General features: G+C 41.9%; 50 protein-coding genes (2 of these 50 running past the window's edge). 24 read left to right on the forward strand and 26 right to left on the reverse strand.

Annotation, left to right across the window (positions count from 1 at the left end; genetic code table 11):
- From ACOKFG_RS07510 to ACOKFG_RS07530, 5 genes are all read right to left on the reverse strand, one after another.
- Positions 1 to 70, reverse strand: partial view of a DinB family protein gene (locus ACOKFG_RS07510; RefSeq protein WP_299488210.1) — the start only. It extends 455 nt beyond the left edge of the window; 70 of the gene's 525 nt are visible here — the first part of the coding sequence; its start codon is at positions 68 to 70; its stop codon lies beyond the left edge, outside the window.
- 452 nt (positions 71 to 522) lie between these two features.
- A complete protein-coding gene (pruA, locus tag ACOKFG_RS07515; RefSeq protein WP_422862124.1) occupies positions 523 to 2,151 on the reverse strand; it encodes an L-glutamate gamma-semialdehyde dehydrogenase in 1,629 nt (542 codons plus the stop codon).
- Positions 2,152 to 2,223: 72 nt separating this feature from the next.
- Positions 2,224 to 2,610, reverse strand: coding sequence for a Co2+/Mg2+ efflux protein ApaG (gene apaG / locus ACOKFG_RS07520; protein WP_298794517.1), 387 nt, complete (start codon positions 2,608 to 2,610; stop codon positions 2,224 to 2,226).
- Positions 2,611 to 2,613: 3 nt separating this feature from the next.
- Positions 2,614 to 3,795 (reverse strand): DUF3667 domain-containing protein, encoded by a 1,182-nt coding sequence (locus ACOKFG_RS07525; protein WP_422862125.1) that lies wholly within the window; start codon positions 3,793 to 3,795, stop codon positions 2,614 to 2,616.
- Positions 3,796 to 3,825: 30 nt separating this feature from the next.
- On the reverse strand, positions 3,826 to 5,070 hold the full coding sequence (locus tag ACOKFG_RS07530) for a type IX secretion system plug protein domain-containing protein (RefSeq protein ID WP_422862126.1): 1,245 nt from the start codon (positions 5,068 to 5,070) through the stop codon (positions 3,826 to 3,828).
- A 151-nt stretch (positions 5,071 to 5,221) separates the two neighbouring features.
- Here ACOKFG_RS07530 and ACOKFG_RS07535 point away from each other — a divergent pair, with 151 nt between their 5' ends.
- The 8 genes from ACOKFG_RS07535 to ACOKFG_RS07570 all read left to right on the forward strand — a co-directional run bounded on the left by ACOKFG_RS07535 (position 5,222) and on the right by ACOKFG_RS07570 (position 12,754).
- A complete protein-coding gene (locus ACOKFG_RS07535) occupies positions 5,222 to 6,574 on the forward strand; it encodes a Na(+)-translocating NADH-quinone reductase subunit A (RefSeq protein ID WP_422862127.1) in 1,353 nt (450 codons plus the stop codon).
- Between the two features lie 3 nt (positions 6,575 to 6,577).
- Positions 6,578 to 7,840, forward strand: a complete 1,263-nt coding sequence (locus ACOKFG_RS07540) for an NADH:ubiquinone reductase (Na(+)-transporting) subunit B (protein ID WP_299175408.1) — start codon at positions 6,578 to 6,580, stop codon at positions 7,838 to 7,840.
- Between the two features lie 2 nt (positions 7,841 to 7,842).
- Positions 7,843 to 8,592, forward strand: a complete 750-nt coding sequence (locus tag ACOKFG_RS07545) for a Na(+)-translocating NADH-quinone reductase subunit C (protein WP_298794528.1) — start codon at positions 7,843 to 7,845, stop codon at positions 8,590 to 8,592.
- Between the two features lies 1 nt (position 8,593).
- Positions 8,594 to 9,241, forward strand: a complete 648-nt coding sequence (locus ACOKFG_RS07550; RefSeq protein ID WP_299175410.1) for an NADH:ubiquinone reductase (Na(+)-transporting) subunit D — start codon at positions 8,594 to 8,596, stop codon at positions 9,239 to 9,241.
- Between the two features lie 12 nt (positions 9,242 to 9,253).
- Positions 9,254 to 9,994 carry an NADH:ubiquinone reductase (Na(+)-transporting) subunit E gene (gene nqrE, locus ACOKFG_RS07555; RefSeq protein WP_298794532.1) on the forward strand — a complete coding sequence of 247 codons (741 nt, stop codon included), beginning with the start codon at positions 9,254 to 9,256 and terminating at the stop codon, positions 9,992 to 9,994.
- A gap of 2 nt (positions 9,995 to 9,996) precedes the next feature.
- On the forward strand, positions 9,997 to 11,304 hold the full coding sequence (nqrF, locus tag ACOKFG_RS07560; RefSeq protein ID WP_298794534.1) for an NADH:ubiquinone reductase (Na(+)-transporting) subunit F: 1,308 nt from the start codon (positions 9,997 to 9,999) through the stop codon (positions 11,302 to 11,304).
- Between the two features lie 80 nt (positions 11,305 to 11,384).
- Positions 11,385 to 11,753 (forward strand): Na(+)-translocating NADH-quinone reductase subunit F, encoded by a 369-nt coding sequence (locus ACOKFG_RS07565; RefSeq protein ID WP_422862184.1) that lies wholly within the window; start codon positions 11,385 to 11,387, stop codon positions 11,751 to 11,753.
- Positions 11,753 to 12,754: an FAD:protein FMN transferase gene (locus ACOKFG_RS07570; protein ID WP_422862128.1), complete on the forward strand. Its 1,002-nt coding sequence runs from the start codon at positions 11,753 to 11,755 to the stop codon at positions 12,752 to 12,754. Before ACOKFG_RS07565 ends, ACOKFG_RS07570 begins: the two co-directional genes overlap by 1 nt.
- Here the strand turns inward: ACOKFG_RS07570 and ACOKFG_RS07575 are convergent, their stop codons facing one another.
- Genes ACOKFG_RS07575 through gpmI form a run of 3 tightly spaced genes read right to left on the reverse strand, consistent with a single transcriptional unit; the run spans position 12,755 to position 15,939 of the window.
- Complete coding sequence (locus tag ACOKFG_RS07575; protein WP_298794540.1) at positions 12,755 to 13,519, reverse strand: class I SAM-dependent methyltransferase; 765 nt, start codon at positions 13,517 to 13,519, stop codon at positions 12,755 to 12,757.
- 24 nt (positions 13,520 to 13,543) lie between these two features.
- Positions 13,544 to 14,362 (reverse strand): type I methionyl aminopeptidase, encoded by an 819-nt coding sequence (gene map / locus ACOKFG_RS07580; protein ID WP_298794542.1) that lies wholly within the window; start codon positions 14,360 to 14,362, stop codon positions 13,544 to 13,546.
- A 59-nt stretch (positions 14,363 to 14,421) separates the two neighbouring features.
- Positions 14,422 to 15,939, reverse strand: coding sequence for a 2,3-bisphosphoglycerate-independent phosphoglycerate mutase (gpmI, locus tag ACOKFG_RS07585; RefSeq protein WP_299175417.1), 1,518 nt, complete (start codon positions 15,937 to 15,939; stop codon positions 14,422 to 14,424).
- A 207-nt stretch (positions 15,940 to 16,146) separates the two neighbouring features.
- On the opposite strand from gpmI, the gene ACOKFG_RS07590 reads away from it, so the two are divergent.
- Positions 16,147 to 16,539 (forward strand): ankyrin repeat domain-containing protein, encoded by a 393-nt coding sequence (locus tag ACOKFG_RS07590; RefSeq protein WP_298794546.1) that lies wholly within the window; start codon positions 16,147 to 16,149, stop codon positions 16,537 to 16,539.
- 92 nt (positions 16,540 to 16,631) lie between these two features.
- On the opposite strand, the gene ACOKFG_RS07595 is transcribed toward ACOKFG_RS07590, so the two are convergent.
- The 8 genes from ACOKFG_RS07595 to ACOKFG_RS07630 all read right to left on the reverse strand — a co-directional run bounded on the left by ACOKFG_RS07595 (position 16,632) and on the right by ACOKFG_RS07630 (position 34,431).
- A complete protein-coding gene (locus ACOKFG_RS07595) occupies positions 16,632 to 16,799 on the reverse strand; it encodes a DUF6747 family protein (RefSeq protein WP_313809768.1) in 168 nt (55 codons plus the stop codon).
- Between the two features lie 111 nt (positions 16,800 to 16,910).
- Complete coding sequence (locus ACOKFG_RS07600; protein WP_298794549.1) at positions 16,911 to 17,675, reverse strand: M48 family metalloprotease; 765 nt, start codon at positions 17,673 to 17,675, stop codon at positions 16,911 to 16,913.
- Positions 17,676 to 17,715: 40 nt separating this feature from the next.
- On the reverse strand, positions 17,716 to 18,450 hold the full coding sequence (locus ACOKFG_RS07605) for a M15 family metallopeptidase (RefSeq protein WP_299175419.1): 735 nt from the start codon (positions 18,448 to 18,450) through the stop codon (positions 17,716 to 17,718).
- 69 nt (positions 18,451 to 18,519) lie between these two features.
- The gene (locus tag ACOKFG_RS07610) at positions 18,520 to 19,695 is read right to left on the reverse strand and encodes a gliding motility-associated C-terminal domain-containing protein (protein WP_422862129.1); all 1,176 of its coding nucleotides are present in this window, start codon (positions 19,693 to 19,695) and stop codon (positions 18,520 to 18,522) included.
- Between the two features lie 31 nt (positions 19,696 to 19,726).
- Positions 19,727 to 20,740: a hypothetical protein gene (locus tag ACOKFG_RS07615; RefSeq protein ID WP_422862130.1), complete on the reverse strand. Its 1,014-nt coding sequence runs from the start codon at positions 20,738 to 20,740 to the stop codon at positions 19,727 to 19,729.
- A 5-nt stretch (positions 20,741 to 20,745) separates the two neighbouring features.
- Entirely contained in the window at positions 20,746 to 30,588 is a 9,843-nt protein-coding gene (locus ACOKFG_RS07620; RefSeq protein ID WP_422862131.1) for a hypothetical protein, read from the reverse strand.
- A gap of 161 nt (positions 30,589 to 30,749) precedes the next feature.
- Positions 30,750 to 31,916, reverse strand: coding sequence for a gliding motility-associated C-terminal domain-containing protein (locus tag ACOKFG_RS07625; RefSeq protein ID WP_299488837.1), 1,167 nt, complete (start codon positions 31,914 to 31,916; stop codon positions 30,750 to 30,752).
- A 1-nt stretch (position 31,917) separates the two neighbouring features.
- Positions 31,918 to 34,431, reverse strand: coding sequence for a beta strand repeat-containing protein (locus ACOKFG_RS07630; protein ID WP_422862132.1), 2,514 nt, complete (start codon positions 34,429 to 34,431; stop codon positions 31,918 to 31,920).
- Between the two features lie 217 nt (positions 34,432 to 34,648).
- Between ACOKFG_RS07630 and ACOKFG_RS07635 the strand changes: the two genes are divergently transcribed.
- The 6 genes from ACOKFG_RS07635 to ACOKFG_RS07660 all read left to right on the forward strand — a co-directional run bounded on the left by ACOKFG_RS07635 (position 34,649) and on the right by ACOKFG_RS07660 (position 40,123).
- Positions 34,649 to 35,398 carry a carboxypeptidase-like regulatory domain-containing protein gene (locus ACOKFG_RS07635; RefSeq protein WP_299488843.1) on the forward strand — a complete coding sequence of 250 codons (750 nt, stop codon included), beginning with the start codon at positions 34,649 to 34,651 and terminating at the stop codon, positions 35,396 to 35,398.
- Complete coding sequence (locus ACOKFG_RS07640) at positions 35,388 to 36,185, forward strand: hypothetical protein (protein ID WP_299488847.1); 798 nt, start codon at positions 35,388 to 35,390, stop codon at positions 36,183 to 36,185. Before ACOKFG_RS07635 ends, ACOKFG_RS07640 begins: the two co-directional genes overlap by 11 nt.
- Positions 36,186 to 36,304: 119 nt before the next feature.
- Positions 36,305 to 36,820: a DUF6702 family protein gene (locus ACOKFG_RS07645; RefSeq protein ID WP_299488851.1), complete on the forward strand. Its 516-nt coding sequence runs from the start codon at positions 36,305 to 36,307 to the stop codon at positions 36,818 to 36,820.
- A gap of 60 nt (positions 36,821 to 36,880) precedes the next feature.
- On the forward strand, positions 36,881 to 39,187 hold the full coding sequence (locus ACOKFG_RS07650; RefSeq protein ID WP_299488853.1) for a M1 family metallopeptidase: 2,307 nt from the start codon (positions 36,881 to 36,883) through the stop codon (positions 39,185 to 39,187).
- 82 nt (positions 39,188 to 39,269) lie between these two features.
- On the forward strand, positions 39,270 to 39,548 hold the full coding sequence (locus ACOKFG_RS07655) for a Sec-independent protein translocase subunit TatA/TatB (protein ID WP_298794746.1): 279 nt from the start codon (positions 39,270 to 39,272) through the stop codon (positions 39,546 to 39,548).
- Positions 39,549 to 39,550: 2 nt separating this feature from the next.
- A complete protein-coding gene (locus ACOKFG_RS07660) occupies positions 39,551 to 40,123 on the forward strand; it encodes a phosphatase PAP2 family protein (RefSeq protein WP_298794745.1) in 573 nt (190 codons plus the stop codon).
- On the opposite strand, the gene ACOKFG_RS07665 is transcribed toward ACOKFG_RS07660, so the two are convergent.
- Complete coding sequence (locus ACOKFG_RS07665) at positions 40,089 to 40,730, reverse strand: O-methyltransferase (RefSeq protein WP_298794744.1); 642 nt, start codon at positions 40,728 to 40,730, stop codon at positions 40,089 to 40,091. The two genes, ACOKFG_RS07660 and ACOKFG_RS07665, sit on opposite strands and share 35 nt — an antisense overlap.
- 66 nt (positions 40,731 to 40,796) lie before the next feature.
- Between ACOKFG_RS07665 and ACOKFG_RS07670 the strand changes: the two genes are divergently transcribed.
- Complete coding sequence (locus ACOKFG_RS07670; protein ID WP_298794743.1) at positions 40,797 to 41,261, forward strand: GNAT family N-acetyltransferase; 465 nt, start codon at positions 40,797 to 40,799, stop codon at positions 41,259 to 41,261.
- Between the two features lie 51 nt (positions 41,262 to 41,312).
- Entirely contained in the window at positions 41,313 to 42,581 is a 1,269-nt protein-coding gene (gene kynU / locus ACOKFG_RS07675) for a kynureninase (RefSeq protein ID WP_299488856.1), read from the forward strand.
- Here the strand turns inward: kynU and ACOKFG_RS07680 are convergent.
- Complete coding sequence (locus ACOKFG_RS07680; protein ID WP_422862133.1) at positions 42,570 to 43,436, reverse strand: AraC family transcriptional regulator; 867 nt, start codon at positions 43,434 to 43,436, stop codon at positions 42,570 to 42,572. The two genes, kynU and ACOKFG_RS07680, sit on opposite strands and share 12 nt — an antisense overlap.
- Before the next feature lie 27 nt (positions 43,437 to 43,463).
- Entirely contained in the window at positions 43,464 to 44,279 is an 816-nt protein-coding gene (locus tag ACOKFG_RS07685) for an aldo/keto reductase (RefSeq protein WP_299488860.1), read from the reverse strand.
- A 147-nt stretch (positions 44,280 to 44,426) separates the two neighbouring features.
- On the opposite strand from ACOKFG_RS07685, the gene ACOKFG_RS07690 reads away from it, so the two are divergent.
- Positions 44,427 to 45,575, forward strand: a complete 1,149-nt coding sequence (locus tag ACOKFG_RS07690) for an MFS transporter (protein WP_299488862.1) — start codon at positions 44,427 to 44,429, stop codon at positions 45,573 to 45,575.
- Between the two features lie 7 nt (positions 45,576 to 45,582).
- Here the strand turns inward: ACOKFG_RS07690 and ACOKFG_RS07695 are convergent, their stop codons facing one another.
- Positions 45,583 to 46,257, reverse strand: coding sequence for a hypothetical protein (locus ACOKFG_RS07695; RefSeq protein WP_299488864.1), 675 nt, complete (start codon positions 46,255 to 46,257; stop codon positions 45,583 to 45,585).
- A 95-nt stretch (positions 46,258 to 46,352) separates the two neighbouring features.
- On the opposite strand from ACOKFG_RS07695, the gene ACOKFG_RS07700 reads away from it, so the two are divergent.
- The 5 genes from ACOKFG_RS07700 to ACOKFG_RS07720 all read left to right on the forward strand — a co-directional run bounded on the left by ACOKFG_RS07700 (position 46,353) and on the right by ACOKFG_RS07720 (position 50,300).
- Positions 46,353 to 46,982: an RNA polymerase sigma factor gene (locus ACOKFG_RS07700; RefSeq protein ID WP_298794737.1), complete on the forward strand. Its 630-nt coding sequence runs from the start codon at positions 46,353 to 46,355 to the stop codon at positions 46,980 to 46,982.
- Positions 46,983 to 47,171 carry a hypothetical protein gene (locus tag ACOKFG_RS07705; RefSeq protein ID WP_190811616.1) on the forward strand — a complete coding sequence of 63 codons (189 nt, stop codon included), beginning with the start codon at positions 46,983 to 46,985 and terminating at the stop codon, positions 47,169 to 47,171.
- A gap of 25 nt (positions 47,172 to 47,196) precedes the next feature.
- A complete protein-coding gene (locus ACOKFG_RS07710) occupies positions 47,197 to 48,024 on the forward strand; it encodes a mechanosensitive ion channel family protein (RefSeq protein WP_299488867.1) in 828 nt (275 codons plus the stop codon).
- Positions 48,025 to 48,108: 84 nt separating this feature from the next.
- The gene (locus tag ACOKFG_RS07715) at positions 48,109 to 48,657 is read left to right on the forward strand and encodes an ATP-dependent Clp protease proteolytic subunit (RefSeq protein WP_298794735.1); all 549 of its coding nucleotides are present in this window, start codon (positions 48,109 to 48,111) and stop codon (positions 48,655 to 48,657) included.
- Positions 48,658 to 48,944: 287 nt separating this feature from the next.
- Complete coding sequence (locus tag ACOKFG_RS07720; RefSeq protein ID WP_298794734.1) at positions 48,945 to 50,300, forward strand: FAD-dependent oxidoreductase; 1,356 nt, start codon at positions 48,945 to 48,947, stop codon at positions 50,298 to 50,300.
- A gap of 77 nt (positions 50,301 to 50,377) precedes the next feature.
- Here the strand turns inward: ACOKFG_RS07720 and ACOKFG_RS07725 are convergent, their stop codons facing one another.
- Both ACOKFG_RS07725 and ACOKFG_RS07730 read right to left on the reverse strand, forming a co-directional pair.
- A complete protein-coding gene (locus tag ACOKFG_RS07725; protein ID WP_299175553.1) occupies positions 50,378 to 51,157 on the reverse strand; it encodes a C4-type zinc ribbon domain-containing protein in 780 nt (259 codons plus the stop codon).
- Between the two features lie 6 nt (positions 51,158 to 51,163).
- The gene (locus ACOKFG_RS07730; protein ID WP_422862134.1) at positions 51,164 to 52,258 is read right to left on the reverse strand and encodes a Nif3-like dinuclear metal center hexameric protein; all 1,095 of its coding nucleotides are present in this window, start codon (positions 52,256 to 52,258) and stop codon (positions 51,164 to 51,166) included.
- Positions 52,259 to 52,306: 48 nt separating this feature from the next.
- Here ACOKFG_RS07730 and lpxK point away from each other — a divergent pair, with 48 nt between their 5' ends.
- The gene (lpxK, locus tag ACOKFG_RS07735; RefSeq protein WP_299488872.1) at positions 52,307 to 53,302 is read left to right on the forward strand and encodes a tetraacyldisaccharide 4'-kinase; all 996 of its coding nucleotides are present in this window, start codon (positions 52,307 to 52,309) and stop codon (positions 53,300 to 53,302) included.
- Here the strand turns inward: lpxK and ACOKFG_RS07740 are convergent.
- The 4 genes in view from ACOKFG_RS07740 to ACOKFG_RS07755 are tightly spaced (at most 49 nt apart) and all read right to left on the reverse strand, a layout consistent with a single transcriptional unit that may run on beyond the window.
- Positions 53,299 to 55,521: an ATP-binding protein gene (locus ACOKFG_RS07740; RefSeq protein ID WP_422862135.1), complete on the reverse strand. Its 2,223-nt coding sequence runs from the start codon at positions 55,519 to 55,521 to the stop codon at positions 53,299 to 53,301. The two genes, lpxK and ACOKFG_RS07740, sit on opposite strands and share 4 nt — an antisense overlap.
- Entirely contained in the window at positions 55,518 to 56,528 is a 1,011-nt protein-coding gene (gene gap / locus ACOKFG_RS07745) for a type I glyceraldehyde-3-phosphate dehydrogenase (RefSeq protein WP_422862136.1), read from the reverse strand. Before gap ends, ACOKFG_RS07740 begins: the two co-directional genes overlap by 4 nt.
- 18 nt (positions 56,529 to 56,546) lie before the next feature.
- Positions 56,547 to 57,422, reverse strand: a complete 876-nt coding sequence (gene lipA / locus ACOKFG_RS07750; RefSeq protein ID WP_422862137.1) for a lipoyl synthase — start codon at positions 57,420 to 57,422, stop codon at positions 56,547 to 56,549.
- A gap of 49 nt (positions 57,423 to 57,471) precedes the next feature.
- Positions 57,472 to 57,671: the end of an RNA polymerase sigma factor gene (locus tag ACOKFG_RS07755; protein ID WP_422862138.1), read on the reverse strand. 361 nt of this gene lie beyond the right edge of the window; 200 of the gene's 561 nt are visible here — the last part of the coding sequence; the start codon falls outside the window, past its right edge — the gene reads right to left on this strand; the stop codon is at positions 57,472 to 57,474.

A 57,671-nucleotide genomic window follows, 5' to 3' on the forward strand; every position in this document is an offset into this window, starting at 1 on the left:
TATTGTCATTTTGCTGGGCAAACGTCAGCATTGACACCGCACTGAGAACCAATGTGGTTAATTTTTTCATTTTGAAACGATTAGTTTTAAATTTCTTTAGTTGTCCAATTCTCTCAAAGGTATTGATTTTAAATATAAAGATGGAGGGGGTTGGATAGGCAGTCCTTGAAGTTGGAGGGAGGTTTTTTTGTAAGTTGAAAAAGAGAAAATTTACCAGAGGAGTATTGAGATGCCTTCTATGTTATCCACATTCTATAATAGACCCTTCTGCATTTTCGTGAATAACATTTGGCATATTCCCACATATGGTCAAACTTTTCACTAATCGATTTTTGCCAAAATTGCATCTGATTTTTCATGATGTGGAGTTAAGTTAAAATGTATGTTACTATTAATTTACATTTAATTAACGTTAAATTTACAAATAAATTATAAACATCATGGTTTATTTGTCTATTGGACAAAAAAAAACCGCACTCCTATAGGTTGGAATGCGGTTGTAACTATTTTTAGTTGAGATATTTACCCTAAAAACGGATACCTGTAATCTTCTGGGGTAACAAAAGTTTCCTTGATCAATCTTGGAGAAACCCAACGTAATAAGTTTTGGGCAGAACCAGCTTTGTCATTGGTTCCTGAGGCTCTGGCCCCACCAAAAGGTTGTTGACCTACCACAGCCCCTGTTGGTTTATCATTGATATAGAAATTACCTGCGCAATTTTGTAATGCTTTTGTAGCTTCGTCAATCGCGTATCTATCTGTAGCTAGAACGGCTCCGGTCAATGCATATTCAGATGTGCCATCTACTAATTCCAAAGTTTTGCCCCAATCTTTGTCATCATATACATAAATAGTAACAACGGGTCCAAAAAGTTCAGTGCACATAGTGGTGTATTTTGGATCTTTGGTCAAAATAACTGTGGGCTCCACAAAATAACCGACCGATTTGTCATATCCCCCACCTGCAATAATTTCGGCATTGTCATCGGCTTTTGCCTGATCTATGTACTTGGCCAATTTATCAAACGAACCTTCATGGATAACTGCTGTTATGAAGTTGCTCATATCCGCAGGTGACCCTGGTTTATTTAATGATTCAATATCTGTCTTGACCAAGTCAAGAATTTCGCTGGCAGTTGACTTGGGTAGGTATACCCTGGAAGCCGCACTACATTTTTGCCCCTGGAATTCAAAGGCACCTCTAACAATAGCCGTAGCTGCCTGAGCTGGCTTTGCTGAAGGATGCGCTACAATGAAATCTTTTCCTCCTGTTTCACCCACAATTCTAGGGTATGTTTTATAATCGTGGATGTTATTCCCGATTTGTTTCCATAGTTCCTTGAAAACAAAAGTGGACCCTGTAAAGTGAAGTCCTGAAAAGTCAGAATGGGATAAAACCGTATTTGTAATCATAATCGGGTCTCCAAAGACCACATTGATCACGCCATCAGGAAGACCAGCTTCCTTGAAGACATCTATAATCACTTTAGCAGAAAATACCTGACTATCGCTAGGTTTCCAAACTACAACGTTCCCCATCATGGCAGCACTAGCAGGAAGGTTTCCGGCAATGGCTGTAAAGTTAAATGGGGTAATGGCATATACAAAACCTTCCAATGGTCTATATTCTACACGATTCCAAATACCTTCGGCAGATTCTGGCTGTTCTGTATAGATTTGGGACATGTATTCCACATTGAACCTTAGAAAATCTATAAACTCACATGCAGCATCAATTTCTGCTTGGTGAATGGTTTTGGATTGTGCCATCATGGTGGCAGCGTTTATTTTTGCTCGGTAAGGACCTGCGATGAGCTCTGCTGCTTTTAAGAAAATCGCGGCACGTTGTTCCCAAGTTAAATTGGCCCAAGACTCCCTTGCTTCCAATGCATTGGAAATGGCTTGGTCCACATGTTTCTTTTCGGCAAGATGATATTCGCCTACAACATGAGCATGTTCATGTGGCGGAGACATAGGTCTGGTGTTTCCCGTCTTTATTTCCTCTGCTCCGATATAAAGCGGAACTTCCACTTTTCCATTGTAATATGCGTCGTATTGCTTAAGCACTTCCTCGCGTTCAGGAGTGCCTGGAGCATAACTTTTTATTGGTTCGTTATAAGCAGTTGGAACTTGAAAAAAACCTTTTCCCATTATGATGGATTTTAGATGTTAAAAATTCCAACAAAGATATGAAAAGGTGTTACGATTATAAAAGAATTGCAACTAGTTTATCGCAAAAGGAGCAGCGAACTTAAAAGTAGGAATATCTACCTCAAATTCTTCGGTAGAAGCAAAGTTCACCATGTGGTAATGCCCTTTCATGGCCCCTATTGGCGAAGCTAAGAGACAACCTGAGCTATATGTGTGGGATTTTCCAGGTTTTATAACCGGTTTTTTACCAATCACGCCTTCGCCATCTATGGTATCCGCTTCCTTTAAAGCATCAAAAATGTCCCAATGTCTAGCTATGAGCTGAACGGTGTCCTTACTTTGGTTTTCAATGGTAATGGTGTACCCAAAGGCATAGTGCATTTTATAGTTTTTGAAAAATGTACCTTCAAAAGTGGTTTGCACCGATACTTTGATTCCTTTTGTGATTTGAGTAAACATATATTAATAGGTAAAGACACTTCCTGTAAACAACACAATGACCACAAACAATGCTAATAACGTGAACATGGTGTTCAGAAAGAGGTATTTTATTATCGTTTTAACCCTTCCTTGTCCGTAAAACCTTCTCATTGACTTGTACAGATAAAAACCGAAAATCAGTAAAAATAACCCTGCACTCGACGTACTGAAAACAGTATCTATTATCAGACTAAGGATGAGCAAGATAAATAATAATGACTGGTTGTGGAAACTAAAGATAAGATGATCGGTGTAGGTGTATTTTTTTCTGGTGTATACCATCCATATGAAAACAGTAAATAGTGGAAGGAAGAGAAAAATGACCAAGGGAAGCTTGGCTATTGTATTGTTTATATAGGTGCCCGGTTGTGCGATAGCTTTCAGGAAACTCTTGGATCCGTTGAAGGCTATTTTATTTTTAAAGTTTTGGTCAACACCATATTTTTCCTCTGCTTCTTCAAAGGTTTTAATGGAATCCTTTTGTAAATACGTAAAGAAAAACTCCATTCTTTGCATCAAACTGCCAGGGCTCTCTTTTTGGAATTGTTGAACGTACGCTCTGGGATTTGCTAGCATAAACGAATCTTTTCTTGCTTCTTCCCTTATTCCTTGGTTTATAATCGACCCCAAGGAGTCTATATTCTGTACTCCCGGAATTGTTATCCTTTCCAAATTTCTTAGGGAGTCCAACTGTCCTATTACTTCTTCGGTTTGTTTTTTTGTATCTGTACTATCCGTGGTCTTATAACCATAGCTAAGAGGGCCTGTCTTCTCAATTTTGTCTTCGAGGCCAAGCTCATCCAAATTGGAAAAATTATTGTCATAGGTGACCATCAGGAAATATAGAAAGGCTAGGCTTAATAGAAATCGGAATGGGTTGGTATAAGAAATTCTTTTTCCCTCTATATAATCTTTCGTGATTGTTCCAGGTTTGACCAGCAGTGCATATAAAGTTGTTAACAGCTTGGAATCGTAGTTGATGAGACTGGAAAAAAACTCATCCCAAAAATCTTTGAGTACCAACTTTTTGGTGCTGTTGGCTTGCGAGCAGTTGGGACAGAATTTGTCGCTGATATCAAGGGGGTGTGCGCAGTTGCGACATTCGTTGCCCCTAAACTTAAGTTCGTAACGTCCTTTGGATATTAAGCTTGGTTTGTTGGTCATTATCCCGATAGGATTTGCCGCTAAAGATAATTAATTACTGATATTTCGTGAATTGACGGAACCTATACCTATAATGCTATCATATAAATCCCCAAAGTTTCGATAATAGACCAAAATCAAATAATTGTTTTCAGTAAAGTGGAAGTTACCGGAAACCAGATTCATATCCGCCTCTGCACCTTCGCCTACAACTACATACTTGTAATTGTAAAAACCTTGTTTAATAGGGTAACTGAGCTCAAATTTTCCAGACTCTTCATTGAAACTCATTTTATTTTCTTCACTTAAATCAAAATTATTGAATCTGCCAACAACATATACTTGATCTAAACCTATTTCATTGGTGTATGGCAAACTGAAGTGTACATTGGTGTATTCAGCTTCGCGAGACACATCATCGCCCTGTAGCGTTCGCACTACAAAATCCCCATTAATATCTGGGAAATAGGTATAAGGGATATCATATCTGAATTCGTTGGTAAATAGATAGTGATTATAGAGGTCAATGAATTCTACTTTAGAAATAGCGAAAGTTGGAGATCTTAAATCCTTTGTGTCGAAATTCAAAAATTCATTACCTCCATAAAAACTGGTTTCTTGGTCGTATTTATAAACAAGTTCAGTTCCCAAGGTGAATTGAGGTTTTACGTTATAAAGCGCAGTTGGCCAAAAATGGTTTTGTAAAATGGCAACCTTGATTTCTTTTTTGGGATTTACAACTTGAAAACCTGCGGTATTGATATAAAATTGAACCACCTGTTTTTCATTTAGAAAATTAAAATCCCTTGAGCGTTTTACCTCACCTCTAACAGAGACCAAATCCCGGTATACAACAAATCTTCTTGAAAACTGGAGTTCATTGTGCATGTTGTAAATTTCAATAAGATAATTGCCGCTAACTTTTAAACGGACATTTTGATTGGGAATGGAAAGCTTGTAGTTGGAATAGGGCTGAAGGGTGTTATAGCTGTTTTCGTAATCGATGATACGTTGATTATCCGTTCCCGAAAGGTATTGCGATTTCAGTAGTTGAGAGGGTGTCCAATCATAATCACAGTGTATTATTTTATAATAATAATCTTGTTCACTGGCAGTGAGATCGTCAAATTCCAAAGAGATGGATTCTCCTAAAGAAATTACGGGAAATTGATCTTCTGTTGGACCTCTAAAAACTATGGTTTTGATATTGGCAGGTGGGTTTACTTCTTCCTGTACTTGGGCGAAGACCCCTGAAACAAAAAAACAAAACACTATTTGTTTGATCATTGAACGCATTAGGAGCGTATTTTTTGAGCAAAGGTAAACAAAAAGTATGCCTGACAAATTTAGCTCGATGTAATCCCATTTTTATGGTCAAATAATTATGAAAACAATCCTTTTAGTGCTAAATTTGCGGCAATTTTGATAACAAAAGGTCTACAACAATATGTCTAAAGACATCCGGATTAAAAAAGGGTTGAACATCAACCTTATCGGGGCAGCAGAAAAGACTACTTCCAAAGCCGTTTTAAGTAACGTATATGCCCTGAATTTAGAAGATTTCCACGGAATTACACCAAAATTGCTTGTAAAACAGGGAGCCGAGATAAAAGCCGGAGAACCTTTGTTTTACAATAAAAACAAGGAGGAAATGCTATTTGTTTCGCCTGTTAGCGGTGAATTGGTGGAAATAGTTCGAGGAGCACGAAGAAAAATATTAACGTTAAAGATTTTGGCCGATAAAAGTCAAGAGTACGTATCCCATCAACCATTGGGTATTGAACAATCCGATGCCGATTCGATAAAAGGATTACTGCTCAAGTCTGGTTTATGGCCTTTCATCAAGCAACGTCCTTATGATATCATCGCAAATCCAGATGTCACTCCAAAGGCCATTTTCGTATCAGGATATACAACTGCGCCATTGGCTGCAGACTCAGATTATGTGTTGAATGGCAAAGAAGCTGAGCTTCAGGCTGCTGTAAATGCACTTGGCAAATTAACTCCTGGCGAAATCCATGTTTCAGTTGGAAAGTCGAATAATTCGCCTTTGGCTGGATTGAACGGAGTTACATTGCACAATGTTTCTGGTCCGCATCCTGCAGGATTGGTCGGAACTCAGATTAACAGGATTGACCCGATTAACAAAGGAGAAACCGCTTGGACAATAACACCACAAGATTTGGTAATTATTGGAGAATTGGTATTGACAGGAAAGTTTAATGCAGAACGAACTATCGCTTTAACGGGTTCTGTTGTTAAAGCACCAAAATATTATACAACAAAAATAGGAGCGGAAATTTCTACCTTCTTGTATGCTGCTGGGGTGAAAGAAGATAAGTTCCGATTAATTAATGGTGATGTGCTTACGGGCGCCAAAACCCATCCAGAAGGATATTTAGGATTTTACAATAACACTGTAACTGCCATTCCAGAAGGAGATGATTATGAATTCTTCGGATGGAACAAACCTATTTTCAATAAAATTTCTTCAACTAGGGCACTTACTTTTTCATGGATGCAGCCCAAAAAGAAATACGACCTTACCACTAACACAAACGGTGAACACAGAGCTTTTGTGGTAACAGGTCAGTACGAACAGGTTTTTCCAATGGATATTTACCCATTACAGTTGTTAAAAGCTTGTATGGTGAAAGACTTGGATGAAATGGAGCAGTTGGGACTTTACGAAGTAGCACCGGAGGATTTCTCTCTAACGGAATTCATTTGCATTTCTAAACAACCGCATCAACAAATTATTCGAGAAGGATTGGATTTATTACATCAAGAAATTGGATAACACATGGGATTGAAAGAAAAGTTACATCAGACCAAATTGAAATTCCAGGGCAAAAAAATGGCCCCGGCATTCAATGCAATACATACTTTTTTATATGCTCCCAACGAAACTACCCATTCTGGGTCGCACGTTAGGGGAGCTGACGACTTAAAACGTACCATGAATACAGTGATTATGGCTTTGGTGCCTTGTTTACTGTTCGGGATGTTTAATACCGGGTACCAGCAGGATATTGCCATTAACGGAGCTCCAGAAGCTTTCTCTTTGATGGAGCACTTCTTAACATGGGACAACTTTTGGTTGGGATTGATTACTATTTTACCACTAGTAGTCGTTTCCTATGGAGTAGGACTGGCAGTTGAATTCGTTTTTGCAGTAATCAAGGGCCACGAAGTAGAAGAAGGTTATTTGGTGACTGGAATGCTTGTGCCACTTATAGTACCTGTGGATATACCACTTTGGATGTTAGCAGTAGCGGTGGTTTTCGGTGTTGTAATCGGTAAAGAAGTGTTTGGAGGAACAGGGATGAACATCCTGAATCCGGCATTGACCATTCGCGCATTTCTATTCTTTGCTTATCCTACTTGGATGAGTGGAGATAAAGTCTGGGTGCATGGTGCAGTGGATGGAGTTACAAAATCCGGAACTACAGATGCTATTTCCGGAGAAACAGTTTTAGGGTATTTGGCTCAAGGTAATACGGAGATGTCATATTCACTTTCTGATATGTTCTTTGGATTTATTCCGGGGTCAGTGGGTGAAACATCAACCTTGCTGATTCTACTAGGAGGATTGTTCCTGATATTTTCAAAAATCGCATCATGGCGAATCATGGTCAGTGCCGTAATCGGTGCTTTGGCCATGGGATTGATTTTCAACGGCGTTGTTACCGCTGGGTGGATTCCGGAATATAGTAAGTTTTACAGCCTTATGAATTTTGAATTCTGGCAGCACTTATTGGTAGGAGGTTTAGCCTTCGGTATTGTATATATGGCTACAGACCCGGTAACAGGTTCGCAGACGAACAGAGGTAAATGGATCTACGGGTTTTTGATTGGATTCTTATCCGTTATGATTCGCGTATTTAACCCAGGGTACCCCGAAGGTGTGTTCTTGGCCATTCTATTGATGAATGTGTTTGCGCCAACCATAGATCATTATGTAGTAAGAGGGAACATCAAGAGAAGAATGAAGCGTTTAAAAAACGCCACTATATATCCTAAGACATCAGGTGAAGTTGAAGCATTAAAAACGGAAACAGTTTAATTATGGCGATCAATACAGACAAAAACAGCTATACTGTAATTTTTGCAGCCGTGATGGTGGTCATCGTAGGTTCACTGCTTGCATTCTTAGCTTCAGGGCTACGACCACGAATAGATGAGAACGAACGCTTTGAAAAGCAACAGAACATCCTCTACGCAATGGGTGTCAACCAAAATGAGGGTGCCGGAAGCGTCAGCTTTATCCCTACTGATGTTGTAGAAGGAGAATTTTCCAAATACATCAAGCAACAATTGGTGGTGGTTGGTTCTGAAACCAAGGAGCGAGAGGAGGCATATCTTATTGATATGAAGAAGCAATTGAATATCATCAAAAACGGAGATGAGGCGGAACTTCCATTATTTGTGGGAGAAAAAGACGGAAAGAAATCCTACATCATTCCTATGTACGGAAAAGGACTTTGGGATGCTATCTGGGGATATATCTCTCTTGATGAAAATATGGTTGTGCAAGGTGTGGTTTTTGATCATAAAGGAGAAACTCCAGGGTTGGGAGCAAATATTAAGCTTCGCTATTTCATGGATGATTTTACAGGTGAATCCATTCTAGATGGAAACCGATATGCAGGAATTTCGGTGGTCAAAGGTAACAATGATCCCTTGAACAACGATAAAGAAGATAACGAGGTTGATGCCTTGGCAGGCGCTACCATTACAGGTAATGGAGTTACTGCTATGATCAAAGAGACATTAAAATTGTACAAACCTTATTTAGAAACCATTAGAACCAAATAATATGGGGCTACTTTCAAAAAAAGATGCAAATCTAATATTAGATCCATTAGCGGATAACAACCCTATCACCATTCAGGTATTGGGAATCTGTTCCGCCTTGGCGATTACGGCAGAGCTTAAAGCATCTGTGGTAATGTCGATTTCGGTATTGTTCGTGCTTGGCGTGGGTAACGTGGTAATTTCATTATTACGAAACGTCATCCCATCAAAAATTCGGATTATCGTGCAATTAATTGTGGTTGCAACATTGGTAATTGTGGTTGACCAGGTGTTAAAGGCCTTTGCTTATGAATTGAGTAAGACCTTGGCCGTATTCGTTGGATTAATCATTACCAACTGTATCATTATGGGAAGATTTGAGGCCTTTGCCTTAGGTAACGGACCTTGGAAATCCTTTTTGGATGGAATTGGTAACGCATTGGGATATGGTGTCATCCTGATTATTGTTGGGTTTTTCAGAGAACTTTTAGGTTCTGGAACCTTGTTTGGAATTCCTGTTTTAGGAGATCCAATCGCAAAAACAGGATTGTATGCCACGGGATACGAGAACAATGGTTTTATGATCATACCACCGGCAGCACTGATCGTTGTTGGAATTATTATCTGGGTACAACGCTCCAGAAACAAAGCATTAATTGAAGAAGCATAAAAGGATAAGAGTATGTTAGAGCATGTAGAATTGTTTTTTAAGTCCATCTTCATAGATAATATGGTCTTTGCGGTCTTTTTGGGAATGTGTTCCTATTTGGCTGTATCCAAAAAAGTTTCCACAGCAGTAGGATTGGGAGCGGCAGTAATTTTCGTATTGGCCGTAACCGTTCCTTTAAACTGGTTGTTGGATCAATACTTATTACGTGATGGAGCCTTGGTTTGGTTAGGCCCAGAATATGCAGATTATAATCTGAGCTTCCTATCATTTATCCTATTTATAGCAACCATTGCAACGATGGTTCAATTGGTGGAAATTGTAGTGGAGAAATTTTCTCCATCCCTATATAATTCCTTAGGTATTTTCTTGCCATTGATTGCGGTAAACTGTGCTATTTTGGGAGGTTCGCTATTTATGCAGGCAAGGGAAATTCCTTCATTAGGATTGGCATTCAACTACGGAGTTAGCTCAGGAATCGGCTGGTTTTTGGCTATTTTGGCCATTGCTGCCATTCGTGAAAAAATAAGATATTCCAACGTGCCAGCTCCATTACGGGGGTTGGGAATTACCTTTATCATTACTGGTTTAATGGGAATAGGATTCCAGAGTTTTGGTGGAATGTTGACTGGTGATAATGAGCCACCAGAACCTACCGAAAATACTACCGCCAAAACAATTGAAGAAAAAGAAATTGAAAAGGAAATTGAAGACGATGAAAAAGCAGTTTCCTATAACGAAGTTATAAACGAATAAAGATGATATTAGCCACAAGTACCGGAGGTACCATTCTAATTACCGTAGTAGCATTTTTGGTTTTATTGTTATTGTTGGTGGCCTTGTTGTTGTTCACAAAAGAAAAATTATCGCCCTCGGGTCCCGTTACCATTACCATTAATGGTGAAAAGGAAATCGAAGTAGCTTCCGGAAGCTCCTTGTTGACAACATTGGGTAACCAAAAAGTGTTTTTACCATCTGCCTGTGGTGGAGGTGGAACCTGTATTCAATGTGAATGTCATGTACTTTCTGGCGGTGGTGAAGCTCTGCCTACAGAAACTCCACATTTCTCTAAAAAAGAATTGAACCATGGTGCACGTTTGGCCTGTCAGGTTAAGGTAAAGCAGGATATGGAGATTACAATTCCGGAAGAAGTTTTCGGAATTAAAAAGTGGCCTGCGAAAGTTGTACGAAACTACAATGTGGCTTCCTTTATAAAGGAGTTTGTGGTTGAGATTCCAGAGGATATGAATTATAAAGCTGGAGGATATATTCAAATTGAGATTCCACCATGCGAAGTGAAGTACGCTGATATTGACATTACTGCGCATCCAGAAGAACATGAAACTCCGGATAAGTTCAAAAATGAGTGGGATAAATTCAACCTATGGCCGTTGACAATGAAAAATCCTGAAACCGTTGAGCGTGCTTATTCAATGGCTTCTTATCCTGCTGAAGGACGTGAGATAATGCTTAATGTACGTATTGCTACGCCACCATGGGATCGTTCTAAAAATGGATGGATGGATGTAAACCCAGGAGTTGCATCATCGTATATCTTCGGATTGAAGCCCGGTGATCCAGTCACGATTTCTGGCCCATTCGGTGAATTCTTCATCAATGAGTCGGAATCTGAGATGTTATATGTGGGTGGTGGAGCCGGAATGGCGCCAATGCGATCGCACTTATACCACTTGTTCAAAACATTAAAGACAAATAGAAAAGTTACCTATTGGTATGGTGGACGTTCCAAAAGAGAACTCTTTTATATCGACCACTTTAAGCAGTTGGAAAAAGAGTTTTCGAACTTCAAGTTCTATATGGCACTTTCTGAACCCTTAGAAGAGGACAATTGGAAGGTAAAGGAGGATATCGATGCAGAAGGAGATGGTTTTGTTGGATTCATTCACAATTGTGTAATTGACAATTACTTGAACCATCATGATGCACCTGAAGACATAGAGTTGTACTTCTGTGGACCACCATTAATGAACAAAGCTGTTCAGAAAATGGGTGAGGATTTCGGAATCCCAGATGAAAATATCAGATTCGATGACTTTGGAGGGTAAAACCTTTGATTTCAACACCTCGAGCGCAGCCGAGAGGTAAAAAAATACACCTAACCGATGCGAAAGTGTCGGTTTTTTTTATGGAACAACGGAGAGCATTAAACGAACAAGAACTGCATAACCTGGCCATGAATATTGTGGGCAGACAACTGGAAGCAGATGGCTATGAATTCATGGCTATAAATAGCAAGCCAAAAAAGAACCCACAATATGTTTGTTTGAAGGAAAAGATACTTCACTTTATTGTGGTTAGGAATGTGGAGTTTCCGAATAATCCAAAGAATTACGATGCGGAACTAATGCAGAAAGTAAAGAGCCATGCAGAAAAGTTTGAAGCACGTACATATTTTGCGGGCGTTGGACTTTCTAATGCATCCAGTAGGGAATTGCCGGTGTATTTAAATGAAGAGTATATAGTAGATTATCAAGGTTTGATAGAAATTTCGTAATGAAAAATATAGTTTTTGTATGGGTTGTTCTGTTCTTGGGGGGCTGCAGCACCGACCCATTGGTAAAGAATCAAAATGTAGGCAATGCTCTTGGCACAACCTATTCAATCATATACATTTCAACTGAAAAACTTGATTTTCAAAAAGAGATAGATTCCGTTTTTCAAGTGGTTAATCAATCTATGTCTACCTATATTCCTGGGTCCGATATATCAAAAATTAATAATGGAGATACTACCGTGGTAGTGGATGAAATGTTCCGTAAAGTTTTTGAAATCTCAACCGCGGTTCATGAAGTTTCCAAGGGCTATTTTGACCCTACTATTGGTGTTTTGGCCAATGCATGGGGGTTTGGCCCAGGAAATCAATTGGAATTGGATAGTTTAAAAATAGATAGCTTGTTGCACTATGTGGGATGGGATAAAGTAAAACTGAATACTGATGGAACAATTTCAAAAACCCGTCCCGAAATTCGTTTTGATTTTAATGCCGTGGCCAAAGGGTATGCCATTGACCGATTAGGAGCATTGTTGAATGCGAAAGGAATCAATTATTATCTGGTTGAAGTAGGAGGCGAGGTATTGACCAAGGGTAAGAACCCAATCTCACAAAAGCAATGGTCTGTGGGAATTGATGACCCTCAAGTAGAAACAAGCAGACAATTAAAACAGATTGTCCAGTTAGAGGATAAGGCCATGGCTTCTTCAGGTAATTATAGGAAGTTCAGAATTGATCCCAAGAGTGGGAAAAAATACGTGCATACTATAGACCCTAAAACTGGGTATACCAAAGCCTCTAATATTTTAGCAACAAGTGTGATCGCCAATACTTGTGCAGAAGCGGATGCCTATGCCACCGCTTTAATGGCAATGGATTTGGATGAGTCCATTAAATTGTTGGAGAGACTGTCTGCCTTGGAAGGCTATATCATTTATTTAAATGATAAAGGTAAGACGGAGGAGTTTATGACTTCTGGTTTTAAAGCGTTGGTTAAAAAATAGCTATTTTCTTACCAACGGAATGATTTCCCCTTTAGCCAAACGATACTTTTCAATTTCCCCTGAGGGGAGATTTGCAGTATAATTCACTTCCTCTACCTTAAATCCAATTTCACGGAGTTTGTCAAAATAATCCCTTCCATAGATACGTACATGGTCATACTGTCCGAAAATCCGAGCCCGTTCTTTTCGGTCTGTAATGGAATCATCTTCAAAGGTCTTCTCCCGCTTCAAATCCTGAGGAACCTGAAAAACACCCCATCCTCCCGGTGCTAGAACTCGATATAACTCTTGCATTGCCTTGGTATCGTTAGGAATATGCTCCAACACGTGATTGCAAAGAATGACATCGTATGAATTGTCCTTGAAAGGCAGGTTACAGATGTCCGCTTTTACATCTGCAAGCGGTGAGTTTAGGTCGGTTGTGGTGTAATCTAGATTTTTTAGTTTTTTGAACCTTTTATGAAATGCCTGTTCCGGTGCAAAATGCAAAAGACGCAGGTCTTTACTAAAAAACTCCGTTTCATTTTTTAAATACAACCATAGCAAACGATGTCGTTCTAGAGAAAGAGTAGAGGGGGAGAGTACATTTTCCCTTGGATTCTCATATCCATAGGGCAAAAAGGTCCTAAAACTTCTATCATCGATGGGGTCTACATGCTTTTTACCTTTTAAGAAAAGTGCAATTATTGGTCTAACCCAATAACTAAGCTTAATGAGTAACGGCCTTGGAATAAGATTCAAGAAAAATTTGAAGAACCGTTTCATTTATTTGATGATAAACAGGTAAACTTAAATTTGAAGTTTTTTACTTCGGAACTCTTGCTCTTCATCACTTTTGATTCCTAGAGCATCATAAATATATTGGAAGGTGGACAACAATTCTGGTTTTCCATCGATTAAAGCGACATCATGTTCAAAGTGAGCACTTGGTTTCCCATCTGCGGTTAAAATGGTCCAACCATCTTTAAGCTGTTTAATTCTTCTTGTGCCCATGTTAATCATTGGCTCAATGGCCACGACCATTCCATTTACGAATTTCTTCCCACGACCTCGTTTTCCATAATTGGGCATTTGGGGGTCTTCATGAAGTTCTGTGCCCAAACCATGTCCCACCAATTCACGGACCACACCGTACCCATGACTCTCACAATAATTTTGAATGGCATAACCAACGTCACCAACACGATTCCCTTCTTTAAAAGCTCGTATACCTATATAAAGGGATTCCTTTGTTACTTGCAGTAGTTTTTTGGTTTCCTCAACAACTTCACCAACCTCGAAAGTATAGGCATGATCGCCATAGTAACCATTTTTTAATGCACCGCAATCTACGGAAATTACATCTCCATCTTTCAAAAGTTCATTGTTGGGAATACCATGAACCACTTGTGCGTTTGGACTCCAATTTAAGGTGTTTGGAAAATCGTACATACCCAAAAAACCGGGTTCTGCACCTTGTTCTCTGATAAAGTCTTCGGCTAGCTTGTCCAGATGTAATGGGTTTGCTCCAGGTTTGATTTCGGAAGCCAACATGCCCAAAGTTTTGGAGACTACTAAAGCGCTTTCGCGCATTAATTCAATTTCCTCAGCAGATTTGATTTTTATCATGGGTGCAAAGATAAGTTGAAATCAATTAATAGCCCTGTCGGCATGGGAATCATAGTTCCTTAAACCAATGTTTTTTGAGTCATCAATTCAGGTTTTGGAATTCCCAGCATGTGTAAAATTGTGGGCGCAATATCACCTAAAACACCATCTTTTATTTCTTTGATATCACCATCTACCAAAATTAACGGAACAGGATTCGTAGTATGGGCCGTATTTGGACTTCCATCTGGATTAACCATGGTGTCACAATTTCCATGGTCGGCAATAACTATGGTAGAATAACCACTTTCCAAACCTGCAGTGATTACATCTTTTGCACATTCGTCTACAGTTTCACAAGCCTTGACCGCAGCTTCCATAATTCCTGTATGGCCAACCATATCTGGATTGGCAAAATTGAGGCATATAAAATCAACCTCACCACTTTTTAGTTCAGGAATGATTGCATCTCTAATATCATAAGCACTCATTTCGGGTTGCAAATCGTAAGTAGCTACTTTCGGGGAAGGACAAAGGATACGCTTTTCGCCTTCAAAAGGCTCTTCTCTTCCACCATTGAAGAAAAAGGTTACGTGTGGATATTTTTCGGTCTCCGCAATGCGAATTTGTTGTTTTCCATGCTTAGCCAATATCTCCCCTAGAGTGTCCTGGATGTTTTCTTTGTCATAGACCACTTTAATTCCTTGGAAGGAGTCATCATAATTTGTCATGGTAACATAATATAGGTCTAGTTTATGCATGTTCTGTTCATGAAAATCTTCCTGACATAGAACCTGTGTTAATTCCCGACCTCTATCTGTTCTAAAATTGAAGAATACAATTATGTCTCCTTCATTGATTTTGGCTATTGGATCGTTTTGATCATTTGTAAGTACCAAGGGTTTGATAAATTCGTCGGTTACATCGTTATCATAGCTTTTTTGCATAGCCTGGGAAATGTCTGATACCTTTTCACCAATATTGTTGACCATTACATCATATGCCAGTTTTACCCGCTCCCATCTTTTGTCTCTATCCATAGCATAATAACGACCTACCACAGTTGCGAGTTTGGTATTTTTTCCGGCACAAAACTGGTTCACGTCTTCTAGAAAACCTTTTCCACTTTTAGGGTCTACATCTCTACCATCAGTGAAAGCATGTATATAAGCGTTCTGCACACCCGAATCATCAGCTGCCTTGATCAAGGCTTTTAAATGGTCTATATGGCTATGTACACCCCCATCACTTACCAACCCTAAAAAGTGCACGGCTTTATTCTGACTATTGGCATGCTCGAAGGCATTTTTAAGTACTTCCTCATGTTTTAAGGTATCTTCTTTGACCGCTTTGTTGATTTTTGCCAAATCTTGATACACAATTCTTCCGGCTCCAAGGTTCATATGTCCGACTTCACTGTTTCCCATTTGACCCTCTGGCAGTCCCACATTCATGCCATCTGTCAATAGATTGGAATTGGCATATTTGGTGTACAATGAGTCTATAAAAGGCGTATCGGCCTGCTCTATTGCAGATACCTTAGGATCGGGAGATTTTCCCCAGCCATCCAAAATCATTAGGATTACTTTCTTATTCATGCTATCAGAGTTAAAGCCCAAAAATAACGTGAATTGGCTTGATGCACCAGTATTCGGGTGGATTTCTGCCTGACAGATTGTTAATTATTTATGTTAAAAAATGAGGCGTTGTTAAAATTTAGTTATTTAACTGTTAATGCTGTAACATAAGCCATCCTGCACAGTCTATTTTTATAATAGTTAATCATTAATCAAAAATTATTCATCATGAGAAAAACAATCCTAACCGTAGCTGCGGCTTTTATGTTCGTGGTTACAGGGGCATTTGCCGCCGAACCATCAACTTCTGTTGAAGAAGATTTAATTGTATCTGCAATCCCAGATGAACTTAGTTCTTTTTGCAAGGCTATTTTGAAGGGAGATGTCGGTACGGTAAAAAAATTAATTGAACTCGGTGAAGATGTAAACAAAAAGTCAATGGGTATGGCACCTATCCATTTTGCGGCTCGTTACAATCAATCGGAAATTTTGGAATTGCTCATTGCAAACGGTGCTGATGTCAAGAAACGTTGTGATAAGGGTTACACTGCAAAGAAATATGCAGAGTTGTCCAACGCAACGGCAGCCTTGGAGATATTAAAATCGGCTATGAAAAAATAGGGAAGGGGTTTATTCATCCAAACTAAAAAGGGCCCAACCGTAAGGTTGGGCCCTTTTCTCATTTACTTATAGTGTCCGTGTAAAAGAGTATTTTAAAAATCAAATCCTGTGAAGACCCGGTACAAAAATGCATATAGGGCCATGGTTAATAATATTCCACAAAATATCGTATAACCTTTTAGCAAGACAACCACAAAACTTGGTTTGCAATTATCGAATGCCTCTGTATAGAGCTGCTTAAAATGTAATAGTGTTCCCATTGTTCTCTAATTTACTAGCATAAATGGGATAAGAAGGTATGTCTGATTTGGGGTCACACAAAGGTAATCAAAACTTGGCAAAGGCTATTTTTAATCGATAAAGCGCCAATTCTATCGACCTGAATATTTTTCTATGGCTTCACGGATCTTTTCTATCCTGTTTTCTGGATCTGGATGGGTACTTTGAAACTCTGGCACACGATTAGGACCAGCTGCATCCTTTAATACTTTCATAACCTCAATCATTTCGTTAGGGTCGTAGCCTGCTTGAATCATAAATAAAACTCCAAGCTCATCACTTTCCAGTTCATCCCCTCTTCCATTTTTTAGAAGGGTATTCTGTCCTATGCCACTTACTAAACCTCCCATATCGCCCCCAACGGATGCGCCCATGGTCAAGGTTTGCCAAAAGCTACTTTCCGCGATGCGTTCAGCCGAATGTCTTCCTATTACATGACCAATTTCATGTCCTAAGACCCCGGCCAATTGGGCCTCAGTCAGTTTGGAGAAAAGCGCATAGGTGATAAAACATTGTCCGCCAGGTAGGGCAAACGCATTAATGGTTCTGTCATCTGCAAGTAAATGGAAATCGTATTTATAGGGTGTTTCCCGGGCAATACTATTATTTACAAGCTTTTGTCCAACAGCATCTACCAGGGCTTGCATTCTTTCATCGGGGTATAGACCGCCATGCTGTTGTGCCATTTCTGGGGCACTTTGCAATCCTATGGCTATTTCTTGATCGGCAGACATGTTAATATTCTGCACCCTTCCGGTATAGGGATTTTCCTCTTTATTATTGCAACGTTGAACAAATGCAAAGGCCACAATGGCCAATCCGATAAGGATTCGGATTTTCCAACTTCCTCTTCTCATGGTGTTAGTGTTCTAGAGAATTCAATATACAAAAAAAGACCTATAGGAGGGCCTGGTTGATATCCAAAATGTTGTTCTGGATATAGGTTCGTAAAAATCCGGAAGTAAAATACTCACACCCATAAAATTCTTCACTCTGAAGCATTTTCAAGATGTTCACTCTTCTAAAAGCGGTCAACATGGGTACTGAGATTGGCGCATAACTATAGTGCCAGGGCTCATATTTAAAACCACGGCGTTTGGGTTCGTTGGTATAGACCAGGTAATAACCAAATTTTTCAGAATTTTCATCCAACCAAAGTTTGAAGTCTTCAAAAGGTCCACCTGCTTCAAATTTTTCGGGGACCAACACATCACCGGAGACTTTGGGATAACCGTTGATAATATCTATATCTGTTCCCCAATGATGCCTACTAGTGCCAGGAATTGTGGAATATTCGATGATTTTGTCGATGGCATCGAGCGGCTCCATCCCATCATCTTCTGTAAAGCGAAGATATTTTCGTTCCCAGATACTCTCTTGTCTGTAAAAATCCCGGAAACTTGAGATCATTTTTATATCAAATCCATCTGCATACGCTGCTTTTTTCATTTTTACGAAAGCTTCATACGCCTCTTTCCTCAAGTTGATGCCTTCTCCAAAGAGATCGATATCCGCTTTGCCCATTAATTCGTCCACAGAATAATCCTCATAGATAGGTATTGGAAAAACAGGGGGTATGGTACAGGCCAATCCTGATATCGAAGCTGTTTTAATGAAACTCCTTCTTTTCATGAAATAGATTTATTGGGCAAGTTAAGAAGTATTTTGCAACGTATTGTATGCTCTTACAAGAAATACGGTTTACTCAGAGATGTAGAGATATCCTTGGAATTTTTGTCTTAAATCAACAACGGTGAGGGTATAAAAATAAATCCCAGAAGATAAACCCGTGTCTCTAGAGATAACTAAATTTCGATTGGAAACCCCGCTAAATTCATTTGCATAGTTTAATTTGGAGTATACCAAAACACCATATCGGTTATAAATGTTTAAGAGGTTATTTGGCAGATTTTCGATGCCATCGATTACTAAGAAGTCATTTATACCATCTCCATTAGGTGTTAAAAAGTAGTTGTCCAACTCCAAGACGGAAAAAGGTTCCAGTAAGCCATCGGTTCCTCCTAAGGTCAATATCTCATAGTTATTCGGAACGAATGCTTCAGAAGTGATACTTCCTATTTGCATGTTGCCGCTCATGGCAGAATTGCCAAGCTGTTCCCACCGGTTTTCAGTTTTGGACCAACCAACAACTGTAAGGTTATCCATTGTTTCCGCTAACTGGGCAGTGTCACTATTTACATCCCACGTTAGGGTAACCACTGAGCGCTGGCTACTCTCCAATTTCCAGAACTCTAGTTCGCTTATTTGGAGGTCGTCGAATTCTTTATCATCCGTATTAAATTGTTGTACTATGGAAGTTGGATTGTTGGGATTCTCGAAAAAGTATGCACATCTTGCCAAATTGTTCGGAGCTATTGATGTTAGCGTAAGATATCTAAGCCGTTGCCCATCTCCAATGGGAAATGTAACTATTTCTTTGTTGGTTGCACCTGCATATCCATCAACATGAGCTGGATTACCTGCTCCAGTATCAAATGCACTGCCCATGAAATTAAGGTAGCTGGCAGATGTGTCCTTTGCAGTAAGTACATCGCCAACAATAAAATTGACATTATTTGTAACACCTACCCAGGTGTTTAAGAGCAATCCGCTATCCGTTACAATTTCAATATCATTAAATATTGGGCTAGAGGCTCCAGAAACGGATAATCGAAGAGGGCTGTAAAATCCTACCAACCCCTGATTATTCTCCAATGGTCCATCATTTATCAAATCAATATGAAAACCTACAGAAACATCAGAATGAAACTGAAGATTTCCAAAATTATGTACGGCATCTTGTCCTAATATAAAAGAAGTAAAGGTTAACGTTAACCCAAGTAAAAATGATTCTATGTTGTTTTTTGTTCTTAACATAAACGAACTATGTTTAAAATGGCATTATAACCTAATCTCTTACTGTTTGTTGCCATTCTGTACCATCACTTTGTAACACGTAACATCTACCATTTCGTATTTGAGTGCTGGTGCCGCCATTATCTGCGCGATATGTTGAGACGGATCTATTGCCACCTGAATAATTTTTAATAATGTAAATCCGCCCTTGACAACTGTTTGCATTGGGTAAGGTTACGTTTGGAGAACCACCTGTCATAATTACAGTATGATGATCTTCTGTAAGTGTGATGTTGTTCGTAATTCTTAAAATTGCTGTGGACATGGATCCGTTAACCTGCATGGTTGAGTTGGCCATTTGTCCGGTGTTTACTCCCACTCTAGGCTTGGCATTTTGTGAATTTGCACTTCCTTGAATTCTGAAAAGTTCCTTAAGTTGCTGATCTCTGTAATCAAAGCGTTTGAAAATAAAAGGTTCTGCACCATCATCGGCAATAATAAATTCTAACTCTCCGTTGTTTGAAACTCCATTGGAGCCAATTTCAAAAAAATCAGTACCTGCGGCACTTCCTTTAAGTCTAAAATTTCCATCACTATTTGTAAAGAACATAGGTTTGTAAAAGGCTGCAGCATCCGCCTGAAATTGTAGTGCTGAAACTCCGTTATTACCTTTAAGATAGGTGATGTATTGATTTCCATCCGTATAATCAAGATAATTTTGCACCAGCCCCAGAGTCTGTCGCCTACCAAATTCAAGCATACTCACGTTATTAGACCGTATATCCATACTGACATCATTGGTTGTACCTAAGAACGATCCGCTGCTTCCAACATTTCCGTTTAAAAGCCAGTTGGAATTTGAATTTGTAACCCAGTTAGCTCCGTTAAAAACCAACATTTGACGGGTATCTGTATTGAACAGCATTTGTCCCTGTTGCATGCCGGTTATTGCATTTATTTCTGAAGTAGTTCCTGTATTGAGGGTAAATAATAAACCTGCCTCAATTTGAGAATAGGAAAGATGGGCGGTTAGAATAAAACTTAATATTGCGAATACTTTTCTCATAGCTTTTATAAATCTAGAATGGTAAACATAAATTCGGAATTAAACCTGAATCGATTTCCTCCACCATTATCGTTGTCACCGACAATGACCTCAAAACCAGCTGGTGTTTGATTGTTATATGATATTCCAGGGTCATCATTTCCAGCACCGCCTCTTCCTGGTTGTGTTAATTGTATTATATAGTTTGCGTCAGATACCAACCCTGGCGGTAGATTAACTCGATAACGACCATTTCCACCTAATTTGGTTACAGTTACACCTGAAGTTGCCCTCACTACAGCACCGTTTGATGCAATTTTTCCAAATGCCTTGATTGGACTTTCATAGTAAGCACCGCCATTAGCGCCAACAGAGATACTGTTATCCGTTTCTGCTCCAACCACATTGGCAGTTTGGTCTGTTGAGTTTTCATCGGTATAGGTTATTACTCCTGTACCATTATTTTGTGATAAACTGGTTACTGTTTCATCGACGGAACCTCCGCCATCACTTAAGGTAATTGTAATACCCGACTTACTTAATGTTTGTACTGGCCCAGCTGGTCCTGGCGGTCCTTGTGGACCTTGGTCCCCAATAGGTCCCTGGGGTCCTACTGATCCCTGGTTCCCATCCGGTCCTTGATTTCCTATTGGCCCCTGTGGTCCCTGATTACCATCTGGACCTTGAAGTCCGACTGGACCTTGCAATCCTACTGGCCCCTGCGGTCCCTGGTTCCCATCCGGTCCTTGGTTTCCGTCAGGACCTTGATTTCCTATTGGCCCTTGTGGCCCCTGGTTCCCATCTGGCCCCTGGTTCCCATCGGGTCCCTGGTTTCCATCTGGACCTTGATTTCCTATTGGTCCCTGTGGTCCTTGGTTCCCATCGGGTCCCTGGTTCCCATCCGGTCCTTGCAGTCCTACTGGTCCTTGCAGTCCTACTGGCCCTTGGTTCCCATCGGGTCCTTGGTTCCCATCTGGCCCCTGGTTTCCATCGGGTCCTTGAAGTCCTACTGGTCCTTGGTTCCCATCGGGTCCCTGGTTCCCATCTGGACCTTGATTTCCTATTGGCCCTTGTGGCCCCTGGTTCCCATCTGGCCCCTGGTTTCCATCGGGTCCTTGAAGTCCTACTGGTCCTTGGTTCCCATCGGGTCCCTGGTTCCCGTCAGGTCCCTGGTTCCCATCCGGTCCTTGCAGTCCTACTGGTCCTTGATTACCATCGGGTCCCTGGTTCCCATCTGGACCTTGATTTCCTATTGGCCCTTGTGGCCCCTGGTTCCCATCTGGCCCCTGGTTCCCATCGGGTCCTTGAAGTCCTACTGGTCCTTGGTTCCCATCGGGTCCCTGGTTACCGTCAGGTCCCTGGTTCCCATCCGGTCCTTGCAGTCCTACTGGTCCTTGATTACCATCGGGTCCCTGGTTCCCATCTGGACCTTGAAGTCCTATAGGTCCTTGTGGCCCCTGGTTCCCATCTGGCCCCTGGTTCCCATCGGGTCCTTGAAGTCCTACTGGTCCTTGGTTCCCATCTGGCCCCTGGTTTCCATCGGGTCCTTGAAGTCCTACTGGACCTTGGTTCCCATCGGGTCCCTGGTTTCCATCAGGTCCTTGAAGTCCTACTGGTCCTTGGTTCCCATCGGGTCCCTGGTTCCCATCCGGTCCTTGCAGTCCTACTGGACCTTGATTTCCATCGGGTCCCTGGTTCCCATCCGGTCCTTGAAGTCCTACTGGTCCCTGGTTTCCGTCGGGTCCTTGGTTTCCATCAGGTCCCTGGTTCCCATCCGGTCCTTGATTTCCGTCAGGTCCTTGGTTCCCATCCGGTCCTTGCAGTCCTACTGGTCCCTGGTTTCCGTCAGGTCCTTGGTTCCCATCCGGTCCTTGAAGTCCTACTGGCCCTTGGTTTCCATCGGGCCCTTGATTTCCTATTGGTCCTTGTGGTCCTTGGTTACCGTCAGGTCCCTGGTTCCCATCCGGTCCTTGAAGTCCTACTGGTCCCTGGTTTCCGTCAGGTCCTTGGTTTCCATCAGGTCCTTGATTTCCTATTGGTCCCTGTGGTCCTTGGTTCCCATCCGGTCCTTGAAGTCCTATTGGTCCCTGTGGACCTTGGTTCCCATCCGGTCCCTGGTTCCCATCCGGTCCCTGGTTCCCATCCGGTCCTTGCAGTCCATCTGGACCTTGATTTCCATCAGGTCCCTGGTTCCCATCCGGTCCTTGATTTCCTATTGGTCCCTGTGGTCCCTGATTACCATCTGGACCTTGAAGTCCGACTGGACCTTGCAATCCTACTGGCCCCTGCGGTCCCTGGTTCCCATCCGGTCCTTGGTTTCCGTCAGGTCCTTGGTTCCCATCGGGTCCTTGATTTCCATCCGGTCCTTGAAGTCCTACTGGTCCCTGGTTCCCATCCGGTCCTTGGTTTCCGTCAGGTCCTTGGTTCCCATCGGGTCCTTGGTTCCCATCGGGTCCTTGATTTCCATCCGGTCCTTGAAGTCCTACTGGTCCCTGGTTTCCATCGGGTCCCTGGTTTCCATCTGGACCTTGATTTCCTATTGGTCCCTGTGGTCCTTGGTTACCGTCAGGTCCCTGGTTTCCATCAGGTCCTTGGTTTCCATCTGGACCTTGGTTTCCATCTGGACCTTGCAGTCCTGCTGGTCCCTGGTTTCCGTCAGGTCCTTGGTTCCCATCGGGTCCTTGATTTCCGACAGGACCTTGGTTCCCATCGGGTCCCTGGTTTCCGTCAGGTCCTTGGTTTCCATCTGGACCTTGGTTTCCGTCAGGTCCTTGCAGTCCCACTGGACCTTGGTTCCCATCCGGTCCTTGCAGTCCTACTGGTCCTTGGTTTCCTATTGGTCCTTGGTTCCCATCCGGTCCTTGCAGTCCTACTGGACCTTGGTTCCCATCGGGTCCTTGGTTCCCATCCGGTCCTTGAAGTCCTACTGGTCCTTGTGGTCCCTGGTTCCCATCCGGTCCTTGATTTCCTATTGGTCCCTGTGGCCCTTGGTTACCGTCAGGTCCCTGGTTTCCATCAGGTCCTTGGTTTCCATCTGGACCTTGCAGTCCTGCTGGTCCCTGGTTTCCGTCAGGTCCTTGGTTCCCATCGGGTCCTTGATTTCCGACAGGGCCTTGGTTCCCATCCGGTCCTTGCAGTCCCACTGGACCTTGGTTCCCATCCGGTCCTTGCAGTCCTACTGGACCTTGATTTCCATCAGGTCCTTGGTTTCCATCTGGTCCTTGGTTCCCATCCGGTCCTTGAAGTCCTACTGGTCCCTGGTTTCCATCGGGTCCCTGGTTTCCATCTGGACCTTGGTTTCCGTCAGGTCCCTGGTTCCCATCCGGTCCTTGCAGTCCTACTGGACCTTGATTTCCATCAGGTCCTTGGTTCCCATCCGGTCCTTGAAGTCCTACTGGTCCCTGGTTCCCATCCGGTCCTTGAAGTCCTACTGGTCCCTGGTTTCCATCGGGTCCCTGGTTTCCATCTGGACCTTGGTTTCCGTCAGGTCCCTGGTTCCCATCCGGTCCTTGATTTCCTACTGGTCCCTGTGGACCTTGGTTTCCGTCAGGTCCTTGCAGTCCCACTGGACCTTGGTTCCCATCCGGTCCTTGCAGTCCTACTGGACCTTGATTTCCATCAGGTCCTTGGTTCCCATCCGGTCCTTGAAGTCCTACTGGTCCCTGGTTCCCATCGGGTCCCTGGTTCCCATCGGGTCCCTGGTTTCCTATTGGCCCTTGTGGCCCCTGGTTCCCATCGGGACCTTGGTTCCCATCGGGTCCCTGGTTCCCATCCGGTCCTTGAAGTCCTACTGGTCCTTGTGGTCCCTGGTTCCCATCCGGTCCTTGATTTCCTATTGGTCCCTGTGGCCCTTGATTTCCTATTGGTCCCTGTGGACCTTGGTTTCCATCCGGTCCTTGCAGTCCCACTGGACCTTGGTTCCCATCCGGTCCTTGCAGTCCTACTGGACCTTGATTTCCATCAGGTCCTTGGTTCCCATCCGGTCCTTGAAGTCCTACTGGTCCCTGGTTCCCATCGGGTCCCTGGTTCCCATCGGGTCCCTGGTTTCCTATTGGCCCTTGTGGCCCCTGGTTCCCATCGGGTCCTTGGTTCCCATCGGGTCCCTGGTTCCCATCCGGTCCTTGAAGTCCTACTGGTCCTTGAAGTCCTACTGGTCCTTGGTTCCCATCCGGTCCTTGATTTCCTATTGGTCCCTGGTTCCCATCGGGTCCTTGGTTTCCGTCAGGTCCCTGGTTCCCATCCGGTCCTTGAAGTCCTACTGGTCCCTGATTTCCGTCAGGTCCTTGGTTCCCATCCGGTCCTTGCAGTCCTACTGGTCCCTGGTTTCCGTCAGGTCCTTGGTTCCCATCCGGTCCTTGAAGTCCTACTGGCCCTTGGTTCCCATCGGGCCCTTGATTTCCTATTGGTCCCTGTGGACCTTGATTACCGTCAGGTCCCTGGTTCCCATCCGGTCCTTGAAGTCCTACTGGACCTTGATTTCCATCAGGTCCTTGGTTCCCATCGGGTCCTTGGTTCCCATCCGGTCCTTGAAGTCCTATTGGTCCCTGTGGCCCTTGGTTCCCATCCGGTCCTTGATTTCCTATTGGTCCCTGTGGCCCTTGGTTCCCATCCGGTCCCTGGTTCCCATCCGGTCCTTGAAGTCCTACTGGTCCTTGTGGTCCCTGGTTCCCATCTGGCCCTTGATTTCCTATTGGTCCCTGTGGCCCTTGGTTTCCATCCGGTCCTTGCAGTCCATCTGGACCTTGGTTACCATCGGGTCCCTGGTTACCGTCAGGTCCCTGGTTTCCATCGGGTCCCTGGTTTCCATCTGGACCTTGCAGTCCTGCTGGTCCCTGGTTTCCGTCAGGTCCTTGGTTCCCATCGGGTCCTTGATTTCCGACAGGGCCTTGGTTCCCATCGGGTCCCTGGTTTCCGTCAGGTCCTTGGTTTCCATCTGGACCTTGCAGTCCTATTGGTCCTTGGTTCCCATCGGGTCCTTGGTTCCCATCCGGTCCTTGCAGTCCCACTGGACCTTGATTCCCATCCGGTCCTTGCAGTCCTACTGGACCTTGATTTCCATCCGGTCCTTGCAGTCCCACTGGACCTTGGTTCCCATCCGGTCCTTGAAGTCCTACTGGTCCCTGGTTTCCATCGGGTCCCTGGTTTCCATCTGGACCTTGGTTCCCATCCGGTCCTTGATTTCCTACTGGTCCCTGTGGACCTTGGTTTCCGTCAGGTCCTTGCAGTCCCACTGGACCTTGGTTCCCATCCGGTCCTTGCAGTCCATCTGGACCTTGGTTCCCATCGGGTCCCTGGTTACCGTCAGGTCCTTGGTTCCCATCCGGTCCTTGAAGTCCTACTGGCCCTTGGTTCCCATCCGGTCCTTGATTTCCTATTGGTCCCTGTGGTCCTTGGTTCCCATCCGGTCCTTGCAGTCCTACTGGTCCCTGGTTTCCGTCAGGTCCTTGGTTCCCATCCGGTCCTTGAAGTCCTACTGGCCCTTGGTTCCCATCGGGCCCTTGATTTCCTATTGGTCCCTGTGGACCTTGATTACCGTCAGGTCCCTGGTTCCCATCCGGTCCTTGAAGTCCTACTGGACCTTGATTTCCATCAGGTCCTTGGTTCCCATCGGGTCCTTGGTTCCCATCCGGTCCTTGAAGTCCTATTGGTCCCTGTGGCCCTTGGTTCCCATCCGGTCCTTGATTTCCTATTGGTCCCTGTGGCCCTTGGTTCCCATCCGGTCCCTGGTTCCCATCCGGTCCTTGAAGTCCTACTGGTCCTTGTGGTCCCTGGTTCCCATCTGGCCCTTGATTTCCTATTGGTCCCTGTGGCCCTTGGTTTCCATCCGGTCCTTGCAGTCCATCTGGACCTTGGTTACCATCGGGTCCCTGGTTACCGTCAGGTCCCTGGTTTCCATCGGGTCCCTGGTTTCCATCTGGACCTTGCAGTCCTGCTGGTCCCTGGTTTCCGTCAGGTCCTTGGTTCCCATCGGGTCCTTGATTTCCGACAGGGCCTTGGTTCCCATCGGGTCCCTGGTTTCCGTCAGGTCCTTGGTTTCCATCTGGACCTTGCAGTCCTATTGGTCCTTGGTTCCCATCGGGTCCTTGGTTCCCATCCGGTCCTTGCAGTCCCACTGGACCTTGATTCCCATCCGGTCCTTGCAGTCCTACTGGACCTTGATTTCCATCAGGTCCTTGGTTTCCATCAGGTCCCTGGTTTCCGTCTGGACCTTGATTTCCTATTGGTCCTTGGTTCCCATCGGGTCCTTGGTTTCCGTCAGGTCCCTGGTTCCCATCTGGTCCTTGGTTCCCATCGGGTCCCTGGTTTCCATCTGGACCTTGATTTCCTATTGGTCCCTGTGGTCCTTGGTTCCCATCCGGTCCTTGCAGTCCGACTGGACCTTGCAATCCTACCGGTCCTTGCGGTCCCTGGTTTCCGTCAGGTCCCTGGTTTCCGTCAGGACCTTGATTTCCTATTGGTCCCTGTGGTCCTTGGTTCCCATCAGGTCCCTGGTTCCCATCGGGTCCTTGATTTCCTATTGGTCCCTGTGGACCTTGGTTTCCGTCAGGTCCTTGGTTCCCATCCGGTCCTTGAAGTCCTACTGGTCCCTGATTTCCGTCAGGTCCCTGGTTCCCATCGGGTCCTTGAAGTCCTACTGGCCCTTGGTTTCCGTCAGGTCCCTGGTTTCCATCGGGTCCCTGGTTTCCGTCAGGTCCTTGGTTTCCGTCAGGTCCTTGGTTCCCATCGGGTCCTTGGTTTCCGTCAGGTCCTTGATTTCCTATTGGTCCCTGTGGTCCTTGGTTCCCATCGGGTCCTTGAAGTCCGACTGGACCTTGCAATCCTACCGGTCCTTGTGGTCCTTGGTTCCCGTCCGGTCCTTGGTTTCCATCTGGTCCTTGGTTCCCATCGGGACCTTGATTTCCTACTGGACCTTGGTTCCCATCAGGTCCTTGGTTTCCATCAGGTCCTTGCAGTCCCACTGGCCCTTGATTTCCTATTGGTCCCTGTGGACCTTGGTTCCCATCCGGTCCTTGAAGTCCTACTGGTCCCTGTGGTCCTTGGTTCCCATCGGGTCCCTGGTTCCCATCCGGTCCTTGCAGTCCTACTGGACCTTGGTTCCCGTCAGGTCCTTGATTTCCTACTGGTCCCTGTGGCCCTTGGTTCCCATCGGGTCCTTGGTTCCCATCCGGTCCTTGAAGTCCTACTGGTCCCTGGTTCCCATCCGGTCCTTGGTTTCCGTCAGGACCTTGATTTCCTATTGGTCCCTGTGGTCCTTGGTTCCCATCAGGTCCCTGGTTCCCATCGGGTCCCTGGTTACCGTCAGGTCCCTGGTTTCCATCGGGTCCCTGGTTTCCATCTGGACCTTGCAGTCCTGCTGGTCCCTGGTTTCCGTCAGGTCCTTGGTTCCCATCGGGTCCTTGATTTCCGACAGGGCCTTGGTTCCCATCGGGTCCCTGGTTTCCGTCAGGTCCTTGGTTTCCATCTGGACCTTGCAGTCCTATTGGTCCTTGGTTCCCATCGGGTCCTTGGTTCCCATCCGGTCCTTGCAGTCCCACTGGACCTTGATTCCCATCCGGTCCTTGCAGTCCTACTGGACCTTGATTTCCATCAGGTCCTTGGTTTCCATCAGGTCCCTGGTTTCCGTCTGGACCTTGATTTCCTATTGGTCCTTGGTTCCCATCGGGTCCTTGGTTTCCGTCAGGTCCCTGGTTCCCATCTGGTCCTTGGTTCCCATCGGGTCCCTGGTTTCCATCTGGACCTTGATTTCCTATTGGTCCCTGTGGTCCTTGGTTCCCATCCGGTCCTTGCAGTCCGACTGGACCTTGCAATCCTACCGGTCCTTGCGGTCCCTGGTTTCCGTCAGGTCCCTGGTTTCCGTCAGGACCTTGATTTCCTATTGGTCCCTGTGGTCCTTGGTTCCCATCAGGTCCCTGGTTCCCATCGGGTCCTTGATTTCCTATTGGTCCCTGTGGACCTTGGTTTCCGTCAGGTCCTTGGTTCCCATCCGGTCCTTGAAGTCCTACTGGTCCCTGATTTCCGTCAGGTCCCTGGTTCCCATCGGGTCCTTGAAGTCCTACTGGCCCTTGGTTTCCGTCAGGTCCCTGGTTTCCATCGGGTCCCTGGTTTCCGTCAGGTCCTTGGTTTCCGTCAGGTCCTTGGTTCCCATCGGGTCCTTGGTTTCCGTCAGGTCCTTGATTTCCTATTGGTCCCTGTGGTCCTTGGTTCCCATCGGGTCCTTGAAGTCCGACTGGACCTTGCAATCCTACCGGTCCTTGTGGTCCTTGGTTCCCGTCCGGTCCTTGGTTTCCATCTGGTCCTTGGTTCCCATCGGGACCTTGATTTCCTACTGGACCTTGGTTCCCATCAGGTCCTTGGTTTCCATCAGGTCCTTGCAGTCCCACTGGCCCTTGATTTCCTATTGGTCCCTGTGGACCTTGGTTCCCATCCGGTCCTTGAAGTCCTACTGGTCCCTGTGGTCCTTGGTTCCCATCGGGTCCCTGGTTCCCATCCGGTCCTTGCAGTCCTACTGGACCTTGGTTCCCGTCAGGTCCTTGATTTCCTACTGGTCCCTGTGGCCCTTGGTTCCCATCGGGTCCTTGGTTCCCATCCGGTCCTTGAAGTCCTACTGGTCCCTGGTTCCCATCCGGTCCTTGGTTTCCGTCAGGACCTTGATTTCCTATTGGTCCCTGTGGTCCTTGGTTCCCATCAGGTCCCTGGTTCCCATCGGGTCCCTGGTTTCCATCAGGTCCTTGGTTTCCATCTGGTCCTTGGTTCCCGTCGGGTCCTTGGTTCCCGTTAGGTCCCTGTGGCCCTTGGTTCCCGTCAGGTCCTTGATTTCCATCAGGTCCTTGGTTTCCATCTGGTCCTTGGTTTCCGTCAGGCCCTTGATTTCCTATTGGTCCCTGTGGTCCTTGGTTCCCATCCGGTCCTTGAAGTCCTACTGGTCCCTGGTTTCCATCAGGTCCTTGGTTTCCATCTGGTCCTTGGTTTCCATCTGGTCCCTGGTTCCCATCCGGTCCTTGCAGTCCTACTGGACCTTGGTTCCCGTCAGGTCCTTGATTTCCTATTGGTCCCTGTGGCCCTTGGTTTCCATCGGGTCCTTGAAGTCCTACTGGTCCCTGGTTCCCATCGGGTCCTTGGTTTCCGTCAGGCCCTTGATTTCCTATTGGTCCCTGTGGTCCTTGGTTCCCATCAGGTCCCTGGTTCCCATCGGGTCCTTGATTTCCTATTGGTCCCTGTGGTCCTTGGTTCCCATCGGGTCCCTGGTTTCCATCGGGCCCTTGGTTTCCATCCGGTCCTTGAAGTCCGACAGGCCCTTGATTTCCTATTGGTCCCTGTGGTCCTTGATTCCCGTCCGGTCCTTGGTTCCCATCGGGTCCTTGATTTCCGACAGGACCTTGGTTCCCATCGGGTCCCTGGTTTCCGTCAGGTCCTTGAAGTCCTACTGGTCCCTGGTTTCCATCAGGCCCTTGGTTCCCATCGGGTCCTTGGTTTCCTATTGGTCCCTGTGGACCAACTGGACCTGTTAAATCTGGGGATGTAAATATTGTTATACCATTGTTCAGCACCGAAAAGGTGCCATTGCTGTTATCAACAAATGTTAGATTGGAGTTATTTGATCCATCACATAGGTTTATCCATTGGCCTCCGTTAAAATAATGTACACATGAAGTGTCGGTATTGTAAACAACTGCACCATTTAATGGAGTGATGTTCTGCATCTGGGCCGACGTTAATCTGGTAAGCACTAATGCCTTGTTGGAACTTTCAAGTTCCAATATTGAGGTGGGGTCAATCGAATTCGGATTTGTACCGACTTTGACTTGAGAAAGTGTTAAAAGGGGGCTAAGTGCTACAAAAAGATAAAGAAGTGACTTTAATTTCATCATACCTAGTTTGGATAACTTGTTAAAATTACCAGCGAGGTTGATGAAGTGCTAGTTTATGTTGTGTAGCTGCTTTATAATGTTGCAAACTACACTTAAGAGTCACTAAGGTATTATATTTTAGTTAATTAAGGGAAATGAATTGAAAAGAAATTCCTACAAAACTACCTGTCAAGAAACAAAAATCCTTGATATTGAAGTTCCAAATCATTCAATGTTACGAGATAATAATAGACTCCTTCAGGAAGTCCAATATCCTGGTTTAAAATGAAATTTCCAGTATTGGATTCGCCTCCAAATTCGTCTGTATAATTGATTTTTTCATAGACTTTTTGTCCAAATCGATTGAACAGTCGCAAACTATTGTTTGGAGAGTCTGACATACCATCAATAATCAGAAAATCATTAACTCCATCTCCATTTGGACTTAGGAAATAATTTCCCAAAGTTGGATTGTTAACGGCGAATGTATCCGTAGGTAGAGGAATCGTACCAAACGTAATCGCTTCAAATTCACTTGGAACAAAGGTTTCGGAAGTAACAAATCCTTGGGATATATCACCACTTACCGCACTATTACCAATAATAACCCACTGATTTGCAGATTTACTCCACCCCACAACAATAATGGCATCGCTGGTTGTATTAGGAATAGATCCCAAATCACTCCTTGGATTCCAACTGATGGTCACCCTGGCAGGAATATCGCTTTGGATTATCCAAAATTCCTTATCCGTGACGGTACCAATATCCCTTACTTTTTCATTTGTGTCGAAACTTTCTAGAATAGACGATGGATTGGAGGGATTTTCAAAAAAATAAGCACAAAAGGCAGTTGGTGTTATCGCTTCCGAATCCAATAATAGGGGTCGTAATTGACTCTGGTCTCCTACCGGAAATGAGAAAAAGTCGCGATTGGTCATTGCGGCAAAACCAGAAACTTTGGAAGCATCATTTTCTCCAGTGAAAAAACCGGAATCCATAAAATTCAGATTTATGGCCCGGTTATTTTGCGGCGTAAGCACACTGCCATCAATAAAATTGGTGTTGTTGAGTACATTCACGGAAGTCTGTAAAAAGATGTTGCTTTGCACCATGAACTCAGCATCATTAAAGGTAGGAGGGATGTTTCCAAGCACTTGTACCACATTATTGCCATAAAAGCCAACCAAACCCTGGTTTTGGTCAAAAGCAGAATCGTTTATTAAATCTGTATGAAAACCAATATTGCCATTGGTATGTATACGGATGTTACCATTGTTGTATAGTCCGGTTTGGGCTTGAACCAATCCGGTTATAAAGAAAAAGGATATGTATAAACTTTTATTCATATTAAGGGGCAACTACTAAATATTGCCAGTTAGCATTTATTGCCGTTGGGACACCTCCAATGAATTCATAAATTTGAACTGAAAAAGTTGTTGCTCCTTGGCCAGTTAACTGTATCATAATTGGATTTCCAGGAGTGTTTTCTTCTACAGATAATTGAATAATTGAAGTTGCACTAATCAAAGGATTGTTAATGGTATATGCACCTAAAACTCCTGTTCCTGAAGCAACTTGACCTTTTTGGACAACCTGTTGGGCTAAAACCCAATCTGTTCCATTCCACTGCATCAATTGTCCAGCTGTTGTACCATTAGCTAATTTGGGAAGCGTGACGGCGTCATTCGCAATTACTGTTGCGCTAGTGGGCCCAGTGACATCTCCAACGAGATTATCAACGGAGAATGTTGTTCCCGTCAGACTGAGTCCGGTCCCTGCGGCGTATGTTGTGTCACCGTCACCGTCCGCAATGTCGGCGGGAATGCTGGTGATGTTTGTCCAGTCCGGTGCTATGGCGGCATTGTCAACGGAGAATGTTGTTCCCGTCAGGCTCAGTCCGGTCCCTGCGGTGTATGTTGTGTCACCGTCACCGTCCGCAATGTCGGCGGGAATGCTGGTGATGTTTGCCCAGTCCGGTGCTATGGCGGCATTGTCAACGGAGAATGTTGTTCCCGTCAGGCTCAGTCCGGTCCCTGCGGCGTATGTTGTGTCACCGTCACCGTCCGCAATGTCGGCGGGAATGCTGGTGATGTTTGTCCAGTCCGGTGCTATGGCGGCATTGTCAACGGAGAATGTTGTTCCCGTCAGGCTCAGTCCGGTCCCTGCGGTGTATGTTGTGTCACCGTCACCGTCCGCAATGTCGGCGGGAATGCTGGTGATGTTTGTCCAGTCCGGTGCTATGGCGGCATTGTCAACGGAGAATGTTGTTCCCGTCAGGCTCAGTCCGGTCCCTGCGGTGTATGTTGTGTCACCGTCACCGTCCGCAATGTCGGCGGGAATGCTGGTGATGTTTGCCCAGTCCGGTGCTATGGCGGCATTGTCAACGGAGAATGTTGTTCCCGTCAGGCTCAGTCCGGTCCCTGCGGCGTATGTTGTATCGTCGTCACCATCAGCTAATCCTAGAGGAACATTGATTAAGTTTGTGAAATCCCCATCATAAAAGGCACCACCATCTACTCCGCTGCTGATAATTAAATTTCCTGCATCACCACTGACAATAGTGGGTGAGGCGGCTATAATCTCTGCATCAACATATGCCTTTGTGGCTGCATCCTGTGGATCTGTTGGATCAACAACATTGGTTAGTTTGTTTGTACCAAGACTTACATCCGCTGCTGCCGCACCAAACCCGCTAAGTGGGATATTGACTTTGTCTAGTTTTGCATTGGTAACCCCATTATCCATAATCTGTACACCATTGGTCCCGTCTACTTCAATAGTTGTTCCATCAACATTGACTTCAAGATTCATGGCTACAAGCGCCGCATTGGGCTGTGTGCCAGAAATTGAACCATTGGTAGATGTTACATCTTCTCCCAAACTTGTTGCAAGATCTGATGCGTTTTGCCATTCGGCGTTTCCGAGAGCATCCGTCCCTAAAATTCTATTTGCTTCCGCAACTCCCGCAGTTCCAATCTTGTCTGTATTAATGGCATCATCGGCAATATCTGCCCTTGTTATTTGTCCATCTTGAACCTTATCACTTGTAATTGCATCCGCCGCCAATTTAATGTTGGTTACGGCCAAATTGGCTATGTCATCTGTATTAACATTTCCATCCTGAATTTTATCCGAAGTGACGGCATCTGCAGCCAATTCATCATTGTTTATTCCCCCGTCGCTAACATCTAGTGTAAACGGGTCGACATCCGTTCCCGCTCCTGAACGAACCAACGATCCTCCTGAAGTAGCATCCAATACTTCATTTCCAATTTCGCCATCAACTTCAGTAACGACCAAACCAGTTTCATCTACAAGAATCCATTCGTTACCATTCCATTGTAAAACTTCCCCCGTATTTTCTCCATCAGCAAGTTTATCGAATGTAATGGTTGCATCTTGCAACAATCCTCCAGTTACCGAACTTGGTTGAATATGAACATCCCCATTTATAGAAGTCGGAACAATATTATCTCCCGTGATTAGATTGACCTCAAAATTGTAATTGTCGTCCGTTTGTGTAACTACTACCGTGCTGTCCCTAGCAAATTGATTGAAAACAGCATTTGTACTTACCGTAAAGGAGTTGTCCAAGGCTTCACAAATATTGATCCAGTCCGTGCCATCGTAATAATGAATACATCCTTGGTCCGTATTATAGACCAGAGCTCCAGGCAATGGAGAAATGGTATTCATTTGAGCATCGCTTACCCGGGTAATTACGAGTACTCTCGACGAACTTTCCAGCTCGAGTACTGATGAGGGGTCTAAAGCTTGTGGATTATCACCAATTTTTATCTGTCCCTTTAGGGAGCTGATCATAAGTAGGCCAATGATCAAATGTATAATTCGCGTTTTCACAGTGTTTGTTATTTGAGGATTTCCAAACGTAAACCGCAAAACTATTGATATGTTTCGATTATTCTAATTATTACCGTCAAAATACCTTAGTTCAAAGGTGAACGGGAAAGAGGTTACCTGTGCTCCTCAGATAGAAATTAACAAAAGTTTAGAACCTCATTATTTTTTTATGTGAGCTTCAAGGGTTTTCTTTAACTTCAACTAAACCTTTTCATTTATGAAAAACCTATGGTTGATAGTATTTTTTGCTGCCTTCACAACAACGGCAATTGCACAGGAGGCTAGACAGGCTCTACGTGGAAAGGTCCTCTATAGAGGATCTAATGTGCCGAATGAGAATGTTATTAATGCAACCGCTGAAACGGCTACAATTACCAATGAGGATGGAGAATTTTTTATCATGGTAAAAGAAGGTGACCAATTGGTTTTTACCGCGGTGAATTATCAACTTGAGGTGGTTGAAATTACCTCAGAAATATTGCGTAACAATAGATTGGTTGTGGAAGTTACCGAGAAAGTTACCGAACTGGATGAAGTTGTAGTGAGTCCCGAAAACCAGCAAAAGTTTTTGGAGATGCAGAACGATGAATTCAAAGGTTTTGAATATGAAGTGGATCGTGGAACGGAAGTAGAAAATATTGCAATGTCAAGAGCGGAACGCGGTATGCGAGATGGAATCAATTTCGTCAATGTTTTTAAACTTCTTTATAAGTCACTGGCTAAGAAAAAAGGTGATGATGGTAAGACCGTCCCGTTGAAGGTAAGTGAAATACTTCGTCAAGTTTATGACGATGAATTTTTTGTGGTTGACCTAAAGCTTCCACAAGATAAAATTGATGCTTTTCTGATATATTGTGATGATAAAGTACCTTCCAATACTTTGTTGCAAAAGGAAAATGAATTCCAGTTGATAGATTTTTTGGTTACCCACAGCAAAACCTATTTGTCTGAGCTGAATGAGGAATAAATTACTTTTTCTACTTTTTTGTTTATCAACGCTATCTGTTTTCTCACAGAAATCGACCACCAAAGAGCTCAGGGGTAGAGTTTACAGTTTGGATAAAGATGTTATAGGAGTGGTGGTGCAGAATATCAGTTCCACAAGGGCTGTAATTACTGACATGGATGGAAACTTTTCAATTCCAGTGAGACTTGGCGATACTTTGGTTTTTTCCGCTGTTCAGTTCAAAAGAAAGGTTTTGATCATAAACGAAGCACTTTATAATACCAGCTTTATCTCTGTTCCTCTCGAAGAATTTGTCAATGAATTGAATGAAGTGGTGGTGCGACCTTATAATTTATCCGGTGATTTAAGCCAAGATTTGGATGGCTTACAATTGGAAAAAGATGTAAGTGCTGAAGCCCTTGGTTTACCGAATGCCCATGCCAAGATTCCCACGCAAAGCGAGCGTAAGTTGCAACAAGCCACCATGGGAAAGTTTAACGTCGGAATGATTTTAACACCTCCGTTAGATCCATTGATAAATGCGATCACTGGGCGCACTAAAATGCTTAAGAATAGGGTGAAAGTAGATAAAACATATTCTAGAACCCAACGTGTCCAAGGTTTTTATGTCGATTCACTATTTGTTACCACCTTAAAGATTCCATTGGAAAAGGTCGATGATTTTATGTATTTCTGTGAAGTGGATGAGGCATTCCAAGAGGTTGTCAATTCAAAAGATAAACTTAAGATTTGGGATTTTATGGTAGTTAAAAGCAGAGACTACAGAAAAAACAATAATATCGACTAATTCGATTTGGCATATAGTTTGTTTGAGTTTGACTAACTAAATGTCTTTCTAAAAGCTGCAGTGATATTTTAACATTTAAAACGTAACATAAATTGAAGAATAGGGTCTATTACCATGTAATGAGTCTGAAAATCCGAAAAAAAGTAGCGTTCTTATTTTTGGCGATACTTTCACTTTCCTTTACTACCTCGCATAAATTCTATGTGAGCGTTACCAATATGGTGTATTCTGAGAAAGATTCAGCATTTCAGATAACAAGTCGGATTTTTATTGATGACCTTGAACAGGTGCTGGAAGAGCGTTATGGTATTCAAGCCAAGCTGGCCACAGATGAAGAATCAAAAATTGCAGATGAGTATATCAAAAAATATTTCAACACCAAGTTTGCTATAACATTGGATAATAAAAATGTCAATTACAGCTTTTTGGGCAAGCAATACGACAATGATGTTGTCATCTGTTATTTGGAACTAGCCGATGTGGATTTAGCTGATGTAAAAAGTATCACTGTTCAAAATGAAATTTTAACCGATTTGTTCGAAGAACAACAAAATATTGTACACGTTAAATGGAAGGGGCAAAAGAAGAGTTTTGTCCTGATACGAGAGAATAATAAAGGAATGTTAAACTTATAACTTATCCTTAACAATTGGTTAAAAAAAGCCTATTTTTCACCGTTTAAAATCAAAAATAAAATGTTTAAAATCAAGTATTGTTTTGCTTCTATGCTGTTTCTTTTTGGTGCTTTGGCCATAGCTCAAGAAGAAAGCGAAGAAAAGAAGGAGCCGGGCCATTATAATCAGAGTAAGTTCAAACAATTATATGAGGAGTTTGCAACACCAAATACCTACCGTTCCGCTTCAGGAGCACCAGGTCCTGATTATTATCAACAGCGTGCGGACTATGTGATGAATATTGAGCTGGATGATAAAAACCAAAAAATTTATGGAGAGGAAACCATCACCTATTTTAATAATTCTCCGGACGACTTAGAGTTTTTGTGGGTACAGTTGGACCAGAATGTACGGGCCAAGGATTCAAAATCGCCTTTGCGCAATGGCAACGGTGTGAACTTTGCATATACAGCCGGTAATTTTACCAACACCTATATCAACGAACCTTTTGATGGAGGTTTTAATATCGAGTTTGTAAAAGATGCTGGTGGGAAACCCTTATCCTATACAATCAATCAAACGATGATGCGATTAAACCTCTCCAAACCATTAAAGAGTGGGGAGCAGATTTCATTTTCAATTAAGTGGTGGTATAATATCAATAACCACGTTGTAGGTAGAGGCCGTTCAGGTTTTGAGTATTTTCCGAAAGATGGAAATAGAGCATACGTAATTGCACAGTTCTTTCCAAGAATGGCGGTTTATAGTGATGTTGAAGGATGGCAAAACCATCAGTTCTGGGGAAGTGGAGAATTTGCGCTTCCATTTGGTAATTACGATGTAAGCATAACTGTTCCGGCTGACCATGTTCTGGATGCCACAGGCGAATTGCAGAATAGAAAAGATGTTTTCTCAAAAGAGATGATGAAGCGCTATAATATGGCGAAGAAGTCATATGATAAGCCAGTACTCATTGTAAACCAAGGAGAAGCGGAAGCTGCTGAAAAAGGCTTTTCAGAGAAAAAGAAAACGTGGAAATTTAAGGCGACCAACGTCCGTGATTATGGTTTTGCAACCTCAAGAAAGTTTATTTGGGATATGCAGGCCGTTAAAATTGGTGGTAAGGATGTTATGGCTGTTTCTATGTATCCGAAGGAAGGAAATCCACTTTGGGAAGAACAATCTACAAAAGCGGTTGTTCAAACTTTAAAAACGTATTCCAAGCACACTTTTGATTATCCCTATCACAAGGCGATTTCGGTTCATGCGAAAAATCAAGGCATGGAATATCCAATGATTTGCTGGAACTATGGTCGCCCAAATGAAGATGGGACCTATTCAGATAGAACAAAATATGGTATGATCAGTGTAATCATCCATGAAGTAGGGCATAATTTCTTCCCAATGATTGTCAATTCAGACGAACGTCAATGGGGATGGATGGATGAAGGTCTTGATACATTCATGCAATATTTGACAGAGCAAGAATTCGGTAAAAATTACCCATCGGTAATTGCTCCGAATGATAAGTATCCATCCCGAAGAGGAGAGGCTGCTAAAATAGTACCGTATATGTCAGGAGACCAAAGCTTTATATCTCCTATCATGTCTAATCCAGAGAATGTATATCAATTAGGACCAAATGCCTATGGGAAACCGGCAACTGCATTGAATATCCTAAGGGAGACTGTAATGGGTGAGGAATTGTTTGACCATGCCTTTAAAACCTATGCACAGCGTTGGAAATTTAAGCATCCAACACCTGAGGATTTCTTCCGAACAATGGAAGATGCTTCTGCGGTTGATTTGGATTGGTATTGGAGAGGATGGTTTTATACAACCGATTATGTTGATATCGGTGTAAAAGGAGTCAAGAAATATTACGTATCCAACAAGCCTACCAAGCAAATGGAGGAATATATGGCCAGTAGAAACCTAACTGAGGCCGACTTACCACCTTTGGTATATTTGGCGGAAGAAGATAGCGAAGATTATGATCCTGCGCTGAAGGGAAAATCCCCAACAGAATCTTCCCAGAATCTGAAGGAATTTATGATGGATAACATGACCGAAGCAGAAAGAGGCAAGGTTAAAGAACCAAAGTATTTCTATGAGATTGTTTTTGATAAACCAGGAGGTATCCCAATGCCGCTGATTGTTGAGTATACCTATGCAGATGGTACTAAGGAAAATGTTACTTATCCGGCCGAAATTTGGAGAAAGAATGATGCCGAGGTAAAAAGAGTGCTTTCTTCCCAAAAAGAACTTGTAGGCATAGTTGTGGATCCAAAATCGGAAACTGCGGATATCGATACGACCAATAATGCTTGGCCGAAGAAAGAGGAAAAATCTGATTTTGATAAGTTTAAAGAAAATATCAAAGGATAATCGATTAACATAAGAAGTAAAAGCCCTGTGATTTCACAGGGCTTTTTTTATTTTCCAACCAACTTCTCATTATATTTGTTCTATGCATTTTCTATTCATAAGCGGAGGCGAAATCTTTTTCATCCTCTTTATAGTGGTTATGGTCTTCGGTGCCGATAAAATTCCTGGGATTGCGAAAGGACTAGGGAAAGGTATGCGTCAATTGAGGGATGCTACCGATGATATTAAGCGTGAAATTCAAAAAAGTGCAGAAAAACAGGGTATCGATACCGACTTCACTAAAGATATCCGTAAAGAACTGAACGAAGTAAAGAAAAATGTAGATGAGGTTACCGGTGCTGTAAAAAGAAGTACCAAGTAATCATGTTCGAAAAACTCCTGCAGTGGGATCAAGACACTTTTATTTATCTCAATGCCCTAGGGACTGAAAAGTTTGATGCCTTTTGGTCCACTGTAACAGAGATTAAAAGCTGGATTCCCCTTTTTGTATTGTTTTTACTGTTGTTTGTGGTCAAGTTTCCTTGGAAAAAAGCTTTTTTTCAAATCGCATGGGTTTCTTTTTTGGCAGTGTTTATTACTTTTTTGACATATACAGTCAAAAATTGGGTCGCTAGGCCCAGACCTTGCAATGATGAAACCATCAATTCCTTTATTCGCATATTAAAGACGCCGGTGGACTATAGTTTCTTTTCGGGTCATGCCTCAAGTTCATTTGCAATAACTCTTTTGGTCTATCTATTACTTCGAGAAAGAGCGAGGTGGACATGGATTTTCTTTTTGTGGCCCATATTGTTTACCTATAGCAGAATATACGTGGGTGTTCATTTTCCTTTGGATATTGTTGTAGGTGCTTTAGTTGGAGTTTTATCCGCACTCCTGTTCTACACGATTTATAAAAAGACTATCGAACCCGACAAAAGGTTAAACCATCTCTAATAGGTAGAATTACGGTTTCTACCCGAGGGTCGTTTTTGAGTTTCTTGTTGTATTCGACTAATGAAGCCGTGGCTTTATCCGATGCGTCAATGGCTTCAATAACCTTGCCGGACCAAAGTACATTGTCAGAAAGAATGATACTACCAGATTTGGTTTTTGCAATAACTGTTTCAAAATAGTCATCATAGTTCACCTTTTGTGCATCTATAAAAACAAGATCAAAATCAATATCTAATGAAGGGATAATATTCAAAGCATCACCTGTATGCTGTATAATTTGGTCTCCATGACCACTTTTATCAAAATACCTTCGTTGCATTTCATGCAATTCCTCATTGATTTCGATGGTGTGGAGTTCTCCATCTTTTTGAAGCCCTTCAGCCAAGCATATAGCTGAATATCCGGTATAGGTCCCTATTTCAAGAATGTTTTTAGGGTTTATCAATTTAGATAACAAACTCAACACCCTTCCCTGAAAATGACCCGTTAGCATTCGAGGCTGGATTACTTTCAGATGTGTTTCTCGAGTAAGCTCTGTCAGTAAGGGAGGTTCCGCTTCTGAATGCTCAGCAATATAATTTTCCAATAAAGGTGATAGGAAATGCATGTATAAATTTTCGTAAAAATATAGAAAAGAACTACATTGGAATTCAATTTGTTTTAATGGTTTGATATGTCAGCAACCGATTTTATTTTGAGAGAAGCAACACAAGCAGATTTGCCTGTACTGCTTCATTTTGAACAAGAACTGATCAAGGCTGAAAGACCTTTCGATAGTACCATAAAGGAAGACCCTGTTAGCTATTACGATATCGCGCAAATGATTCCAGATGAGAATTCCTATGTGGTCGTAGTGGAACATGATAAAAAAATCGTTGCCTCAGGATATGCACAATTGCGAAGGGCAAGACATTACCTGGATCATGAATATTATTCCTACCTAGGTTTCATGTTTACACTTCCTGAATTTCGTGGCAAGGGATTAAATTCCAAAATAATCAAAGCCCTGAAAAATTGGTCGGACGAAAAAGGTCTTAAGGAGATGCGACTTACGGTTTATGATGAGAATGTCCCCGCCATAAAAGCATACGAAAAAGTGGGCTTTAAAAAGCACATTATTGAAATGCGATTGGAATAATTGAACAGGAAGGAGTAGCTTTATCAACATTCATTTGAAACCAAGTTTACTATGACATTTCAAAATTCTTTGGAATTTGCACAGCAGCTGGATGCATCGGATTCACTATCCAAATATCGCGATGAATTTCATTACCCAAAGATTGACGGTAAAGAGGTCATTTATTTTACAGGAAACTCTTTGGGGCTTCAACCAAAGCGGACCCGGAAATTCGTGGATGATGTGATGAAAGATTGGCGTGATCTTGCCGTTGAGGGACATTTTTATGCCGAGAAACCTTGGTGGGACTATCATGAGCGTCTTGCAGAAGGATTATCAAAAGTAGTAGGGGCAAAACCTGAAGAAATCTCTGTAATGAACACCCTTACAGTGAACCTGCATTTATTGATGGTTTCTTTTTACAGACCCACCCAAAAGAGGTTCAAGATTCTATGCGAAGAAAAAGCTTTTCCCTCAGATCAATATATGTTGCAGAGTCAGGTAAGGTTTCATGGGTTTGACCCTGAAGATGCAATAGTTGAAGTACGGAAGAGAGAAGGGGAGCATTTTTGGAGAAATGAAGATATTCTTAAAAAAATTGATGAGCATGGTGACGAACTTGCCTTGGTACTGATAGGTGGGGTAAACTATTATAACGGTCAAGTTTTTGACATGAAGGCCATAACCGAAGCTGGAAAATCGGCTGGAGCCTTTGTTGGTTGGGATTTAGCCCATGCCGCTGGAAATGTGTCACTGGACCTACACAAATGGGATGTAGACTTTGCAGCTTGGTGCAGTTACAAATACATGAACAGTGGACCCGGTAATGCTTCAGGTATTTTTGTTCATGAAAAGCATCTCGGCAAAAAAGACCTTCCACGTTTCGAAGGCTGGTGGGGAACTAAAAAAGAAACCCGTTTTTTAATGCAACCCGAGTTTGACCCGATTGATACAGCCGATGCATGGCAGCTAAGTAATCCACCCATATTATCAATTGCGCCCTATTTGGCCTCACTCGAATTGTTTGATGAGGTAGGCATGCAAGCTTTAATTGAAAAGCAGAAAAAAATTGTAGCCTACCTGGAATTCGTACTTCACGAAATTGATAAGGAAGTGAGTAGTTCCTTTGAAGTTATTACTCCAGAAGAGCGAGGTTGTCAGCTCTCCGTTTTTCTTCATGGCGAAGGAAGGGCTCTATTCGATTATTTGATGAAAAACGGTGTTATTACAGACTGGCGGGAACCCAATGTTATTCGATTGGCACCTGCTCCTTTTTATTGCTCATATGCCGACATGTATAATTTCGGGCAAATTCTTAAGCAAGGCATTCTAAGTAAGTGATTGGGCATATTTTGACTTCAAATAAACACTTGGTGTCATCCCTTGGTACTTTTTGAATTGTTTTGTAAAATAAGAGGGATCGTTAAAACCTGAGTTGTACATTACTTGAGCGATCATGGTATTGTTTTCATTGAAAGCCTCTACAGCTTTTTCGATGCGAAACTCATTTACAAAATCGATAAACCTTCGATTCGTCATTTTTTTAAAGAATCGACAAAAAGAATTGGCCGTATAACCCAATTGATGTGATATTTGGGCAACGGAGATGTTTTTTGAATAGTTGTTGTTGACATATTCAAAAGCCTCCTCAAGACGATCAATCTCGTTTTTTTTGTATTTGTTTATCGGGTATGAATCGAAAAGACACACGTACTGGTCATTTCTACTCAAGTAATCCAGAATAAAGAACAGGTTAATCAGCTTCCCTTGATTGTCCAATGCATCAAAACGCTCAAGATAGGTACTTAAGTTTGCTTTGACTTCATCCTCAAAAATGAGAACGTACTTGGACATTTCAATCAACTGTTTCATACCGTGCAACTCTGGAAAAAGAGTGAGCCTATCATATACAGTTTCCTTCGAGAATTGGATAACTATTTCTTGACTGTTCTTTTTTTCATTATTTCCAAAATCCGAATGGGGAATGTTTCCCGCTAAAAAAACAAGTGTACCATCAGTATAATTGTAAGTTTTATTACCAATTTTTAGAGTTCCCGAGCCATTTTTCACGTATACTATTTCATATTCCGGATGTATATGCCAACCTGCAGTTTCGCATTTTGAGGTCGGGCCATAGCTTTCAACCTTAAATGAGGCATTTGCATTGGGTATTATTGATTCGTAAATGGGTTTCATGGCAGCAATCTTTATGGTTTAAGAGAACTATATTACATGGGATAGGTCTTCTCCAAGTCTTCTATTCTTGTTTAATCCTTCGATGATTTTCATTTCTTTCTTTGATAATTCAAAATCTAAAATGTCGAAATTTTCCTGTATTCTTTTAGGAGTTACAGATTTTGGAATTACGGCGATTCCTCTTTGAACTAACCAACGCAATGCAATCTGTACGGCAGACTTATTATGTTGTGTCCCTATTTGTGTCAATTCGGGAATTTGCAAAACTTCTCCCATCATTATTGGTCGCCAGGCTTCCAACTGTATATCATATTTCTTAGAAAAATTGATCAACTCATTTTGGCTGAGATGTGGATGCATTTCGACTTGATTCATTGCAGGGACAATATCCGAATGTTCCATCAAATCCTCTAGCTGGGAAATATCAAAATTACACACTCCGATTGCCTTGGCCCTACCACTTTTATAAATGCTTTCCATGGCTTTGTATGTCTCCTTATATTTCGATTTTACGGGCCAATGAATTAAGTAGAGGTCTATATAATCCGTTTGTAATTTTGCCAGACTTTGCTCAAATGCTATTAAAGTTTTGTCATAACCCTGTTCAGTGTTCCATACCTTGGTTGTTAGGAACACTTCTGAACGGGAAACAGAACTTTTGGCTATCCCAGACCCGACACCTTCTTCATTTTGATATGCGGAAGCTGTATCAATTTTTCGATACCCAGCTTGCAATGCCGAAATTACTGCCGTTTCCACTTCATTATCATTCTTAGCAAAGAGAACTCCTAAGCCAATTTTAGGCATTGGCACAGCATTGTTGAGTGTAAAAGTATGATTCATGATAGGATTTTACCTTTATTATGATGTAAAACTATCAAAAATGGAAGTTATGAAATTGTTTTTAGAATGAATTGTCATATAATTGGAATATTATGGGATATTTAAAATTGATAATGGTTGTTTTCTTTGTAAGAAATTAGATTGACGATGAGGTCATTAAAACTTATTCTTTCCAATCCCCGATATTTTGCCCCAGCTTGGATTTTTACAAGCTTGAATATTTTGTTCGGTACATGGGCCATATACATTCCATCCGTAAAGGAAAGATTGGATATTAATAAAGCCGATTTAGGAATTGCCCTTTTTTGTCTTTCACTGGGAGTGTTTACAATCTTTCCTATTGCATCTAAAATCATTAACAGGTTTGGAGTTGGAAAAGCAACCTGGTACAGTATTGTAATATGTAGTCTTACGGCTTTGCTTCCCTTGTTGGCTCCAAATTATTATTTGTTGATGTTTTCGTTGTTTGTTTTCGGTCTCTTTAATGGACTCACAGATATTGCAATGAATACGTTGGTGACAGAAATAGAAAAAGAAGACAAAAAGAACTTTATGTCCGCCGCTCACGGTTTTTTCAGCTTAGGTGGAGTTATTGTAGGATTAGGTAGCTTTTTGATTCCTGTCATTGGAAACCCTGCTTTACATATGGGTATGACGGTGGCCGTAGTATTTGCAATAAATCTATATTTCCATCGAAAGTATATTAACATTGTCGCGGCGCCCGTTGAGAAAGAACAATTTTCAATCAAACTTTTAAAGCCCTTGTTTCTGCTGGGAATAATTGCATTTGTAACCATGGGAAGTGAGGGGGCAATTGTTGACTGGAGTGGTCTTTATCTCAAAGAGATAACTATGGCACCCGAGACCCTAATTGGTTCCGGATTTTTGGCGTTTTCGATTGCAATGACCTTGGGTCGTTTCTTGGGAGATGGTATAAGCGAAAAAATTGGTTCAATAAAAATAGTGGTCCTGGGAACTGTTATTGCGGCATTGGGATATGGTCTCGTACTATCCGGAAATACCCTGCTGGCTATAGCCGGATTTGCACTGAATGGTCTTGGATTCTCCGTTATTATCCCCGAGCTTTTTCGTATTGGAGGAAATGTCAAAGGTGTTGAATCAGCTAAAGGCGTATCCTTTATTGCAGGAACAGGCTACCTAGGCTTTTTAATGGGACCGGTTATTTTAGGGTTTGTGGCCGAACAAGCTACCCTAACGCATAGCTTTTATGGCCTTTTAGGCTGTGTCCTTTTAGTATTGCTAGTTACATTTTCCCTTAAGAGGAAGAAATCATAACCATAGCCTATTTGACTTTCAAGTTGGTGAAATTCAAACTGAAAGACTCTTCGGCCTTTCTATGGTCTCTTCCGAGTTGTAGTCCACCCATTTCAATATAATCTTCCCATGTAGTGGTCATGGAGGGTTCTTGCTGATTTTCCTTTCTAAAGACCCATTCACGAATTATGTAGTCATCGCCAAAATAAAAATCGTAGGCATCACCAGGAGTGTACCCGCCTTCATTTCCATAAACAATGGTCAATTTTTGCATTGGCTTTTGACTGATGGGAGCTTTTTCCTCAAGTTGATGTTCAAAAGTATAATTACTGGCATCCCATATAAGGTTGAATGGTGCCAAGACCCAGTAGCGATCGTTGATAAACCCTGCATTGACCTTAGTGACAGTGCTATCCATTGATTTTCGGTTATAGGTCAAGGTGTCCTTTTCTGAGATTGCTGTAACTTCGTTGGTTTTGGGCTTCCATATCCAGGTGCGTTCAAAGTGCGTACTGTCCCTATCCACGTTAAACGTAAAAGTGAATTCATTTACTGATTTCCAGTTGTCATAGCCATGGGCATGGGCAATTTTTTCAGCAATGGTCAGCTGTGTAATTTCTTTCTTTTCAACCTTTTTGGGTTCAGTTTTACAACTGGTCAGCACAAAAAGAGAAGAAGCTATTAAAAGTGAAAGGGTTTTCATTTTCATTTTTTTTCAAATGTAATTTGATTTTAATTTATATTCAGGGATATTTCTATTTCATTTTTAACTGATTCCGTAACCACAATCCATTTCGAGTGACTTTTCTCAAAAGGCTGTTTCTAATTCTTATAAATAACCTTGATAAGAAACCTTTGGAAGCAGACGACCCATATGCCCATCTGTCAGATGAGGAGTTGGTGAAAAAGATTGTGGCCAACAACAATCCTATGCTGTTCGGCAAATTGTACGACCGTTATGCAAAAATGGTCTATAACAAATGTTATGGATTTGCAAGGTCAGAAGATGAGGCGGAGGACCTAACACAGGACGTTTTCTTACAACTTTTTATTAAGCTGAAAATGTTTAAAGGGAAATCCAAGTTTTCAACCTGGCTGTACTCGTTTACTTATAACTTTTGTGTGAACTACGTGAATCGGAACAAGCAGCGGAAAATGAGCGATAAATCGATACCAGTAGAAGACTCGGAATATAAGCTTAGCGCTGAAGTACCAGATGACAGTCTTTTTGAGATGAAGACCAATAAATTAAAGGAAGCATTGGAATTGATTTCTCCAGAAGATAAGTCGATTTTATTGTTGAAATATCAAGATGGAGCATCTATTAAAGAACTAGTGACCCTTATGGAAATAGGGGAGAGCGCTGTAAAAATGCGCTTAAAGAGAGCAAAAGAAAAACTATTGGAAATCTATAACACCTTAGCATAGATGGCAAAGAAAAAAAGAAATCCATTTAGAGAGTTGGAGGCCTCATTAAGAGAGGTGCCACCCGGAATGAAGAAAAAAGTAATGAACGACATCGCGGCAGCGAAGTTGATTCTTGATTTAGCATCATTGTTTTCTTTCAATGTTGGCTCAGCTTTGCGCAAACTCTTTAAAACCTTGGGAAATAATTAATCGGAACATTTAAAATACTACGAATATGGAAACTATAAATGAATGGAAAGACTTGACATTCGATTCGCTAACCACGATGGGAAGGGACATTGCTATGGCCCTGCCAAAGATAATCGGCGCGTTGATTGTTCTTTTGATTGGATGGCTGGTCACTAAAATTGTGCTGTTTATTCTAGGTAAAATCTTAAAGTTGGCCAAGGCAGATGCATTGAGTGAAAAAATCAATGAAATGGAGTTGTTCGGCAAAGGAGATTTAAAAATTGACATTATTAAGGTGATCTTAGGATTTGTTAAGTGGTTTTTACTACTTGTCTTTTTGATTGTCGCAGCCGATATTTTAAGTTGGGAAATCATTTCCACAGAAATAGGCAACTTACTACGATACTTGCCAAGATTGTTTAGTGCTTTGGCATTAATGATGATTGGACTGTATATCGGCAATTTTGTAAAGAAAACCGTAAAGAAGTTGTTCGACTCTCTAGAGTTCGGTGGATCCAATGTGGTGAGCAACATGCTGTTTTATATCATTGTGATATTTATTTCGATTACCGCATTAAACCAGGCCGGAATCGACACCTCTATTATCACCAACAATATCACTATGATCTTGGGGGCGTTCCTTTTGGCTTTTGCATTGGGACTTGGTTTAGGTTCCAGGGATGTGATTACCGACCTCTTAAGGTCTTTTTACACCCGAAGGACCTATGCAGTTGGTGACAAAGTTGTGATTTCAGGACATACGGGTACTATTGAAGCCATTGAAAATAATTCATTGACCTTAGTGACCAAAAATGGAAAGTTTGTAATTCCCATTAAAGATGTGGTCTCAGAAAAGGTAGAGATAAAGTCATAGATATTTTATTTCGACAAAGAGAACTGTCAGTACCCGAAACTTCTTTGGAATTTGATTAATTTTGAAACTTTCAAAAGCTATAGAATGAGTTCAAAAAAAGGAAAAGTACAAGAGTTGGTCCAAGAGAAGTTGCTTGAAGAGCGTAAAGTGTTTTTATGGGGAATGGTTGATGATGATTCTGCAAAGCACGTAATAGACCGTTTACTCTACTTGGATTTGCAAAACAACAAAGAAATTCAGTTGATCATTAACAGCCCTGGAGGATATGTGACCTCAGGTTTTGCGATTTACGATACTATAAAACAAATAAAAAGCCCAGTCTCGACGGTTTGTTCTGGATTGGCAGCGTCTATGGGATCTATTCTTTTGTCCGTAGGGGAAAAAGGTAGACGTTTTATTCAGCCACATGCCCGTGTAATGATTCACCAGCCAAGCGGTGGAGCACGAGGACAGGCGTCCAATATCGAAATTCAAGCTAAGGAAATCATCAAGACCAAAGAACTTGGTGCAAAGATTTTGGCCGATAATTGTGGGCAAGATTATGAGAAGGTCATGAAAGATTTTGACCGTGACTATTGGATGGGTGCTGAAGAATCTGTGGCCTATGGTATAGTGGATGGAATTTTAGAATAAAAACCATCAATAAGTAAAAGGGAAAAAGTCCTTCATAAAATTTATGAAGGACTTTTTGCATATATATGGACGCCGAAGCGGGATATTTGTAATATATATGGCAATTTTGATACCAAAAACCCTTTTAGTTATGTTAAAAAATGTGAAAATTTATCTTGAAGTATAGCCTTGTTGGATTTGGCACAAAAAAGAATCCTGTTTAACGCTAATTTGTAGGATTGAAAACAATTCCAATCCTACTTATTCTTATTTTTAACGGTTACACGAACTGATATCCACTAGCGTATATGAAACAAACTCCAAAGAATATAGCCATCATCGGTTCAGGATTGGTGGGATCACTTCTGGCGGTCTACCTCAGAAAACAGGGACATTTGGTAACTGTTTTTGACCGCAGACCAGATATTCGGACCGTTGAATTTTCGGGTCGGTCTATAAATCTTGCTATGAGCAATAGAGGTTGGCGAGCGCTACGTGAGGTAGGTTTGGAAGATAGTATTAAAGAAATAGCAATTCCTCTTGAAAAAAGGGCAATGCATGTCAATGAAAAGCCGGTCTACTATCAAAAATATGGAAAGGAAGGCGAGGCAATTTGGTCTATTTCCCGTGGTATTCTAAATCGAAAAATGATTGATCTTGCAGAGAAGGCTGGCACCAATTTTCAATTTAACGAAAAGGTCTGGGACATTGATTTACCCGAAGCCAAATTATATACCGGCGAAACTGAAAAAAGTGAATGGAAGGAATACCAATATGATTTGATTTTTGGTTGCGATGGAGCTTTTTCAAGAGTCCGGCACAAAATGCAACGGCGAAGTCGTTTTGATTATTCACAAGATTTTATTGATGTAGGATATAAAGAATTGACAATTCCGCCAAATGCGGATGGCTCCCATAAATTGGAGAAGAATTCGTTTCACATATGGCCCCGTGGGAGATTTATGCTGATTGCCATGCCAAATGTCGACGGTAGTTTTACCTGCACGCTTTTTTTGCCATTCGAGGGCCCAGTTTCTTTTGAGAGCATAGCAGATAAAAAAGCGGCTACCGATTTTTTTAAAACATATTTTCCCAATGTCAGGAAGGAAATAGAAAACCTCACCAATGATTTTTTTAATAACCCCACAAGCGCCATGGTTACGATGAAGTGTTATCCATGGACCTATTGGGACAAGGTTGCCCTAGTTGGGGATTCGGCACATGCTATTGTGCCTTTTTACGGACAAGGAATGAATGCGGGTTTTGAGGATATTTTTGTTTTGAATGAATTGATGGGTGAACATGGAGACGATTGGGAGGCTATTTTCTCTGCCTATCAAAAACAACGAAAGCCTAATGCGGATGCAATTGCAGAATTAAGCTATCGCAATTTTATTGAAATGAGCAGCAAAACAGCTGACCAGCAATTTTTATTACAGAAGAAAATCGAGAAAAGATTCTCCGCCAAACATCCTGATAAATGGATTCCGGTATACAGTAGGGTCACTTTTTCGGATAAACCGTATGTAGAAGCATTGGCGATAGGGGATGGGCAAGAAAAGATTATGCAAGAGGTAATGCAACTTCCCGATATTGAAACTATATGGGATTCTGAGCAAGTAGAAAATAAAATACTAGAATTACTTTCAGAAAGCGATTTATAGAAGATTCCTGAAACAAGTTATTAGATACAAAAAAGCCACCTTAATGGTGGCTTTGTATTTTAAAGTTTACTGAGAATCTAGATCTTGGTAAACAATTTCTGCATTTTGCCCTGTTCTTCTTCAGCAAGAAGTGGATCAACTAAAATTCTTCCGCTGTGCTCATCGGTAATGATTTTTTTACGGGAAGCAATCTCAACTTGCACCTGTGGTGGAATTGTAAAGAAAGAACCTCCAGAAGCACCACGTTCAACTGGCACAACTGCAAGACCATTTTTTACATTATGTCTAATGCGCTTGTAGGCCTGAATCAATCGCTCTTCGATTTTATCTTCGAATTCTTCCGATTTCTTTAATAGCGCCTTTTCTTCTTTTTCAGTTTCGGCAAGAATAGCATCCAATTCACTTTTTTTGTGTTTCAAGTGCCCTTCGCGTTCAGAAAGCTTTTCTTTTGTATCGGAAATCACTTCCTTTTTCTGCTCAATTTGGGCTTTGAACTCCTTAATGTTCTTTTCGGCCAACTGAATTTCAAGCTCCTGAAACTCAATTTCTTTGCTCAAGGAGTTAAATTCACGGCTGTTACGTACATTTTTTTGCTGCTCGGCATATTTTTTCATCAATACCTTTGACTCTTCGATAAGGTTCTTTTTGGCAGCAATTTCAAAATTGACCGTTTCAACATCGGTCTTTAATTTGTCCATCCTGGTTTTAAGGCCAAGTACTTCATCTTCCAAATCTTGTACTTCCAATGGTAGTTCACCTCTTACATTGCGTATTTCATCAACCCGGGAATCAATCAACTGCAGGTCATAAAGAGCTCTTAGTTTTTCTTCCACGGTGTTTTCTTTCTTGTTCGCCATAAATTTTTATAAATACTTGATGGGATTCGTTATACTTTCTGATAACGCGACTGCAAAATTAGGAATTTTTTTGATAAGATAATCAACCAATAACTCTTTTGTAAACTGCTCTGTTTCAAAGTGCCCGATATCGGCAATGACCAATTGTCCTTCCGCTTGGTAAAACTCATGGTATTTTATGTCAGAAGTGATAAAAACATCAGCTTTTACTTTCCTGGCAGCAGCAATTGCAAAAGCACCGCTACCGCCTAAAACAGCAACTGTATTTACCATTTTATCCCGGAATTTCGAATGTCTGACTACAGAAGCGTTCATTCGTTTTTTTACCATTTTGAGAAAAGCTTCTTCGCTCATCTGGGTTTCAAGCATTCCTACCATGCCCATTCCAATATCTTGGTTGCTGTTTTCCAAGGTTAGAATTTCATAGGCGACCTCTTCATAGGGATGATTTTCAAAAAGAGTGTTGAGTATACTTCGTTCTTTTTCAAAAGAAAAGACCATATTGATTTGAACTTCCTTTTCCTGATGCACTTGTCCAACTTCTCCCAGGGTTGGATTTGTTCCTGCTTCGGGCTTAAAACTTCCCATACCTTCTGAACTAAAACTACAATTGCTGTATTTTCCCATTGCTCCGGCACCAGCTTGAAATAGGGCAGACTTAACGTTATCCGCTGTGTTGATTGGAGCATAGGTGACCAATTTTTTTATGGTGTTGGTTTTTGGGATTAGGATTTTGGGGTTTTGAATCTCGAGGACCTCACAAATTTTGGCATTGACCCCTGCATTACTATTGTCAAGAGCTGTATGCATGCTATAGATGGCTATGTTGTTGGCAATGGCCTTCATTACCGTGCGTTCCACATAGCTTGCTCCGGTTAGTTTTTTCAATCCTTTAAAAATGATGGGGTGAAAGCTTACTATGAGATTGCAGCTTTTTTCTATGGCTTCATCAACCACTTCTTCTAAAGTGTCAAGGGTTACCAGAACACCCGTTACTTCTGTTTTGGCGTTTCCGACCAATAGGCCAACATTGTCAAAATCCTCGGCATGTTCCAAAGGAGCAAGTTCTTCCAATATTTTTGTAATATCCTTTACGGTCATTTGCTGTTTCTTAAGATGGCTAAAGATAAAATATTATATTTTCGCTTTATGCTGCAGTTCTTACGCAAAATCGCATTTCCGTTTTCATTGATTTACGCCCTAGTGGTTTTTATTCGAAACCGTATGTTCGACGTGGGCTTGTTCAAATCTAAATCATTTGAAACGCCTACTATTTGTATTGGCAACCTTAGTGTAGGAGGTACAGGAAAAACGCCAATGATTGAATATTTAATACGATTATTGGAGAATAGACGTATTGCTGTATTGAGTAGGGGATATAAAAGAAAATCCAAAGGGTTTCAGTTGGCAAACCCCGATAGCTCTGTCGAAGATTTGGGAGATGAACCCTTTCAACTGTATCGAAAATTCCAAGACATCGTGATTGCTGTGGATACCGATAGACAAAATGGGATTCAGAAACTCGAAGCCAACATAAATCCAGAAGTGATTCTATTGGATGATGCTTTTCAACATAGACGTGTTCAACCTAACTTTTCCATTTTATTGACTGCATACCATAATTTGTTCGTTAACGACTGGTATTTACCTACCGGTGATTTAAGGGATAGTAAGTCTGAAGCAAAGCGTGCCGATGTTATTATAGTAACCAAATGTCCGTCAGGTATTTTGCAAGAAGAAAAAGATAAGATTGTAAGTAGTATCAAACCCAAGCCTCATCAGGAAGTACTTTTCTCGACTTTAACTTATGCCGAATCCCTGAGCAATAGCATAGATCAGATGGCACTGAATACATTGAAAGGAACTCATTTTGCTTTGGTGACTGGAATCGCATCCCCCCAACATTTGGTTTCCCATTTGAAAAATCAAGGATTAAAATTTGACCATTTTGAGTTTGGTGATCATCACTATTTTTCAGATGAAGAGATTCAGAAATTTGCCAATTTTCAGCTTGTGCTTACTACGGAAAAAGATTATGTGCGGTTGGATGGTCGGGTAGAAAACCTTTATTATCTGGAAGTGGCCCACAGTTTTGATGCTCGTGACCATGAAGTGTTAAAAAAGATTGTTTTAGCCCAAATTTAGACCAATCCCTGTTCTTTTTTCTGAAAGATGTTCTCTCCGATTTTTTGATAGAAAACTTCCGGTTTGAAAGGCTTGGTCACCACATCGTTACACCCAGCTTCATAGAAGCTATCCAAACTATCGTCCAAAGAAATTGCAGTAAGGGCAATAATTGGAATGTCTTGGTCAAACTTCCGTATTTGCCGCGTAGCTTCCTCACCACTTATGCCAGGCATATGAATATCCATCAAAATGGCATTATAGGTATTGGTCTTGGCGAGGTCAATCGCTTCATTACCATTGTTGGCGATGTCGCAGGTGATTTCCTTTTTGGTGAGCATTTTTTTGGTGATAACCTGGTTGATTTTGTTGTCTTCAACTACCAAAAGGTGTAAGCCGGTAAAATCGAACTCTTCGGGCTCCAATTCAAATGAAACCTCTTCTAAGGCTTTGGTGTCGCATTTTAAATCCAATTCAAAGAAGAAAGAACTTCCCTGCCCAAGCTCACTTTCTAGATTGATTTTACTATCAAAGAGACCAAGCAGACTCTTTACAATGGTAAGTCCTAGACCGGTCCCACCATACTCTCTATTAATCTGTATTGAACCTTGTTCAAAACTTTCAAAAATGTTTTGCTGTTGATCTTCAGAGATTCCAATACCGTTATCTTTTACTTCAAAATACAGCTTTACAGCGTCTTCCTCTTTTTTAAGCATTTTGGCAATAACCTCAACTTTACCATCCTTGGTAAATTTCAGGGCATTACCCACCAAGTTCATGAATACCTGTGAAATCTTAATAGGGTCTCCAAGCAATTGCTGCGGAATACTTGGGTCATAATCAAGAATCAGTGTGGTATCGTTCTCATTGGCATTTTGCTTCAAGGAATCGACAACATCCTTTAAAACCTTGTGCAGTTTGAATTCAATATTCAGGGGTTCAAGCTTGTCTGCATCAATTTTATTGATTTGAAGAATATCGTTAATAAAGTTCAACAGATAATCTCCTGAAAACTTCAAAGATTTTAAGTGATCCTTTTGGTGTTCCGCTGGGTTTTCCTCTAAAAGCAAATGTGTAAGACCTGTAACTGCGTAAAGCGGCGTACGGAGCTCGTGCGTAACAGTTGACAAGAAGTTGGTCTTGGCTTCCATGGCAGAAACCGCAGAATCCCTTGCCAACTCCAGTTCTTTGTTTTTTGTGTATAAAAGATCGTTGGTTTTGAGCTTTATTTGGTTATTTCTGAAAAGCGATACCGCCAATAAAGATATTATGGTCAAAAACGCAGAGGTTAATATCAATGTTATTTCTGAACGACTTTTGGATTCGCTTAGCTCTTCATTTTTGGCCGTAAGCTTATTGATTTCATTCATTTGGTGCTCAAAACGAATTTTGTCTGCTGTTTTGGTCTCCAATTTGGTCTTTTCAATATTGAAAATGGAATCCTTTATGCTTACCAATGCTTTCTTATAATGAAGCGACTCGCCAAAATCACCACTTTTTTCATAGATTTCTGAAAGTCGTTCATTGGCAGTTTTAATGTCTTTGAAATATGAGTGCTTTTGCGCGAGTTCAAGAGCAGCTTTTGAATGAATTATACCTTCCTCCAGATCATTGAGTTCAAGACTAATACTTGCCAATTGTAAATTTGCCTTGGTTGCTAGGTAGGCTCTTTCTTTATCATCTGAATTTACAATAAGGGCATGCAAATTTTTAATGGCATCGTCATAGCGCTCAATATTCGTGAAGATATATGCCTCCAACAATAGAATATTATTACCGAGATTTCTATTGTTGCTTACTTTTCTTGATTCTTCAAGAAGTTTTAACGACTGAAAATTGTTGCCTTCATCAAATCGCAATGCGGCTTCCAAATAATTATGTGTGGCTTGGCCAAAAGAGTAAGAGAGGTCTTTTAAAAGAATACTGGCTCTATCCAGATAAAAAATAGTGGTCTCACGATCTCCTTCTTCTAAAAATATGCGTGCATATTGATGGTAGGTGTCCAAAAGAAGTTTGGCATCCTCATTATTTTCAGCAATTTCTGCAGCCTTGTCCAAGGTTTCCAGAGCTTTGCCAATTTTATTCTGATGGCGGTACACTGTAAACTGGTCGAAAATGGACTGTACATCCGCTGTAGAATTTACATCGCTTTGACCAAAAGAAACCTGGGCACATAGGAAAATGCACAGAACAACCCATTTTGCGCTGCAAATATGGTTATATATTGAGCTTGATGTCAAACGTAGTTTTTCTTGATAAACAAAGCTATTAAATCAATAATTCTGGAACAATATCCAGTTTCATTGTCGTACCATCCTATTATTTTTACCATTTTTCCAATAACGGATGTCATTAAAGAATCAAACGTACAAGAATAGCAACTATTGTTTATATCAATGGAAACTATAGGGTCTTTCGTATAAAAAAGTACGTTTTTTAATTGGTTGTTGGCGTAATGTTCAAAAGTATGGTTTATTTCGGCAATGGAGGTTTCCTTTTTTACATTGAAGGTTATATCGGTCAATGACCCGTTTGGAACCGGTACGCGAATGCCGCAGCCCCCAATAACATCAGACAATTCTGGGAAAATTTTGGTCAATGCTTTTGCAGCACCCGTTGTTGTGGGAATTATGGACTGACTGGCCGCGCGGGATCGTCTTAAATCGCGATGCGGTCTATCATGTAAACTTTGATCCGAAGTATAGGAATGTATTGTGGTGATATAGGCCTGTTCTATACCGCATAGCTCATTTACTACCTTAATCATTGGTGCCGCGTTATTGGTTGTACAGGAGGCATTGGAGATAATATGGTCGTTTGGACCAATACTATTTTCGTTTACTCCCAAGACCACCATTTTAATGTCATCCTCCTCTGGAGGAACGGAAAGAATTACCTTTTTTGCGCCATTTTTAATATGATAGTCTAGAGATTCCTTGTTTTTGAATTTTCCTGAAGCTTCAATTACAATGTCTACGTCATGAGCTGCCCAATTAATGTCTTTTGGATGCTCGTTGTTTAGGACAGCCACTTTTTCACCATCAATTACGATGTTGTGATCATTGGATTCGACTTTAGCATTTATAGTTCCATGGATACTGTCATATTTTAACAGATGGGCCAACGTTTTGGCGTCGGCTAAATCGTTTATTGCAGTAACCTTTAGGTTAGAATGGTCTTGAAGTAGCCTGAAAAGCGTTCTTCCTATGCGTCCAAAGCCATTTATGCCAATATTGAGCTGTTTCATGAAAATTGTAGGGAAGAATTAATCGATATGCTTATGTGCTTTGTACGAAGAACGCACCAATGCACCACTTTCAACATGCCTAAAGCCCATTTCTAAACCGATTTCCTCATATTTTTTAAACTGTTCCGGCAAGATAAACTCTTTTACTGGCAGGTGTTTTTTTGAAGGCTGTAGATATTGTCCGATGGTGACCACATCAACATCTGCATTCCTCAAGTCCTTCATAGTTTGAATTACTTCTTCTTCCATTTCACCCAATCCTAGCATAATTCCAGATTTGGTTCGGCTGGCACCATTTTTCTTTAAATAATCCAATACTCCCAAACTTCGCTCATACTTAGCTTGTATGCGTACTTCACGGGTAAGTCGCTTCACAGTTTCCATATTATGGGAAATAACTTCTGGAGCTACCTCGAGAATTCTGTCCAAATGGGTTTCAATGCCTTGAAAATCGGGTATCAAGGTTTCTAGCGTAGTTTCAGGATTCATTCTTCGAATGGACTTTACGGTTTCCGCCCATATTATCGACCCCATATCTTTTAGGTCATCCCTATCTACAGAAGTGACAACGGCATGTTTTATACCCATAATCTTGATAGATCGCGCCACTTTTTCGGGTTCGGCCCAATCAACACTTTCTGGTCTGCCGGTCTTTACTCCACAAAAGCCACATGAACGGGTGCAGATATTGCCCAATATCATAAAAGTAGCCGTGCCCTCTCCCCAGCATTCACCCATGTTTGGACAACTACCAGAGGTACAAATGGTGTGTAGGTCGTACTTGTCGACCAATCCACGTAATTGTGTATATTTTTTTCCTGTTGGAAGTTTTACCCTAAGCCATTTTGGCTTTCCTTTTGGTGGTAGAACGTTATCAACGGCGGTTGTGCCCATATTAAAATATTGAGGTACAAAGATACGAAACTGGTAAGGAAACCCTAAGTCACTTTTTTGTAATGATTTCGGCCAAAAGTTTCTTGGCGCGTAGTAATTTCACCTTGATGTTATTCACAGGTTCATTGAGCTCTTTGGCAATTTCGGCATAGCTCAATTCGTTGAAATAGCGAAGATTGATTACCTTTTGATAGTGTGGTTTCAATTTTTTGATGTCCTGGAGTAAATTGGCCAAATTTTGCTCTGTAA

This window comes from Flagellimonas rhodophyticola (assembly GCF_049332665.1).
Taxonomy (GTDB): domain Bacteria; phylum Bacteroidota; class Bacteroidia; order Flavobacteriales; family Flavobacteriaceae; genus Flagellimonas.

Excerpts from the sequence above, each read along its gene's own strand:
- pruA (WP_422862124.1), bottom strand. The coding sequence starts at position 2,151 with ATGGGAAAAGGTTTTTTTCAAGTTCCAACTGCTTATAACGAACCAATA.
- apaG (WP_298794517.1), bottom strand. The coding sequence starts at position 2,610 with ATGTTTACTCAAATCACAAAAGGAATCAAAGTATCGGTGCAAACCACT.
- ACOKFG_RS07525 (WP_422862125.1), bottom strand. The coding sequence starts at position 3,795 with ATGACCAACAAACCAAGCTTAATATCCAAAGGACGTTACGAACTTAAG.
- ACOKFG_RS07530 (WP_422862126.1), bottom strand. The coding sequence starts at position 5,070 with ATGCGTTCAATGATCAAACAAATAGTGTTTTGTTTTTTTGTTTCAGGG.
- ACOKFG_RS07535 (WP_422862127.1), top strand. The coding sequence starts at position 5,222 with ATGTCTAAAGACATCCGGATTAAAAAAGGGTTGAACATCAACCTTATC.
- ACOKFG_RS07540 (WP_299175408.1), top strand. The coding sequence starts at position 6,578 with ATGGGATTGAAAGAAAAGTTACATCAGACCAAATTGAAATTCCAGGGC.
- ACOKFG_RS07545 (WP_298794528.1), top strand. The coding sequence starts at position 7,843 with ATGGCGATCAATACAGACAAAAACAGCTATACTGTAATTTTTGCAGCC.
- ACOKFG_RS07550 (WP_299175410.1), top strand. The coding sequence starts at position 8,594 with ATGGGGCTACTTTCAAAAAAAGATGCAAATCTAATATTAGATCCATTA.
- nqrE (WP_298794532.1), top strand. The coding sequence starts at position 9,254 with ATGTTAGAGCATGTAGAATTGTTTTTTAAGTCCATCTTCATAGATAAT.
- nqrF (WP_298794534.1), top strand. The coding sequence starts at position 9,997 with ATGATATTAGCCACAAGTACCGGAGGTACCATTCTAATTACCGTAGTA.
- ACOKFG_RS07565 (WP_422862184.1), top strand. The coding sequence starts at position 11,385 with ATGGAACAACGGAGAGCATTAAACGAACAAGAACTGCATAACCTGGCC.
- ACOKFG_RS07570 (WP_422862128.1), top strand. The coding sequence starts at position 11,753 with ATGAAAAATATAGTTTTTGTATGGGTTGTTCTGTTCTTGGGGGGCTGC.
- ACOKFG_RS07575 (WP_298794540.1), bottom strand. The coding sequence starts at position 13,519 with ATGAAACGGTTCTTCAAATTTTTCTTGAATCTTATTCCAAGGCCGTTA.
- map (WP_298794542.1), bottom strand. The coding sequence starts at position 14,362 with ATGATAAAAATCAAATCTGCTGAGGAAATTGAATTAATGCGCGAAAGC.
- gpmI (WP_299175417.1), bottom strand. The coding sequence starts at position 15,939 with ATGAATAAGAAAGTAATCCTAATGATTTTGGATGGCTGGGGAAAATCT.
- ACOKFG_RS07590 (WP_298794546.1), top strand. The coding sequence starts at position 16,147 with ATGAGAAAAACAATCCTAACCGTAGCTGCGGCTTTTATGTTCGTGGTT.
- ACOKFG_RS07595 (WP_313809768.1), bottom strand. The coding sequence starts at position 16,799 with ATGGGAACACTATTACATTTTAAGCAGCTCTATACAGAGGCATTCGAT.
- ACOKFG_RS07600 (WP_298794549.1), bottom strand. The coding sequence starts at position 17,675 with ATGAGAAGAGGAAGTTGGAAAATCCGAATCCTTATCGGATTGGCCATT.
- ACOKFG_RS07605 (WP_299175419.1), bottom strand. The coding sequence starts at position 18,450 with ATGAAAAGAAGGAGTTTCATTAAAACAGCTTCGATATCAGGATTGGCC.
- ACOKFG_RS07610 (WP_422862129.1), bottom strand. The coding sequence starts at position 19,695 with ATGTTAAGAACAAAAAACAACATAGAATCATTTTTACTTGGGTTAACG.
- ACOKFG_RS07615 (WP_422862130.1), bottom strand. The coding sequence starts at position 20,740 with ATGAGAAAAGTATTCGCAATATTAAGTTTTATTCTAACCGCCCATCTT.
- ACOKFG_RS07620 (WP_422862131.1), bottom strand. The coding sequence starts at position 30,588 with ATGATGAAATTAAAGTCACTTCTTTATCTTTTTGTAGCACTTAGCCCC.
- ACOKFG_RS07625 (WP_299488837.1), bottom strand. The coding sequence starts at position 31,916 with ATGAATAAAAGTTTATACATATCCTTTTTCTTTATAACCGGATTGGTT.
- ACOKFG_RS07635 (WP_299488843.1), top strand. The coding sequence starts at position 34,649 with ATGAAAAACCTATGGTTGATAGTATTTTTTGCTGCCTTCACAACAACG.
- ACOKFG_RS07640 (WP_299488847.1), top strand. The coding sequence starts at position 35,388 with ATGAGGAATAAATTACTTTTTCTACTTTTTTGTTTATCAACGCTATCT.
- ACOKFG_RS07645 (WP_299488851.1), top strand. The coding sequence starts at position 36,305 with ATGAGTCTGAAAATCCGAAAAAAAGTAGCGTTCTTATTTTTGGCGATA.
- ACOKFG_RS07650 (WP_299488853.1), top strand. The coding sequence starts at position 36,881 with ATGTTTAAAATCAAGTATTGTTTTGCTTCTATGCTGTTTCTTTTTGGT.
- ACOKFG_RS07655 (WP_298794746.1), top strand. The coding sequence starts at position 39,270 with ATGCATTTTCTATTCATAAGCGGAGGCGAAATCTTTTTCATCCTCTTT.
- ACOKFG_RS07660 (WP_298794745.1), top strand. The coding sequence starts at position 39,551 with ATGTTCGAAAAACTCCTGCAGTGGGATCAAGACACTTTTATTTATCTC.
- ACOKFG_RS07665 (WP_298794744.1), bottom strand. The coding sequence starts at position 40,730 with ATGCATTTCCTATCACCTTTATTGGAAAATTATATTGCTGAGCATTCA.
- ACOKFG_RS07670 (WP_298794743.1), top strand. The coding sequence starts at position 40,797 with ATGTCAGCAACCGATTTTATTTTGAGAGAAGCAACACAAGCAGATTTG.
- kynU (WP_299488856.1), top strand. The coding sequence starts at position 41,313 with ATGACATTTCAAAATTCTTTGGAATTTGCACAGCAGCTGGATGCATCG.
- ACOKFG_RS07680 (WP_422862133.1), bottom strand. The coding sequence starts at position 43,436 with ATGAAACCCATTTACGAATCAATAATACCCAATGCAAATGCCTCATTT.
- ACOKFG_RS07685 (WP_299488860.1), bottom strand. The coding sequence starts at position 44,279 with ATGAATCATACTTTTACACTCAACAATGCTGTGCCAATGCCTAAAATT.
- ACOKFG_RS07690 (WP_299488862.1), top strand. The coding sequence starts at position 44,427 with ATGAGGTCATTAAAACTTATTCTTTCCAATCCCCGATATTTTGCCCCA.
- ACOKFG_RS07695 (WP_299488864.1), bottom strand. The coding sequence starts at position 46,257 with ATGAAAACCCTTTCACTTTTAATAGCTTCTTCTCTTTTTGTGCTGACC.
- ACOKFG_RS07705 (WP_190811616.1), top strand. The coding sequence starts at position 46,983 with ATGGCAAAGAAAAAAAGAAATCCATTTAGAGAGTTGGAGGCCTCATTA.
- ACOKFG_RS07710 (WP_299488867.1), top strand. The coding sequence starts at position 47,197 with ATGGAAACTATAAATGAATGGAAAGACTTGACATTCGATTCGCTAACC.
- ACOKFG_RS07715 (WP_298794735.1), top strand. The coding sequence starts at position 48,109 with ATGAGTTCAAAAAAAGGAAAAGTACAAGAGTTGGTCCAAGAGAAGTTG.
- ACOKFG_RS07720 (WP_298794734.1), top strand. The coding sequence starts at position 48,945 with ATGAAACAAACTCCAAAGAATATAGCCATCATCGGTTCAGGATTGGTG.
- ACOKFG_RS07725 (WP_299175553.1), bottom strand. The coding sequence starts at position 51,157 with ATGGCGAACAAGAAAGAAAACACCGTGGAAGAAAAACTAAGAGCTCTT.
- ACOKFG_RS07730 (WP_422862134.1), bottom strand. The coding sequence starts at position 52,258 with ATGACCGTAAAGGATATTACAAAAATATTGGAAGAACTTGCTCCTTTG.
- lpxK (WP_299488872.1), top strand. The coding sequence starts at position 52,307 with ATGCTGCAGTTCTTACGCAAAATCGCATTTCCGTTTTCATTGATTTAC.
- gap (WP_422862136.1), bottom strand. The coding sequence starts at position 56,528 with ATGAAACAGCTCAATATTGGCATAAATGGCTTTGGACGCATAGGAAGA.
- lipA (WP_422862137.1), bottom strand. The coding sequence starts at position 57,422 with ATGGGCACAACCGCCGTTGATAACGTTCTACCACCAAAAGGAAAGCCA.